This is a genomic window from Paucisalibacillus globulus (assembly GCF_900184735.1).
Taxonomy (GTDB): Bacteria; Bacillota; Bacilli; order Bacillales; family Amphibacillaceae; genus Ornithinibacillus; species Ornithinibacillus globulus_B.
Genome location: NZ_LT855388.1, coordinates 115,344 through 173,014, shown reverse-complemented (window position 1 = coordinate 173,014; position 57,671 = coordinate 115,344). Strand labels below are relative to the sequence as shown.

Sequence of the window (57,671 nt, the reverse complement as noted above, 5' to 3'; positions counted from 1 at the left end):
TTGCTTATTTTTTTACTCACTCAATACTAGCGTAGGAAATACACGGAGACTCCTGCGGGAGGATAGGCATCGGTGAGACCCCACAGTGCGATAGCACGAGGAGGCTCACCAGCCGCCCGCGGAAAGCGGAGTGTATTTCCGTAGCGGGTATGTTGCTCCCAACTAAAAGTCATACCGTACAGTTTCTGTAAATAGCAACAAAGCATACTGTACGAAATCCACCTTTATAATGCTGCCTATTTCACCGGTTATTAACAGTGGAAACTGGTTAGGTTGTGTCTTTCTCCACCCATAAAGCTGCTTTACGTCCTTGAATCAAATAAATCATCAATATTCCCACCTTTCCAATTTATTAAGAACCACAAAATCTTATAGACTTGTAAAATAAGCAACTTTTCTCTTGTTTTCTTCATAGATTCTTTGAACGTGTTCATTATGAAGTGCTTCCTCCATAGTAGTCTCACGTTTTCTAATTGTTATCGTGAAAAATAAAATGTTTAACGTCATTCCAATCACCTCCTTTAATACCACATAACATAAAAAAACCGCAGAGAGATTCCCCTGCGGTAAAAAAGGCACAAAAATACCGCAGGGACACCATTCTCCCTACGGTATAGGTATGCTTAATTTTAATTGAAAAACTGGTACTCGCTTGTTTAGCGAAAGGGTTAGTTTTTCTTAAACTTCAGGAAAGTGTTTATACTTCCCCGTAGTGATTAAAAAATCTTAAGCGATCCATATCAGTATGGTCGAATGTGTGATTATTCATTTTTAAAGTTGTTAGTGTTAAACCATTAATAATAAAGTTCATTTCATTCGACCTCCTTAAGAATTTTTTAACTAACATGGTAATTATATCCACAATTTGATTGTTTGTAAACATCTTTTGTGAAATTTTCTAAACTTTTTCTACCATGCAAAAATTAAAACTTGTATTTTGTGACATATGTCTGTTCTTGCTTTGATATAATGTTATTCCCAAACTGTACTTTTTAATTTCGCATCATTTTCATGTCTTTCAATTGCTAAGTCAATTAGACGACTAATTAATTCTGAATAAGGAATCCCGCTAATTTCCCATAGCTTTGGATACATACTTATTTTTGTGAATCCTGGTAGTGTATTGACTTCATTTATATATAACTCATTATTCTCTGTTAAGAAAAAGTCAACTCGAGCTAGACCTTCACATTCCAATGTTTTAAACGCTTCAATAGCAGCCTCTTGAACCTTCTTTACTTGTTCTTCTGTAAGGTCTGCTGGAATAGCTAGGTCCGCACCCTTTTCATCGATATATTTTGACTCATACGAATAGAAATCAGTGTTAGGCAGAATCTCACCAGGGATTGATGCTATCGGCTTATCATTCCCTAGCACTGCACACTCTACTTCACGACCAACAATATTTTCTTCAATGACTACTTTGTGATCATATTGGAATGCCGACTCTATTGCAGCCTTGAATTCTTCTTCATTTTTGACTTTACTTACCCCTACTGAAGACCCTTGGTTCGCTGGTTTAATGAACATTGGTGTTCCGAGCATTCCACTTACTTCTTCAAAGTTTAGGTTATCTTTGTTCGGTCGTTTAACCGTAATTCCTTTTGCAACTCGAATTCCCGCTGCACTTAATAATCTTTTCGCTATATCTTTATCCATACATACGGATGAACCTAATACACTAGGGCCTACGAACGGTAAGTTTGCCATCCTTAACATTCCTTGCAAACTTCCATCTTCACCAAGTGTTCCATGCACAATTGGAAACACTACATCAAGCTGTTCAAGGCTTACTGCATCTTCAGCATGAATTAGTTGATTCTCAGAAGTCCCGGGTACAATAGCCACATTATCATTCGATTTATTCAAAGCTATCAATTTAGGATTATTTGCATCTAATAAGTATGAGGATTGGTCATTTAAGTGCCATTTTCCCTCTTTATCAATCCCGATTAAGACAACGTCATATTTTTCTTTATTAATTGCATCTACAATGTTCTTAGCAGATTGCAGTGAAACCTCATGTTCTGCAGATTTCCCACCAAATATTATTCCTACTTTTGTCTTTTTCACGTTAGACGTCCTTTCCATCACAATCTTAGAAAACTTACCGTTCAACAAACTCTTTTTGGCAATTGCATAAGTTATGGAATAAATATTCCATAAAACTAAAATAGCATAGTTTGGCTTGTTTTTAATAGTACCAACACAAAAAATAATGAAAATAAAAAAATACCACCATAGGGTATATCATATTTGACATGGTTCATTAATACAATAACAATGGACAACTAATCGAAGAAGGAGAGCCCTATATGTCACCCATTTTATTTCTACTTCTTACTATATGTATGATACAAGTTATTAGTGTAATTCTCGTCAGTATAATATATCGAAAGCATGTACAATCCATGCATGGCATGATCTTATCCATGACTTTAGGTATGATGACTGGACTCCTATTCGGTACGCTACTAGGATTACATTTAAACGGTGATTTATTTACATCCACCGTTATTTCTATGCTAATCGGCTTCTCAATAGGTTTTTTAGCTGGCCTGCCATTTAGTCTCTTCACTGTCATTGAAGGAAGTGTTTCTGGAATCATGGGAGGGATGATGGGAGCTATGCTTGGAGAAATGATTCCTATGTCCAATCCAGATGCGATGATTAAATTAATGTTCTTCTTCACCTTCATGATTCTGTTACTTGTATCTTACTTAATCGAGACTTCCATCATATCCAAAAAGTTAAATTTACCGATCTTGGTTAGTAATCATCCCTACTTATATATCATAGTCATTACCGTAATATTTTTCCTAATAAAAGATATTTCAATCATTGGGATAGAGAACGAACATAATCATAACAGTTTTTGAGATTTCCAGTTATGAAACATAACCCAAAATAGAATTAATACCGTTATCATAATCAGAATATCATGATGTTTAATGGGGATAGTATTCAAACTACCCGATACTCTTTCCACATGCCTTGGCGGTATAACATCCACTTTTGCTTTTAACTTTACTGTCTTTTTCTTTTGAATTTCCAATCCATTTGCACTTACTAGTTTTCTATTGTTTACTTCTAGACCACTAGCAAATACTTGTTGCCCTTTTCGTACAAAGTTTTCGAAACCATAATCTAATAATGCTTTAGTATCTTGGTATGATCCCATCTGCTGATCTGCGTTTAATGTTATGACAACCAACTCCAGATTTTCACGCTTTGCAGTCGTCGCTAGAGTATATCCTGCTTCTTCAATATATCCAGTTTTTCCACCAGTAACACCAGGATACGGCATCTCTCTAAGTAGTTTATGATGTGTATAAAGGGTTGTATCCCACTTAAGACCGTCCCACTCTTTCTCCATCATCCCAAATATTTCACGGAACTCCTTATTCTTCATGGAGTATTGGACTATTTTGGCTAAGTCTTCCGCCGTCGTGTAATGATTGGGGTCATATAACCCATGCGGATTCTCAAAGTGAGTGTTTTTCACACCTATATACTTTTCTAAGTAATTATTGATATCCTCTGTATATTGTTCCAGACTACCGCTTAAGTGCTCTGCAATCGCTATTCCAGCATCGTTTCCTGAATTTATTAATAAACCTTCTAACAACTGTTGTAGAGAGATTTCTTCTCCCGCTTCCAAATATACAGAAGATCCTAATGTTCGATAAGCATTTTCACTAACTGTAACCACATCATTTAGCTCACCATTCTCTAATGCATATATTGCAGTTGCAATTTTAGTTAAGCTTGCTGGGTAGCTTTTTATTGTTGCATTTTTCTCGTAAAGTACAGTACCAGTCTTCGGTTCTATTAGAATAGCTGCATCACTCTCTACTTGCGGAGATTCCAAAACTTCTGCATGTATAGGTGTTGCAATAGATATGTATATTAGTAGTATTATCCCCGCCATAATCCATTCTCGATGTCTCATTATTTCCCTCCATTACAGCAAACTCACATAGTATATTCTAGTAGAAATAAATTACAGGAATGTTAAATTAAAGAACATGTAACGGATATTTAAAATTGTTATGATACCGTAATATATAAATTTAGTCTTGGTGGTCTTTAGAATCAACAGGGATATTAAACTTGTTTTTAGAGTCTACCAAATCGCTATTATGGAGGGGGTTAGGACAAATACTTATTAGTTATGTCCTAACCCCTTAGATTCATAGGCAGGGCTAAATTCTATTAGCTAGCCATGAGTAGAGTACTATATTACTATTCCATTTTTCCTTAACAGTGTTGGCAGTTACCTTGGTGAAACCATACATATTCTCCTTATTTAAGGGTTATTTACTCAATTTTACTAGAAATAGACTAGTAGCCACCCAACCTTTTACCGGAGGACTATAGAATTGCATACATCATTTCCAATCGGATATAGTAACGGTAGGAGGCAGATTATGAGACAATTTACCAATTTAGAATCCATAGAAGAAATAGACGAATTCATTCAATCGAATACATTAGCTTTTATATATATTTCCCGACCAGACTGTAGTGTCTGCCATGGTCTTATGCCACAGGTTCAGGAAACAATGGTTCCATTTACTGAAATTAAAATGGCACATATTAGTGCAGCTGAAGTGGAGGAAATTGCAGGACACTTCTCTATTTTCACTGTTCCTGTATTACTTTTATTTGTTAATGGAAAAGAATATTTAAGAGAAGCTCGTATTGTACATATGGATCTATTCGAGGATAAAATTAGGAAAATCTATAAAAATGTGGTTGGATAATGACTATCCAACCACATGATTTTATATTTCTCTACGCATTGCTTTTAGTACATCAATCTGTGTCGCTCGTTTTGCTGGGCGCATTCCTGATAGTATTGTAACAATCAAACAAATGGCAACAGCAATTAATACAAGACTTAACGGAATACTTGAAAATTGTAATCCTTCTGGCATTTCTTCTTCAAAAGCTATTTCCAATATCATCGGTAATCCAATATTTACAACAACACTAGTAGCATACGCAACAATGGTTCCTATTATTGCACCGATAATACCGATATAAGTACTTTCTAGTAGAAAGATTTGCTTAATCGTTTTCGGATTCGCACCAATCGCTTTCATAATACCAATATCTGGTGCTCTTTCCGTTACTGCCATAGTCATCGTATTATAAATTCCAATCGACGCGATGATTAAAGCGATAGTACCAACTAATATTAATCCAGCCTTCGCAATGGTAAATAGTGTATTAATTTGTTTCATTTCACTAACTACAGAATACGTTGCATATTTTTCTTCATTTAAAGTATCCACAATACCTTGAACTTCTTCAAGATTATCTGCATAAACATTTACTTGATCAAATACCTGGAGATGACCTGTTTCTATTTCCTCAGAATCATAAACAATCCCTCCACCAGCTGTACCAGTAAATGTTTCTATTTGTTTAAACACTTCTTGTGATATATAGACATCTCGGTCTTGCATCCATTCCCTACCAGGCTTTTCAATAATACCAACAACCGTTAGCGGAATCTCCTCTGTGACGTTACCCTCTTCATCTTGTTTTACTGTCATTAGAATAGTTTGGCCGATTAATTCCCCTTTATAGCGAAACTCTTCCTCCGGGTAACCAGTCTCTTCATCGTAGACAACATCTTCTGAATCTATTACTAACGTATCAGAGAAATGATATCCTACAACCACTTCATTTGCTTTCTCTGGTAATCTACCATCCGAAAGTTCTAAACCTGATGCGATTTCAGACGGATAATGAGCAGAAACTGCCATTGCCTCCGACTTATACTCATCAAGAGTATAGATTGGCATTTGTCTTAATTGGGTTCTCCTAGTAACAGCTTTTACATGGTCTAACTTCTCTAGCTTATCTATATCAGCTACTGTTATAGAATCATAGCCTTCCGCGGATTCCTTTCCATAGACTTGGACCTCTGTTACAACTTGGTCTTCAAGTGTCTCTTTTACCACGCTTTGTTGTAAGCCATACCCAACTGATGCAAGGACGATTAAGAATGCACATCCCATAGCTGTTGCCAATATGGTCATAAAAGTTCTAGCTCTATTCTTCTTGATATTTTGCCTTATAAATCGATATCTGTCCTTCAATCTCATACTGCATTAGCTCCTTCCATGATGCGGCCATCTCTGATAGAAATGGTACGATCGCCAATTTGGGCAACTTCTTCATCGTGAGTGATGATTAGGAAGGTGATGCCAAGCTCTTGATTAAGCTTCTGTATAATCTCTAAAATCTCTGACTCTGTTTCACTATCTAAACTACCAGTCGGTTCATCTGCTAAGATTAAGGTCGGCTCTAGCACTAGAGCTCTTGCAATACTAACACGTTGTTGTTGGCCACCAGATAGTTCACTTGGGTAATGATCTTGAAAATCTCGAAGCCCAACATTCTCCATCATTCTAACAACTATCTCTTTTCGCTTTTTCTCCTCTTCACCCTTTAGGATTAAAGGTAGTTCAATATTTTGATAGGCTGTCATACTGGGGATTAATTGAAAGCTTTGAAATATAAATCCAATATGCTTAAGACGAAAATCCGCAAACTTTGCTTCTGAAAGGTCAGAAACTATCTGGCCTTCCATCCATATTTCTCCTTCTGTTGGACGAATGAAGCCACTTATTAAATTTAATAATGTAGATTTACCAGAACCACTTTTTCCAACGACAGAGACTATTTCACCTCTTCTAACTTCCATGTTAATATCTTTTAGGACAGGTAAGATTGTCTTTCTACCTTTTTTTCCCAATTCAAAGTGATGACTCAAGTTTTTAATTTGTATCAATTTTCTTCCTCCCGTAATTAGTTCTTTTTAACAGAATAGAAATTTAGTGAATAGTCATTTCTGTCATCACTGTTCTGTTTTGATACAATCTCACCTTTGTATAATACTTCTCCTGTCGTTACATCTCCCACAAAGATTTTGGCAGTATTTTTCATGTCATTTTCTACTGCGTAAATTTTGTTGTCGATGATTTTAATATTGGAGTCTTCCATATCAAGCTCTTTTAGGCTGTATGTTTGCTGCGATTCCAACTTGTAATTTTCCAGACTGTAACTCAATACAACTAGGTTACCTTCGTCTACATAGGAAATATAAACATGTGTGTCAAATACAAAGCCACTCAAATTAAATTCATTTAATAGTAGTTTTTCATAATGTTCTTCTGGTATTTGAAGCTCTTGTAACTGATTTGTACTTATATTGTAGATATAGAATGCTCTTTCTAAGAGCTCAGATTTAATTTCATCTGTGAATCCATCAGTTTGATTAACTTCTAAATCTCGACCTATATCCTTTACTAACAACAAATTATCTCCAGATCCTATCTCACTGTGATGATTTAAAAATGATAAGTGTGACCATCTATCTTTATTGCTTTGTTCGCTTGGGTCAAATAAAGTTTGATCCCCTACAATTTGACCAGAGGAAATATCCATCGTATACACCTTTATTTCATCAACATATTGGTCAGCTAAAAGATAGTTTAATTTAACAATGACATATAGATTTTCTTTGACTACTTGAGCTTTTAATACATCTACATGATTTACTTCTTCTACACCGGGGAGATCGGTTTGAAATGAATGTGATTTATTTGTTTCTTTATTTAGCACATCTACTTCTAAATAATATTCTGGTAGATAGTTTGTACCCCAATCCGATATTTCTGCTCCTACATATGCTAGGTGTTCTTCATTATCAAAAAAAGAAGACGGATTATACATCTTACCTCTCATAAAGTTTCGATAGTTATCCTTAAGCTTTGTTGCTTCATTAGGTGGAAAGTATGGTTCCAGTTTTTCAAAATAGGATAATTCTTCGTAATAAGTAGAACCTTCAAGAGTTACTATTAAAGGACTAGAATTACCTTCCTCCTGATAATAGTCGCCAGTAATGGCAATATGTTCTAATACACTTTTATCACCACTAATTGTCTTAATCTCTAAGTCAGGAAATTGACTTGCGACAACTATTGCAGTATGAATAAAGTAAGTTACTAATATGGCTACAATCGTGATTGCCAAAGCTATTAGTTTCCAGAATCGCTTTAATACCATCTCATCACACCCTTATCTTCTTGTTCAGTAAGTAATGACTCATCCAAATCGAACCAGATATGACGACTAGACCCGTAATCGCCATTAGAATAAAAATCTCAATTGGATAAAAGAACTCGTTTAAGATTGTTACTTGTAATAAAATTGGGGATATAAAGATGAGTAGAGAAACCCCTGCAAACAATATGCCAAATAAAATTCCTTTTAGACGATAGCATCGCTCAAATAGAATCCCTGTAAATGTAACAAAAACAGCCATGAATCCAATTCCATAATTAATGAAAAACTGGATAATTGAGTTTGGGTAAAGAACACCCATATAATCGAAATTAAATATAATTTGTTTTAAGCTTTGGTCTTCTCTAAACGCATCTGAAACCAAGATTTTTAATAACTCATTCTCCAATAAGATAAATACTAATTGCAATGAGATCAAACCTAGTACCATTAAAAATATGGTGGAAGCTTTTGCAAAAAATAAATTGATTCTTGCAGTAGGTATCATCAATAGTCGATAAATAAATGTGTTTTTTCCAAACCAATCACGGTACCAGATGAAGAACACATAAATTAATAGAGTCACAATAGCGATTATTATTGGACCACCAAACCAAAAGGTCCTTGTTAAAGAACTAAAGGAGAAGGTTCCTAAATTAATTGTTATCCACTCCATTGAGTTTCCCATCGCCAGTTGCTCCTCAACATCACTCATATAACTACTGGATAGAAGAATCATTCCAATCGTTTGCATCACCAAAGTTAACCCAATTAAAGTAATGTATATCTTTGAAAAGCGATTTAGTTCAAAATTTGTTAGCTTTAAAAAGTTCTTCATGCTTGGTACACCTCTCTCATCACATCGATGATGGACTTGCCTTCATTTTCCCTTACATCTTCTGCATTAAATTCTCTTAATACCACGCCATCATTTAAGATGACAGCTTTATCAATTAAGTGTTCGATATCACTAATTTCATGTGTGGTAATGACAACACCACGATCTTCGACTAGATGACTAGTAAATACATCAGCTATTTGTTCTCTACTAAAAATATCAATTCCAGAGAATGGTTCATCCATTAGTAGATAGTCTACATCCAGTGCTAAACCTAGTAGCATGTTCACCTTTGCTGTGTTTCCTTTTGAAAGTGAAGAGATGCGGTCATTCGGATCTAATTTAAAGAACGACAGCAATTCATCAGCTCGAACTTGATTCCATGATTGGTAAAAGTCAGCCATAAACTGCATAGCATCGGCAATTCTCATTTGGGGCAACATGGTTATTGCATCCGGGATAAACGTAATTTTCTCATAGCTTTCTTTATGAATCTTTTCTCCATCAATTAAAACCTCTCCGCTATTAATAGGTGTCAGATTCATAATGGCATTTAAGATCGTTGTTTTCCCAACACCATTTATCCCAATCAGACAAGTAATCTCACCTTTATTTGCGGTAAACGAGACACCATTTAAAACCTTTTTTCTACCAAACTTCTTGGTAATGTCTTTCACTTCAATCATTGGTTACCCTCCTGTTCATTCGGGTTTTTATGATAATTCTTCTTGATCAATTCAACAGCTTCTTCGAGTGACACATTTATCGATTGGATAGAAGCAATAAATGTATTTACAGCTTCTAAAATTAATTCTTCACGAACATGTTTTATAATTACTTCGTCTTTCGTAATCCTACTTGGTAGATTCCCCTCTGTAAAAATCAAACCTTGTTCCTCCATTTCCTTGTATGCTCTCTGTGCAGTGTTCGGATTTATCTTTAATTTATTTGCTAGTTCACGCCGTGAGGCTATTTCTTGGCCAGGTTCTAAAATCCCTGTAGCAATTTGTTCTTTGAAGTACCGAATCACTTGAATATATACAGGATCCCGACTGTTTAATTTAATATTCATAGCTACAACTCCTAATTTTCTTGATGACACCCTTCTGTTCGTTCACTGTATTAACACCTTAATACATCATTTCCAAAAAAACATGTATTAAACCCTTAATACACTATCTGTTGTGTATTATATGCTTAATACACTTTAAATGTCAACAGGATTTATTAAAATTCTTTAAAGTCACCTCCAATGACCTATTCTTTCGTTGGTGTTATGATGAATATAGAAAATAACACAGTTGAAGATACTGATAAGTGAATAAAGAGGGGAAAATATGAAATTAGTATCATGGAATGTTAACGGACTACGAGCTTGCGTCCGAAAAGGTTTTTTAGATTATTTCAAAGAAGTTAATGCTGATATTTTTTGTGTCCAAGAGACAAAACTTCAAGAAGGACAAATAAATCTTGAACTAGATGGATATTATCAATATTGGAACTATGCCGAGAGAAAAGGCTATTCCGGTACCGCTGTTTTTACCAAACAACAGCCACTATCGGTTAAGTATGGGTTAGGTGACGAAGATTCCCAATCAGAAGGGCGCATTATCACTATGGAATTTGAAGAATTCTTTCTGATTAATGTCTATACCCCTAACTCACAGCGTGATTTAGCTAGACTCGACGTAAGGTTAGAATGGGAGGATGCTTTATTCGAACACGTTATAGCACATGACAGAATGAAGCCTGTTGTGTTATGTGGTGACTTGAATGTGGCCCATAATGAAATTGATATCCGTAATTATAAATCGAATTACGGAAACTCAGGATTCACTGACGAAGAACGTGGAAAAATGACTCGTTTTCTAGATGCAGGCTTTGTTGATACCCTGCGCTACTTCTATCCTGAAAAAGATGGAATCTATACGTGGTGGTCTTACATGAAAACTGTCAGAGAACGAAATATTGGATGGAGAATCGACTATTTCATTGTTTCAGAAAGATGGACAGAAAAACTAGTCGATTCTAATGCACATACAACTGTTCTAGGCAGTGATCACTGCCCTATAGCTTTAGAAATCGACATGTAATATTTTTTTCGACAATAACAGACAAAAAGCGGGGAGTGCCAGGCACCTCCCTCTTGAACAAGAAAGGTGCGATATGATGGAAAATGTGAAGCTTACTTCTTTATCTTCTAAAGGTGGTTGTGGTTGTAAGATTGGTCCGGCTGATTTAACACAGGTGTTACGGAATCTACCTACTCCTGTAGCAGATCCTAATCTTTTAGTTGGTCTAGATACGAGTGATGATGCTGGTGTCTATAAACTGACAGATGATATTGCTATTGTACAAACGTTGGACTTCTTTACCCCAATTGTGGATGACCCCTATGACTTTGGTCAAGTTGCTGCAGCAAATGCTATTAGTGACGTTTACGCAATGGGAGGTAGACCTCTAACAGCACTTAATATTGTGGCATTTCCAATATCTACATTAGACAAAAGCATCTTATCTGAAATCTTGCGTGGAGCTGGAGATAAACTGAAAGAGGCAAATATTACACTTGTTGGCGGACACTCTATTAATGATCAAGAACCTAAATTCGGATTAGCAGTAACAGGAGTTGTCCATCCTAATAAAGTAAGAACAAACACCGGGGCAAAGCCTGGTGACAAACTTATTCTAACTAAGCCTATTGGTGTTGGTATCTTAACAACATCCATTAAAAACAATTTATTAACCGATGAAGAAGTGAAACATGTCACATCCGTCATGACTACGTTAAATAAAACGGCTGCTGAAGTCATGGAAAACTATGATGTACATGCTTCCACTGATGTCACCGGTTTCGGGTTATTAGGACATGGTTCAGAAATGGCAATTGGAAGTAATGTAGGTATGACCATCTATTCTGATCAAGTTCCCGTCCTTCCCCGTGTCCGTGAATTAGCAGAATCAGGCTCCATGCCTGGTGGAACTAAGAACAACTACAAGCATGTAGAAGATGTTGTCATCTATCCAGAAGATATGGATTCTATTGATAGACATATCCTATGTGATGCCGTAACATCTGGAGGTTTATTAATATCTGTAGAGGGAACTAAAGCTGATTCTTTACTTGAAGATTTAATTGCTAAAGGCGTTGAGGCAAGCATCATTGGAGACATTACGGAAGAAAACAAAGGTAAAATTATAGTTCGTTAATAATTAAGAAGGTGTTAGAATGGTTCAGGATATTTCCTTACTTGAATTATTGGAAAAAAGAACAAAACAAAGCCACACATTAGTAGATGTTCGCTCACCAAAAGAATTTGAACAAGGCACAATACCTGGTAGTATCAACATTCCGATATTCACCGATATAGAGCGAGCGGAAGTTGGAACCATCTATAAAAAAGTCGGTCCGGCAGAAGCGAAAGAACGAGGTTTACAGATTTTCTCCCAAAAGCTTCCCGCCTATATTCAAGAATTTAGGAAGATAGATACCTCTATAACAGTCTTTTGCTGGCGTGGAGGAATGAGAAGTAAAACAGCAGCGACCGTCCTTGGATTAATGGACATCGAATCTACCCGTTTAGCTGGCGGGATCCGTTCATATCGCAACTTTGTTCTAGAATACTTAGAAAAAGAAACCTTCCAACCAGAGTTCATTGTCCTTAACGGCTTCACCGGTACTGGAAAAACCGCTATTTTGAAAAAGTTAGCGTGTAATGGATACCCTGTAATCGACTTAGAACAAATGGCTAATCATCGGGGGTCCATTTTTGGACATATTGGACTAAATCCAAGTAATCAGAAGCGATTTGATTCACTTTTAGTTGAAAAAATGATGGATTATGAAAGTACTCCATTTGTATTTGTCGAAGGGGAAAGTAAGCGTATTGGCAAAATACTTATACCTGATTTCCTTTACGAGAAGAAAGAAAAAGGATTACAACTCATTATTCAACTACCGATCGAAGAGAGAGTGCGGAATATTTTAGATGATTACCAACCTTGGGGATCCCCTGAACGGTTCCTTGAGGCATTCCATATCATCAAAAAACGAATCCATACACCAGTAGCAAAACAAATTGGAGAATTCCTCAACCAAGAAAACTACGTTGAAGCAACAAGCTTGTTGTTGGAGCATTATTATGACCCAAGATATGAACATTCTACAAAAGACTTTATAGGTGAGAAAATAATCATTCAAGCAGGTAATACAGAAGATGCTTATAACAAAATCCTAGAAGCTTTAGAAACAAGAGGTATCTTAGCTAGCAATCAGTTTATTAATTAAATTTAGTTGTTAGCTAAGGAGTTGTAGTTTTACGTATGTTGATTTAAAAGAAACTGTGTGGTAATTACCCTGTAAGATTGATAAGTATGGAGGAATAATACTATGTTTTTGAGATAAGTGGTGTTTAAATTATTCTTTCACTCTATACTAGCGAAGGAAATACACGGAGACTCCTGCGGGAGGATAGGCATCGGTGAGACCCCGCAGTGCGTAAGCACGAGGAGGCTCACCGGCCGCCCGCGGCAAGGTAGACACTGCGACGGTTCTTCCGAGCAGATGTCGCCCCTGTGCTGACAGTAAAAGCGGAGTGTATTTCCGTAGCGGGTATGGTGCTCCCCAAAAAGAATACTAGCAGCACAGTTTCTAATAAATTAACATCAACTATATTAAAGGGTAGCAATGAATGTGCTCACTGCTACCCTTAATCATTATTGCTTAAGCTTTTGAAAATAGTCAATTATTCCAAGTGCACTTATTTGCATATCTAAATTAATTAATATATAAACAGGATGATCATCAGGGACTTGCAGTTGTTTAAGGTGCTCTTTCACACGATTAAACATTCTCACAGCGAGAACATCATACCCTTTCCCCTCTGCTATAACCCGCTCTCCTTCATCTACAAAAATATCCAACCACTCTGATACTTGATGTAAGGCTTTTGTTGTTTTTAATGTTGAACCAAAATGCCCAAAGTAGATAAAATCTAAATTCATATCCAACATTCGATCGATAGATTCATGCATAGCTGTTGGGTCAAAATGGTTTGGTGAGGTCGAGGGTAAGAACAAATCAATTCCTAGCGGATCTAATTGGTCATAACGAACTCCTGCCGTATCTCCAGTAAACATTCCATTACTGACTGGATCATATATCCCAAGATGGTGCCGAGCATGACCAGGTGTATCCAAGAATTGCAATGTACACTCTGGCCCAATTTGGAGGGTATCCCCTTCATCTTTTACCATGATTTTATCCTCTGGAATTGGTTCCACAGGATCAAAGAACTCTGAAAAGCTTTCCCCATAGATTGCTCTTGCTCCACCAGTTAATTTCACAGGATCAATTAAATGTCTTTTTCCTCGTGGATGAACAATAACCTTTGCATGGGGACAAAGCTTAATAAGTACACCTGCTCCACCAGCATGATCTAAATGAATATGTGTAAGTATGATATATTTGACCTCATTTAATGTATGCCCTAAATCTTGAAGGCCTTTTCTTATATGTTTGATTGAGGGACTAGGTCCGGTTTCCACAATGGTAAGTTCTTCTTCATCAATAACATATGTACCAGTTCTTGAAGGAATCCCCATATCGAATCCATCAATTAAATGTATTCGGTCCGTAATTTGAATCGGTAATCTTCCTTGCATTCGCTTCCCCTCCCTATTTTCAATTTAATCGTAGCATTTATTAGGAAAAAATTCATTTACTATAATTCGGAACATACTTAAAAGCATGTTAATGTATCAGTTATTATTATCCTCCTTATATAACATCTCATTTATGCCAATCAAACACATCTTTCCTAATAAATGGCTAGGATATTTCAGTCAGTAATAGTCAAAAATATACTTGATTCTTCTTAAGGAGGTAATTTAACTTGGACATGAATAATCAACAGCAACAGAATTTAACAGGTACTTCTCAAATGCCAGCTAATATAAGTCATGGTGGTCACGAGTTATTTGATGCACATGAAGCAATTGGCGGTTTAGTTGGTGGAATGGAACAATATATGATTTATGAGCAATATGTTCAAGATCCACAATTAAAAACGATGATGAATCAACACAAGATATTTTTGACTCAACTGTATAACACCCTTGTTGAGACACTTAAAACAGGGAATGAGCCATCTGTTAAAACACAAACCTATAATATGGCGAGTGGAAATGATGTACTATATGGAATGACACCATCACAACCTAAAAAGCCCGCACAATCTGTGAATGAAATTAATGATCAATGTGTTACCGGCTTTATGATGGGATGCCTAAAATCTAGTGCATCAGCGTTTACAATGGCAGCATTGGAGTCAACTAACCCCGTCCTAAGAAGGGTATTTGCTGATAGTATCCCTAACATCATCGAAATGGCATATGAAGTATTCCTGTACCAAAACAAACATCAATATTACCAAGTACCTCAATTAAAACAAGAAGATATGCAAAACTACATCAATAGTTTTGCACCAGTTCAAGGAACACTACCTCATTAATCTAAATTGACTACCTTGGGTGCTCAGATCGAGCACCCTTTTTGTAATAAATATTTACTTATTGACTTAAAATGATGAATCTAAACATACCTATATTACGTATAATAGATACTTACATATTATGGGAGGGTAATGATGATGACTAATCATGAAATTGATTACAAGCTGTATGGTGATGATATGCAATTTGTAGAAGTGGAGTTAGATCCGCAAGAAACGGTTATAGCTGAGGCAGGTAGTTTAATGATGATGGATGACCAGGTACAGATGGAAACAATCTTCGGGGATGGTTCAAAGAGTAATCAGAGTGGACTTATGGGTAAATTACTTGGTGCAGGAAAGCGTGTGCTGACTGGTGAGAGTCTATTTATGACCACCTTTACTAACGTTGGGACCGGGAAAAAACATGTTTCTTTCGCTTCTCCATATCCTGGTAAAATAATACCAATGGACCTCAGTCAAATAAACGGAAAGCTGATTTGTCAGAAGGATGCTTTCCTTGCTGCTGCAAAAGGGGTCTCCGTGGGAATTGAATTTCAGCGAAAAATCGGTACTGGCTTCTTCGGCGGAGAAGGTTTTATTATGCAGAAGCTAGAAGGCGACGGAATGGCATTTGTTCATGCTGGTGGTACTATCCACAAAAGAGAACTACAAGCTGGAGAAACATTGCGTGTTGATACTGGATGCTTAGTTGCGATGACAGGTACTGTTGATTACAACATTGAGTTTGTCGGTGGTGTGAAGACTGCCCTTTTTGGTGGCGAGGGACTGTTCTTTGCAACACTAAGAGGACCGGGAACAGTATGGATCCAGTCACTTCCATTTTCAAGACTTGCTAGTAGAATATTCGCAGCTGCCCCACAGCGTGGTGGATCAAAAGGGGAAGGTAGCCTTGCAGGGGGACTATTTGATCTATTAAGTGGAGATAGGAAATAACAAAATAAAGGATATTTCAAAAGGAGTTTCTCCTAATGAAATATCCTTTATTAATAAATTTAAAGCTTCTGCCCATAATACTTATCCAACGTAAAGCCTCTTCCTAAAATTTCTGAGGCATTTAAGAAAATTACAAAAGACTCAGGTATTTCCTGTTGAAGCATTCCTTTTAATTTAACCGCTTCTTGTTGTTCTGCAACACAAAGAATTAATGTCTTGTCCTGATTGGAATATCCTCCTACTGATCTAATCTTTGTTAGACCGCGGTCAATTCCACTTCGAATTAGTTCTGTTACTTTCTGTTCATCTTCTGTAATAATAACGATAAGCTTTGAAGCTGAAGTACGTAACTGCACGAAGTCAATTGTCTTACTAGAAATGTAAATAGCCATCAGTGCAAATAGAGTTAATTCAAAACTAAATACGAAAATAGATGAAATAACTACTACACCATCCACTACTAGTTGGGTGTAGCCACTTGATTTTCCAGTAAACTTCTTTAGAATTTGTGCAATGGAGGCTGTTCCTCCCGTAGAACCTTTACCAATATATACAATACCAAGTCCTACTCCTAATACTATTCCGCCATAAAGCCCCCCTAAAAAAGGATTGGAAACCGTAATAGGTATATTAGCAGTTAGGCCAATCATCATCGGAACCCAAAATGTTCCGACTAACGTTTTTCCACCAAAATCTTTCCCTAATACTAACCAGCCGATAATAAATATAGGGATATTAATGACAAATTGCGTTGCGGCTGGACTAAAACCAAATAATTCATATAATACGGTACTTACACCTGAAATACCACCAGCTGCAAGTTTTGAAGGTAGTAAAAATACATTATAAGATAATGCTACTAGTGTTGCTCCAAAAATAACTAGTAAATATTCTTTCATGAGTATTCTTTGTTGTTGTTTCATAAATTTAGAATTCCTTTCTATCTAGGACAAGCAAGTAATATTCTATCATAGCTTACTAGTTAATTACATAGACATAGGAAATGTGTAAATTAGGTAATTTAAGCAATACGCCCAAACTTTCCCAATAGAAAAAAATGGTAATTAACTTGATTCATAGATTGTTTTGCGTTAAAATCATAACTTGACGACTTTCCTCTAGAAGGTTATCAATTGAAAGAGTAAAAAGATGGGGTGAATATGATGAAAAAAATCTTAACATCAAAAATGTCCTTCTTTTTTGTAGCTGTTATTTTACTCTGGTTAAAATCGTATTTAATTTACTCAACTGAATTTAATTTAGATATAAAAAATGGAACGCAGGAATTCTTACTTTTCTTTAATCCACTTAGCTCCGCATTGATATTCCTTGGCATTGCTTTATTTGCTAAAGGTAGACGAGTGGGATTATGGATTATAGTAATCGATGCTTTAATGAGTTTTCTACTATATGCTAATGTCGTGTTCTATCGATTTAACAATGACTATATTACGCTTCCTACATTATCCCAGACTGACAACTTCGGAAGTCTTGGAGGAAGTATAGCTAGTCTTATGAATTGGACAGACATTTTTTATGCGCTTGATGTTGTCATCCTTATTGCTTTATTTATATGGTTAAAAAAAGGTTGGTCAACTGAAAGAATTAGCCGTAAAAAGCCTATTTTAGTTCTCATTATCGGTCTAATTGCATTCTCATTTAACTTAGGTCTAGCAGAAGCTGACCGACCAGAGCTACTAAAAAGGACATTTGATCGTAATTATATTGTGAAATATTTAGGAATTTATAACTTCACTATTTATGATGCAATACAAAATATTAAATCATCATCACAACGTGTTTTAGCGGATAGTGATGATATTACTGAAATTGAAAACTATACAAAAAATAAATATGCAGAACCAAATCCAGAACTGTTTGGAGTTGCAAAGGGTAAGAATATTATTAAAATACATTTGGAATCTTTCCAAACCTTCCTAATTAACTATGAATTACATGGAGAAGAAGTAACACCATTCATGAACTCATTAGTTAATGATCCTGAACAAAATTTCACGTATTTTGATAACTTCTTCCACCAAACGGAACAAGGTAAAACTGCGGATGCAGAATTAATTATGGATAATTCTATCTATGGTTTACCAACAGGATCTGCTTTTACAACTAGAGGTACCAATACGTACCAATCATTACCGGCTATTATGAATCAACAGCAAGGATATACTTCTGCTGTATTCCATGGTGATTATAAATCATTCTGGAACCGTGATGAAATTTACAAGCAATTTGGTATCGATACGTACTTTGATGCCAGCTATTATGATATGAGTGAAGATAATGTCATTAACTATGGACTTTTAGATAAACCGTTCTTCGAAGAATCCATACCAATGCTTGAATCTCTAGAAGAACCATTCTATGCTCATTTACAGACATTAACTCATCACCATCCATATGTTATTCCGGAAGAATTAGCAACTATTGCCCCAGCTGAAACTGGAGACAAATCGGTTGATACGTACTTCCAAACTGCACGTTATTTGGATGAAGCATTAGAACAATTCATTAATGATTTAAAAGAATCTGGTTTGTATGAGGATTCAGTAATTCTGTTATACGGTGACCACTATGGTATTTCAAACAACCATAATCGTGCAATGGGTGAATTAATTGGGGAAGAAATTACACCATTTATGAATGCTCAATTACAACGTGTACCATTATTAATAAAAATTCCTGGAGTAGAGGGCATGGGAACTGTTCACGAATATGCTGGACAGATGGATGTTATGCCAACATTGTTGCACTTACTTGGCATCGATGGACAAGATTACATTCAATTTGGAACTGATTTATTCTCTAAAGATCATAAAGAATTCGTTCCATTCCGCAGAGGCGACTATGTTACTCCTGAATACACGTTAGTTTCCGGTACTTTTTATGATAACGAGACTGGCGAAAAGATTAAACCAACTGAAGAAATGACAAAAATGAAAAATGAAGTTCTTCATGAGTTGGAATTATCTGATAAACTGCTAAATGGAGATTTATTAAGATTCTACACTCCAAATGAAGATTGGACACCAGTTGATCCGTCTAATTACCGTTACGGAAATGAATCTGGCGTTCCATTTAAGGCAAAAGAAGATCCTGAATTACCTTTAGATGATAAACAACCATATCCAATCAAATAAGAAGAAATAAGAATTAAACGAGTAATCTTAAGGAAGAATTTCCTTTTGATTACTCGTTTTTATTTTTAGCTTCTAGCTCATACTATAGATTGAATACTCCAGAAAGAGGTGAAAGTTATGGGACGTGGTGACCATAATAGAGCAACAGGGAAAAATTTTCTTGCTCAGACTCCTAAGAATCAACTCTCCGATGGAATTGATGTAGAGTATTCTAAAGAACTCGCAGACCATGATGATATTGTGGCTCAAGAAAGAGCTAAAGCTGCTGAGAGACGTGTTAGGAATCAATAATGTTTAGGTGGCCTAATGGCCACCTAAACTTATGGCAAAAAGTAATTGTGCAATAAAATAAGTACTCATCACTATATAATCTGCCAACTGAAACTTCTTTACGAATTTATTGAAAGCTAAAACAGCATCTGAGATGAAAAATAGTATGGAGGCCGTAATAAGTATTGAAACACCCGTCATGATAGAAAGACCTACCATTGTAGTGATAACAGTAATATAACCCGCTATCGCTAATAGTAGAACCCATCCACCATTCTTTCTTACATTTGGTTGAAGAATAAGAAAAAACAGTATCGCTATCATCATAAGTATGATCAGGAGAGAACTTGTGGTAAAAGTAAATCTTAGATCAAACGCAACAACAATTCCAATACTATAAAGAATATGCGCAATAAGGAAACTAGCTAAACCATGAACAAACCATTCTTCTCTCAATAAGAAAACATCCCCAAATAAGGAAAACAACAGAGCAAATAATACTAAATAGCTAAAAGCAGATGATAAACCTGATTCTGTTATTGCCAACAGAATAATTAACACCATCGTACCTGGTTTCCAAATATACTTATAAACTTTATAATTAAAGTGTATCGCAAAGATGAGATAACCAATCACGGATATAATGATTATCGTAAGTAATGTTCCATTCATACTCCCTCCACCTTTCTCATAAATACTTCTATAATAGTTTGATAAAATCCTTTTTTTGCATGGGAAAGCTTTTCTGCTATACAATAGAGATAATAAATGGATAAAGCGAGGTATCCAATCATGAGCAAGAAGAGTGTAGAAGATTATCTTACAGAAGGAATATATGGAACCCGATTACCGAAACAAAAGGAACGAGATTACTTTCTCGGAACACTTCGGGAACGTATTGTCATAGCCTTAACCATTGGCCAAGTTATGACAGATAAAGGCTTACAAGTTTTAGAAGAACATATGAAGCAAAATAAGGACGCGAAATTATTATTCAATGGAAATATAGCATCCAGATTTCTTACAGCAGAGAAGGATTTGGCGAACAAACATCATATTCCTTACACCGTAATTACTAATAAAGAAGTTGAAACGGACATCGGTGCTGTACTCACTTATGACCACGCAATCGATAAAGAAAATATATTTTATGAAGAAGAACCCAAACAGCAACAATCCAATAATGATGCTAAAAAAGATGGTCTCTTCAGTAAACTTAAGCGACTTTTTTAGCGTGGGATTCCTCCTAGTATAAAACCCTTCAATGGTTTCATACTAACATTGGAGGTGTGTAAGAATGGCACAAAAATATCGTTGCCCAAATTGCAAAACAAATCGTTCGCGTTTTAACATTATAGAGCAAGTAGCAAAACCGGTGAAATTAGATCCACAAACTGGCGATATCATGAATGAATATGAAAATAGTCAGGTAGAGCCATTTCATACCTTATATAATGGTCCTAAATATCGAATCCAATGCGGTTCTTGTGGACTTGTTGAGGATGAAAATACATTCATTAAATTTGGAGAACGTCCTATATAGGCCACAGAAAATCATCTGTGGTTTTTTATTTGACATCATCATGAACCTGTTCCCGAACTTTTTCTGGTACAATTATAGATGGAGGTGTTCATTATGCGTTTAAAAGATATGAAGATTATAGCTCTTGTAGAGCATGAATTTGAGGACCTAGAGCTTTGGTATCCGATCTTACGTTTACAAGAAGAAGGGGCGACTGTACACCTCGTAGGAAATGAAGCAAACAAAACTTATCATGGTAAATACGGTGTACCTGCAAAATCTGATTTTGCATTTTCCGAAATAAAAACTGATGAGTATGACGCTATTCTTGTTCCCGGTGGTTGGGCCCCTGATAAATTAAGACGTTATCCTGAAGTGCTACAAATGATAAAAGATATGGATGTGGCCAAGAAGCCAATTGGACAAATTTGTCATGCTGGTTGGGTACTTATTTCAGCGAATATTCTTAAGGATAAAAAGGTTACCAGCACACCTGGTATCAAAGATGACATGACGAATGCTGGTGCTTCATGGTATGATGAACCTGTTGTTGTTGACGGACATATTATTTCTAGCCGTCGACCACCTGATTTACCACCTTATGTCAAAGCTTTCGCCGATAAATTGGCGGAAAAGTAACATACAACTATGCCCATTATTAGTAGTAATGGGTTTTTCTTTGTTTCTTCATCCTTGTCCATTCTTTACACATAGAAACCGTTTTCATATAATACAATTAATGATGATGAACTTATGGGGAGGAGTTACATGAAACCAATCGAAGAAGGCACCCTACTTTGGAAGCCGAATCAAGACCGAATTAATCATTCAAATATCTTAACATACATGAACTGGCTTGAAGAGAAAAAGGGACTTTCCTTTAAAGACTATTCATCTTTATGGGAATGGTCCGTAAATGATATTGAACTATTTTGGGAAAGTATTTGGGAGTATTTTGATATTCAATCAGCTACCCCCTACCATAGTGTACTCTCATCCCATACAATACCTGGGGCTAAATGGTTTGATGGAGCAAAGATTAATTATATAGAGCATATTTTTCGCAACTTTAATAAGGACAAAACTGCTATTATTCATACATCAGAAATTAGAACGGAAACCGGGGAAGTAACATGGAAAAAACTTTATCAAGATACTGCAGCATTACAAAAAACTTTAAGAAGTCTAGGGGTTTCTAAAGGCGATCGTGTTGTTGCATACATCCCTAATATCTATGAATCCATTGTTGCATTGTTTGCAACAGCTAGCATAGGTGCTATTTGGTCTAGTGCATCCCCTGATTTTGGAAAGCAGAGTGTCATTGACCGGTTTAAACAGATTGAGCCAAAAGTGATGATTACCATTGATGGATATCGATATGGCGGCAAAGATTTCAATCGAACGGAAGTTATAAGGGAAATCCAGTCTGAGCTTACATCTTTAGAAGCTACTATAGCCATACCTTACTTAAATACGGAAGAACAATTTGATGGACTTAAATCAGTTCAACTGTGGAATGAGGCTATAACATACACGAGTGAGGAAATAACATTCGAACATGTTGAGTTTAGTGACCCATTATGGATTTTGTTCTCTTCTGGTACTACAGGTAAACCAAAGCCAATTGTTCATAGCCAAGGTGGTATGTTAGTTGAACATTTGAAAGCACTAACTTTTCATACAGACTTACATGAGGATGACCGTTTCTTCTGGTTCACTACAACAGGTTGGATGATGTGGAATTACTTAGTTGGTGGCTTACTCACAGGTAGCAGTATCATACTTTATGATGGCAACCCTGCATTCCCAGATAAAAGGATGCTTTGGAAATTTGCCCAAGATACCAACATGACCGTTTTCGGAACATCTGCAAGTTATATTACGGCATGTATGAAGGATGACTTTTCACCAGGGAAGGAATTCGACTTAAGCCATTTGCAAACTATTAGTTCAACAGGTTCACCACTCCCTCCGGAGGGCTTTAGATGGTGTTATGACCATGTAAAAGAGGATCTTTCTATAGCATCCATTAGTGGGGGAACTGATGTTTGTACAGCCTTTATCTTAGGTGTTCCAACCTTGCCTGTATATGCAGGAGAATTACAATGCCGTGGCCTAGGGGTCAAGATAGAGAGCTTTGATGAGGAAGGCCATGCCCATATTAATGAAGTGGGAGAACTGGTTATCACCAAGCCTTTTCCAGCTATGCCAATCTTTTTCTGGAATGATGAAGATGGTAGCAGAATGAGAGATAGTTACTTTGATATGTATCCTGGAATATGGCGGCATGGAGACTACATCAAAATCACAGACCGCGGAACTTGTGTAATCTATGGACGTTCAGATGCGACAATTAACCGTGGTGGGATTCGCATTGGTACGAGTGAAATCTATCGAGCGGTTGACCAAGTAAAAGAAATTGCTGATAGTTTAATAGTGGATATTCCACTTGAGAATGGTGATTCCTTTGTGCCACTTTTTGTAATGATAAAGGAAAATGAAGCATTAACAGATGACATTGTTTTAGCCATAAAACAACAAATTAGAACACAATGTTCACCAAGACATGTACCAACAGAAGTTATTCAAGTTCAAGATCTTCCAAAGACATTAAATGGGAAGAAGTTGGAGATTCCAGTTAAAAAGATACTAATGGGACAGCCATTAGAAAACGTAGCAAATAAAGGTTCATTGAGTAATCCGGAATCACTAGTTTATTTTGAGGAGTTTTATAAAGAGAAGCTTTGAAATTAGTTTTATTCTTGGGATGATGAGATAGCTTCTCATCCTGTTATTTTCAATAATTTATTTGGAGCACACGGTGATGGACTTTGTCATCGTGTTTTTTCTCGTTTTTCTTACATAAAACGTGATGAGGGCTCTTATCACCGTGTTTTTTCTCGCATTTCTTGCATAAAACGTGATGAGGGCTCCTATCATCGCCTTTTTTCTCGTTTTTCTTACATAAAACGTGATGAGGGCTCTCATCATCGTGTTTTTTCTCGTTTTTCTTACATAAAACGTGATGAGGGCTCTTATCACCGTGTTTTTTCTCGTTTCTCTTACATAAAACGTGATGAGGGCTCTTATCACCGTGTTTTTTCTCGCTTTTCTTCTATAATACGTCATGAGAACCCTGCCACTTGTTCTTACTTAATTACTTTTCCTACAACATGTTACACGCAAATAAAAACAGAAGAGAATTCCTCTATCCCCTTCTGTTTACAGAGCTAACTTATTATTTTAATACCTTTATTTAACAATGAGGATTTCGCTGTATACATAACGACTCTTCCTGATCCTGTTCGAAGACGGATTAAATGATCACCATTGCCAGCTTTTCCAATCACATGATGTTTTTTCCGTTCTTCCACACGCATTGGTAAATTGGTTATAATATCACCTGAACCTGTTTTAATATCAAAGAGGGTGTTTAATTCAAACTCATGAAACTCCACATGTATGTTTCCACTTCCTGTTTTCAAGTCTACCCCTGAATTATCAGAAACTGAAATATTAATACTACCTGAGTTTGCATTCCCTTTAATGGACCCGCGGAAATCTCTTATATTTATTTTTCCAGAGCCAACATTGGCAATGGTTGTTTCCGCCCAGAAATTCTCAGCATCAATTTTACCCGAATTTGCTTTCACAGTAGCATTTTTCATATATACTTCTTTTAATACCACTTTGCCTGACCCGGCCTTTACTTCTAATTCTTCCCCTTTAATTGCCGATAACAATACACTTCCAGAACCAACTTGACCTGTAATATCTGCATTGGCAGAATGAATATTAACAATTCCAGAATTGGCATAGAACTTTAATTTATCTGCCTTTAATTCTTTAAGTTGTATTTTTCCAGATGTAGTGGTTACATTAATTTTTTCAGCAGTTAATTTTGACATAGTAATCTTTCCGGAAGCCGCATTCATTCGAAAAGAAGCAGCAATTAGATTAGATGCATCAATTAAACCAGAAGTGGTTGTAATATCCCAAAAATTCGCTACATCATTAGGTACATAAATTTTCAGAGAGCATGTTGGTATATCCCCAAACATAAAAGTTGGACCTTTATGTTCCTTTTTAGAGATTATAGTTAAGGCATTATCTGTTTTAGTTATCTCTAATCCAGGACCACCTTCATACGATACAAATTTTATTTCTACTTTAGGAAGATCATGCACAATCACTTCTACATCAGCTGCATCAACCGATATGATCAAGTCATTCACTTTTTGTATATCAAAAGACTTTTCATGTTTTACTGGTTTTCTCGAGACTCCAAATAAGTTCTTCAGTAAACCCATCCATACCTCTCCCATCCACTTTCCTCTTTATTCCAGTGTATTAAGTTCTACCTCTTCTAACAACATACTCGTGTATGAGATGAACTCCGTCTAAAGTCTGAAATTAATCTAAAAATCTTTTGCGTTGCTCTGGGGAGGGAATCATACAAGCATCCCTTTTACCAAACCACTTGTACCGGTTGCGAGCTATAACTCCATACACAGCATCCCGTAGTGGTCGAGGTACGATAATAAAGATATATAAAAGCTTCCATAATCCTTTAAGGTTTCTACACACTTTTAGAGCTGCGGTTGATTTAAAGTATATCTTTTCATCCTCTATATAAATGAAACTATCTAACTCAACCGGTACTTCATGGTCCTTTAACAGCTTTTGCCCAACATCACTCTGAAGGGATGTAAACTGATATATACCTTGAGGATCTCTTTTAATAATGAATTGGACACTTGAGTTACAGAAATTACATACTCCGTCAAAAAGAATTACCCTAGTCATATTGATGTTCCTCCCCTTAACCTATCTATACACGAAAAGCGCCCATACATGAGCGCATTTCGTTAAAAATTCGGTTTTAATTCATTCGGTATTGTTTTTCTTGTCAATAGACTCACTAGGACATATGCAATAAATGAAGCAATAACAGGTACAACCACGGCATGCATACCAAATGGTTTAAAGAAACTATCCATTGCTGTAGAGTCAATCGATAATAGTTTCGGTAATAAGTCAGACAGTGTGTACAATCCAACCCCTACTATAATTGATGCAATGGCACCATATTTGTTCCCATTTCTCCAATATAGCCCAAGAATCACCGGCCAAATAAACGCAGCTTCCAATCCCCCAAAAGCAAACAAATTTAGCCAGATAATTAAGTCTGGAGGATCAAGTGCCATGATAAAGATAATAACACCTAAAATTCCTGTAACCCCAATACTCATCCTTTTTACAGTCGTATGAGATGCATCGGGTTTCATATAATTTATATAAACATCCTTAATAATTGTCGAACTCACTAAGATGAGTAATGAATCCACCGTAGACATAATGGCTGCCATAGGTGCTGCTAGTACAATACCAGCTAACCAAGCAGGCATTGTTTCTAGCGCAATTAATGGCATAACTTTATCACCAATTTCAATACCCGGTAAGATTGGTCTAGCAAACACGCCAATTAAGTGCATATTTAACATGATAAACCCAACTACAATAGTTCCTATGATTAATGCTCTGTGCATCGACTTGGCATTCTTATAGGACATGGCACGCACGGCAATTTGCGGTAAAGCAACAACACCCACTCCAACTAGTATCCAGAATGAGGAAACATAGGCAGGGGTCAGCGTACCCTCCGCCCCAAAGGGTGAGATAAGGTTAGGATTTTCTGCATGTAAATCGGCAATTATATTCGATATACCTCCACCAGCAATTATTGTAGCAATCAGTAATATTAGTGTTCCAATAAACATAATCGACCCTTGTATCGCATCGGTTAATGCAACCGCGCGGAACCCACCAATAGTTACATAGACCAATACCGATGCAGCAAAAATAAATAATGCAGTTGTATAGGACATCCCGGTTAGAGATTCAATAAGTCTTGCCCCACCAATCCACTGTGCTGCCATTGCGGAAAATAAAAACACGATTATACTTATTGCAGAAAGGATGACAACAACTGGCGATTTGTAACGTTCTTTTAAGAAATCCACCATTGTAATTGCTTTGTATCTTCGTGTAACAATAGCAAACTTCTTCCCTAACACCATTAGGACAAAATAACCAGTAGCAACCTGTGACATGGCAAGAAGTACCCACCCTAGTCCTTGTGTATATGCTGTTCCTGGCCCACCAATAAAACTACTTGCACTTCCATATGTAGCAGTCATTGTCATGGCTAGCACAAATCCACCTAGACTTCGATCACCTAGAAAATATTCATCCAAAAATGATTTAGAGGATTGCACAAATTTGCTAGCGTATAATCCAACTAAAAAGATTATAATTAAGAAAATAAATAGCGGAATAATTGCTGCCCAATTCATCTTTCAGCCTCCCCTTCTTCATCTTCATAATCGAAGGGAATTTCAACAAAGAATGCTTTAACCACAATAATGACTAAAACCACCATGACAATAAAGCCTACAACACAACTATAAAAGAACCAGTCAGGCAACCCAAATATTATTCGATATTCGTCTGGGTCTTTACTACCTAGTCCATAGGCAAAACCATACCACCATATGAAATTAAAAATGACTAGCCCTACACCAATTAAGGCTTCACGGTTAGCTATTTTATTTAAATTATGTTTCTTATTTTGCAAGGAAGATCCCCCCTTGTTCTTATGTACAAGTTCTCTTTCTACTATATAGTATTGATTTGTAAATTGAAATAGCGTAGACCTTTCTAGACCGCACAGTACCATTTTAAAATAATAAAACTAACCTTAACAACGCCTAATTTTAAAATATCTGAATAAAATGCAATTTATTTACAAAATCTTCGTCTAATTTAATGAAAACCAGGAGGTGAGTATTGTGTCGCATAATGAAATTATAGCAGATTGGTTCGACCTGTATGGTAATGATGTTTATCACTTTTTGATATATAGAGTTGGTCCTGCCGAAGCCGAAGACTTACTGCAGGAAGTCTTCATTAAAGCATTAAAAGGTTTTAACGGTTTTAAAGAAAATTCAACACCAAAAACTTGGCTATTTAGTATTGCGCGCAACTTAGCCATTGATGAATCTAGAAAGAAGAAAACAAAGAAATGGGCAGATACTGTTCCATTAGACACAACAAATGAGCCTAAGACGGATACATCCCCTGAAACGATCCTGGACCTAAATGAAAGTACTAATTCTATCTATCAATGTATTCAACTACTCAAACCAAATTATCAAGATGTCATCATACTGAGGGGAATAAAGGAGCTTTCTGTTCAAGAAACGGCAAGTATTCTGAAATGGAGTGAAAGTAAAGTTAAGTCGACACATCATCGTGCAAAAATAGCTTTACATGAAGAATTAAGGAGGTGTTTCTCTCATGAAGAGACAAAGTCACCTAGAGCAATTAGATGATTCACTACGCATGATGCCAAAGCCTAATATAAATAAAAATAAAGAATTACAGATTAAACGAACCATTATGAATACGAGAACTAATAGAACCACACCAAAGAAGAAGCGAAGTATGAAAGGCATCGCTACTACGTTTGCCGCCTTAGCTGCTGCATTCTTATTTGCCATACTGATATATGGAAATCTTGGAAATAACCCACAATCAACCAGTATTTCCTTTACCGATATTGTAAAGGGTGATATTGCAAAGATTAATGGAGTATCAGGTGATCTACGTTCCTTTACTTCCGAAGATCAAGAAGTCATCGATTTATTTAACGAAACTGTCGGTAAAGTAGAGTTAACTGAATCGGAAAAGAGTAGCTCCTATCGAGATAAAATTGAGCTATATAATGAAGATGGTGAGCTCATTGAAGTACTGGAGTTTGCAAAGACTGATCTAATTCTTATCAATGAACAGTGGTATGAATTTGATTCCTCTAAATGGCATGAATTTCGATCAACCTTCTTTAAAGATAAGTATTTAGTTGTAGAAGAAGAGGATGAAGAGAAACCAGAAGAACAGGAAGAAACGGAAAATGTTCAAGATCTAATGAATAGTGAATTGGCTAAAGCTCCAAGCGAACGTGACTGGGAAAATATATATGCTTATATTCGTGATGGTGCAAACCCAGATAGAGCCCTACTTCTAGCAGCGAAAGAAAACAGAGAAAAGATAGTTGCGGAATTACTAGAACTTGGGGCAAATCCTAATGTAATGGATGAGTATAACGATACCCCACTAACACTTACGACAAGTACTGAAGTTGCTGGGGTATTATTAGAAAATGGAGCAGAGATAGAGCACCGTAACAACCGCGATTATAATGCTTTGGTTAAAGCTGTTTATGGTCATCAAACCGAAATGGTAAAGCTTTTACTAGAATCTGGAGCGAATCCAAATACAACCGTAACCTCCTCTAGTGACATCACAGTTCTATGGATGGCCGGAAAATATAATTTCATGCCAATTGACGATTTACTCATTCAACATGGTGCGACATTAGTAGAGGGGTATGATTTAGAGTCTTGGATGGCATCTGAGGTGCCATATTTAGAGGATATGCTTGATGAGAACTTCTTATCATATGTTGCAATTGGAAGACTACCAAATATACTAACTGTACAATTACCAGCTGATCCATCCGTATTTGAAAATAAGTATGGAGAACGATTTGAGTCATTTGAAGTAGACGGTGGTACTGCTGATGTATATGGCGATCATATTTTTATCAAACCTGATGATTCAGATATGTATATGTCTTATCGTTATGAACTAAATCCAGGTGACAACGTTACGCTGTCCGATATTGAAACTATATTGGGTGGTCCAAAGTCAACTTACATGAATGATAATAATGATAAAGTCATCATGTCCTATATGTTAGAGCATTATGATTTACGAGTGATTTATGATGGTACAGTTAACTATCCAAAAGATGAGACTAATATACTAGCCATTGAACTTCACTATAAATACCCAGGTGTTTTAGGACCTGCAAATGAAGTACTGGATACATTGGCAGATAGAGATTTGGATGAACTAGCCAAACATGTTCACCCTGAAAAAGGGGTCTTATTTGCACCATTCTTACAGTTAACCTCTACACCGATGTATGAACAGCATGATCCTATAATATTTGGTGAAAATGAAATACCAACATTACTACAAGACCAAACCGTTTATCGTTGGGGTGATCATGCAGCAAGTGGATTACCAATTGAGATGACCACAGCTGAATACTTCGACAGCTATGTTTACGCCAACAAAAATCCAGATGCCATCTATGTAAATCAACAAGATTTAATGGGACCAGAATTCTTTACAGAAAATGTTAGGGGCAAATTTCCAGATGCTCATATGGTACAATACTCCTACTATGAAACAGTTGAAGGTGAAGAGTTAAGTTGGATGCAGTTAACACTTATTTTTGAAGAATATGATGGGGATTGGAAGCTTGTTGGTATCCTGCATAATGCATGGACCCCATAATGCATGAGTAAGGAAAGCTGTGATGGCTTTCCTTTCTTATTTTTAAGAATCTTACCTCGCCAAAAGATATATCCTTAGAATATAGAAAACTATGCGATTGATTGTTGTAATGGAAGTAAATATCACGAATGCCTGATGCAATATTAAAAGGAGTATCCCCACTAAAAGGAGATACTCCACTATCCTAATCCACTAAACTAACTTGTAAAATTCTATCTCTCACTTCAACCATAACAAATGTTTTAGATGTTGTTCCGTTCGTTACCTTTAGTGTTACATTTTTTTCTTTCAATATTTCAACTTGTTTTTTATTTAATAATAGTTTTCTAGGTTTACTTCTATTGTAAATGTTGATGATGACATGGGCACCCTGTTCAAGTGCTTCCAGATCTTTTGTATGAACTGTAGCTGTTCCGTTATTCTTCTTAACTGGAACCTCTACATACTCTGGCTCCTCTGGTTCTTCTCCTGGAACTTCATCTGTTGTTGCAATTCTTCCTTCTGGTCCATATACAATTGGGTTATCCTCGGAGCTATTTAGGCTCTTAACGAATTCCACCATTGCATCCACATCCACAGGACCCATTACAGGATTTTTTCCTAGGTCTTTAATTGGACCATCAGAAGTACCCATGTAGTTGTTCACCGTAAGAGTATAAACAGCATCCATATCAATTGGTGATCCATCTGGAAGTGTAATATCTACAACCTGTTGTAGTTCTGGATTGAATGTATAATGGAATCCAGCAATACTATAATCTCCACCGTAGCCAGATAGCTGCTCATTTAAAATTGGGTAAAGATCTGCTCCAGTAATTTCAACCTTCATCAATGTATTCCCAAATGGTAGGATATTGTATAGTTCGCCCCAAGTAATTGGGCCAGCAAGCAACACATCGCGAATTCCCCCGCCATTTTGCATTGCAAAATCACTATCCATATTCCATTTCATACCATCTGCAATTAGGTTTCCAAGACCATGGTCACTTTCATTTGCATAGCTGCCAGTTAAGTCTTGAGCGTTATAACCAACTTCTTCATTAATGATAGGTGCAATGGCTTCAGCATAAAATGCTAATGTTTCCGCTACTACTGGATCTGGAGTATAGTCGCTTTGTTTTACAAATACAACTTCCGCTTCTTTCGTTATAATGTCACCAGTAGTGCGATCGATTTGTACATCTACATCTGCAAATGCTTTTCCATATTCATTTGCTTGAACAATTAACTTATTATCTACTACCGCATTATTCACAACATGATTATGTGCTGCAAAAATAATATCAACTTCATCATCAATCGCATTAGCTAGGTCAGCAGCAGCACCTGTTGCACTTTCGCCAGATTGGTATGCTGGCATATGTGCTAGCACAACAATTGATTTAACGCCTTGTGCTTTTAATTCAGCAACCGCATCATTCACTGCTTCTGCTTCATCTGTAAATGCTACTCCTTCTAAAGAGGCAGGCATGACCATATTCACCGTTTCTACCGTGTTTACTCCCACAAAACCAATCTCAACACCATCAACTTCTGTGATGTAGTATGGATCTAAGAATGTTTCCCCAGTATCTTCATGAACACAGTTCGCACAAAGTACAGGGAAGTTCATACCATCATAACCTTCTGTTCCCTTACCTTCTGGATGATCTCCACCGTTTACCATACGAAGTAATTCATCCAGTCCTTCATCAAATTCATGGTTTCCAACTGTACCAACATCAAATCCTATTTCTTCCATAATTTCAACTGTTGGCTCATCTTGTAGAAGTCCGGAAACCGGAGAACTTCCACCAATCATATCACCAGCGTGTACGATTAATGTATTTGGATTTTCTGCTTCCCTTTCTTTAATCGCTGTAGCAGTATAATCCATACGACCATACATGTCACTAGTTCCATCACCATCAGGATCAATCATGTATTCTTGGTCAATTTTTCCGTGTAAATCGTTCATGCTTAAGAATTGTACTTCTAAGATATTTGGATCTTCGCTTCCGAATGGTACGAATCCATACGATTCTGCTTCTTCAGGACTAGTAAAGAATATACGTTTATCAACTGGAACTGTCTCCCAATCCTCTGGTACTACATATTCCATTGTGTCGGAATTACCAACGTAACGTAATAAACCTTTTTTATCATCAAACGCTCGGAATACAAATGGTAGCTCAAGTAAAGGATTTTCAGGATTCCAGATTCCCAAACCTGCATCTTTTGCTTCTCTTACCGCATCTTGATACTGTGGATATGCCTCTTCATCAATTGGTGCAAGGAAGTAAGTAGATGCATAACCTTGTGCAACCATTTCTAGATTGATATTTAAGTTATCTTCTTTACGAATAACTTCAGCTAGAATACGGCCATAATCATCAGTTGGTTCTTCACCAATTTTCAAGTAAATTTCGTCACCAGGCTGAATTAATTCATTGATATAAGATTTTGCTAGTTCACCATAATATTTTTGATTCTGATTAATTTCCGCACGGGCTGGGTCATTGTTATGTGCATTATATGTCTCCGCAGTATCCATATTTAAGAAACGTACTCTTACTTCACCAAATACTGGTGTCTCAATACGAATTGTATCCCCATCTGTAATACTAGCAACCGTCGTTTCATAGAGTCCCTCTGCAGACGGAGGATCTGGTTGTTCTGCAGCAAGTTGGATATCCGCTTGCTCAGTAGGGATTAATTGATAGTCATTATACTGACTAACAATCGCTGTAATGTCATACCATTTATCCGATTCTACTTGTGAAATATCTAATGCATTCTCCATCACACGTAAAATCGTTCCATTAAAGTCAGCATCTACTAGTGAAACATTGTATCCTCCACCAGCAGGACTTCCAGGAATATTATTAATAAACGCATTGACTTGGACCAATTGTCCTTCAAGAGTTTCTGCTATAGCAGGATTATTTAAATCTTCTAAAGTAATAGTTTGTGCTTCTGGTAAAGGTTGATCTTGTGCCAATACTTCAATAGAGGTAGGGACAATTTCCTTTAATCCATTATAGGAATCTAGTTCACCAATTACTTGAACCTTATCCCCTTTAGATAAGCTTGGATGTTCGCCTTTCTGATAAGCAAATAAATTAATACCCGCTGACTCGTCTTGAATATAAGTAGTTAGCTGCCCTGCATTACTTATTGCATCACTATCAGCAGTTACGATACCCTCAATTGTTACTCTAGTACCATCAGGTAGATTACGAACATCACTAATTGCGGACACTTCACCCGGTTCTCCTGGTTCGCCAGGATCTCCTGGATCACCTGGTTCTCCTGGATTAACCCCGTCCATCTCGTGATATCCTAAATATGTAAAATTATCTTTTCCTTGATTACTCCAATCTGTTTCAACAAAAACATCGCTTGGAGATGTTACAGATGAGTTTCTTACTAGTGTTTTATCTGTACCAAAATTAGTTCTATCTCCAATTGTTCCAATAACGTCTAGTAAACTACCATTACTCTTTAATGCTAAAGCATCATCGCCGTTAAAATTTATTACAGCACTATTTGTTACATCGGCTACATTTAAAATCGCCTCACTAGCGCTAGCATGTGCCAATACCAATACATCACCATGATCTAACACGCCTGATAATGTTAAGGATTGACTTGGGGAGGAAGCACCATTGCTATACAATTCCAGTGTATAGTTTGCTAGATTAACCGCTTCTCCAGTACCGTTATAGATCTCAATTGCCTTGTTAAATGAGCTACCCTCTACGTATTCAGAGATAAATAGATTGTCGGCAAGTGTTTCTTCACTACTAGTTGCAGTTCCCGCGAATACATACGGTGTATTCGAGAATACTAGTGCAAAAATAAGAACTAGATTAAACAACTTTCTAATCGATGCTTTTTTCATTTTAACCCTCCACTTTTTTATAGAATCGTAGACCAAAATTGCATCTTACATATCATTAATAGCACAGTAAACTGTCATATTCTATAAAGTTTTTGTAAAGTTGGAAGTATTCGTTACTATACTCCTATGAATTTTCAAAAAACAGGAGTTATTACCTAATAGCCCCAAAAGCCCATATTTGGACTTTAGACTTAAATAAAAACTAAATTATAAAAATTTAATATTTTTACTTTAAATAAAAAAACAGGACTGTTCAAGGTGAACAGTCCTATTGAAATAGACCTTTTATTTCATTGTTAATTTGTTGAATATCATAATAGTCTACTGGTTTGTCATTAACACCGTACTTTTCCTTTAATTCAACGATTCTCTCGACACTTTTATTAATCCGCGCTTCACTTATTTCACCTTGTTGAACTGCTGCCTTTATTGCTTCAAATGATTGAATAATATCCTCATAATGCTCACTAATTAAGATGATGTCACTCCCTGCCTTCACAGATTGGACAGCCGCTTCCCCAATCTCATAATGACTCTCAATTGCATCCATCATCATGTCATCTGTTATAATAACTCCTTCAAAGCCCAACTCATCTCTAAGCAAATCTGTAATAATGGGTTTGGACATGGACGATGGATACTGATCATCTAATTGTTGGAATAGGATATGCGCCACCATCACAACATCTGCCCCTTCTCGAATGGCATCAATGAACGGAATTAATTCCATATCATACAACTCAGCTAGGCTTTTATCAATACGTGGTAACTCCAAATGAGAATCAACTGATGTATCCCCGTGTCCAGGGAAATGTTTGATGACGGGTATAATATTTTCATCCTCCATACCTTTCATCGTCTGAGTTCCTAGCCTGCTTACTAATTCTGTTTTATTCCCAAAAGCCCTATCACCAATAACAGGATTCTTCGGATTACTATTCACATCCATGACTGGTGAATAATTCATATTCATACCGAAAGCTTGTAGTTCTTTTGCTAAAATAGTACCAACTTGGTAGGACAGCTCTGGATTATCTAGTAATCCAATTTCCTTGTTCGTAGGGAGTTCTTCAAGCCCTGGTAATCTCCGAACACGTCCTCCCTCTTGATCCACCGATAAAAATAACGGAATTTTATTCCCCTTATTCATTTGCTTCATTCCATTAATAAAATCTAAGGATTGGCTATAACTTGTTAAATTATCACGGAAGAAAATAAACCCACCGATCTTATATTCCTCAATTAAATCAATAGCTTCTGGAGTCGGTGTTGTTCCTTCTATCCCAGCCATAATCATTTGGCCTATTTTTTCATCTAGGGTCAAGGATTCTACTAGACTCAGTTCCTCTTCATTTGGAAATCCAGGGTCGGTATATACCGAAATATGATGCACCACTGGATTGGGATCACTATCCGAAGGTCTAGGCAATATCCATTTCAGCTGGTAGACTTCATTTACATGGTATACCAATATAATTTGGTCTACTTGATTATCTTTGTAATACCTTTGTTCATCAGCTTCTCCAGCAGCCTGAATGATATCCTCATAGCGTATGCTTTTTACTTCTTCCCGATAGGAGCGAACATCAAAGATAGTGTCATCACTATAGCCAAAACTAACGGTACCACCTTGATAATCGATATATATCCCGTCACCTGCTGTAATGGAACTTTCAGGTTCTCCAAAGGTAGACTTCACTTCACTAACTAGAGAGTTCCCAGCAATAAATGGAATATCAGGAGCCTTACCTTCCTTTGCATGCTGGATAACTTTTTTCACATAAAGAATGGACGGATCCGGTTTTACCATACCAATTTTATCAATCGGAAATCGCTCCAATTGCTGCGCATCTTTTGCAAAAAAAGTGCTTTGAGTAGCTAGGAAATCCTTTCCAAACCAAATTGCAACTATTGTGATGAGAAGGATAATAAATAGACTGATAAACTTAACATACTTTTTCATGTAATCGTCCCTTCTCCTATTCAAAATAAATTATGGTAGATTAACTTGATTCTGTTTCATGAATTGATTTAGCTTCTCGAGAACATAATTCTCTCGCAGTAGAAAGCTGTTTTGGTTTAGCTCATCGATCTTTATTTGGTTTTGTCTAACTGCTTTCTCTGGTTCCATCCAAACAGGTGTAAATTGCTCTTCATGCTCATAATCATCTAATTCCTGATTAACTTTATACTCATCTATCAATTCACAAAGATAGTAATGGGAAGTCATTTGAAACAAGGCATTACTATCGTATTCATCTATCCTTCTCTCGATAACGGTCCCCATCTTTAGTTTCACCTGGCCGTTAACATAACCGGTTTCTTCTCTTATCTCTCTGATCAGTGCTGCTTCATGGCTTTCCTTTAGTTCAACACCGCCACCCGGAAACTTATAATAACCCTTACTTGAGTGAACTAACAAAACCCTGTCTTCTTTATAAATAACACTTCGTACAGCAACTCTCTCATTTAGATAAGTGTAATTACTACTATTCTGCTCTTCTATTACTTTATGAAAATCCATGTTAGCACCTCATCATGACTATATTTATGCCCTTACTAAAATCTTATACTTGTCCACATAGAAATAGACGTATTGTTTTTCCATTGTGTTTCATCTTCTATCTTACTAATAGTCTTATAGGATTGAAAAGTTCTCTCAAAGAGATTATAATTATGTTATTCATACGGGGCATTAGCTCAGCTGGGAGAGCGCTACACTGGCAGTGTAGAGGTCAGCGGTTCGAGCCCGCTATGCTCCATTGATACAGATAGGACTCAAACCCTTATTATCGGGACTTGAGTCCTATTTATTTTTATAAAAGTTTTATTCACTTTTTAGTAATACAGACTTTTTGGGGCGAAACCTTTGTCTCTTCAATTAACTTGGACAAACTTAAACGTCATAGGAATAGACAGAGCTAAATAATGCCTTTATAAAATAAACTGCTCACTTTATATCAAATAACCGTATTGGAATATTAGTTTTTTTCACTCCATTAGAAAATTATTTATCAATTCCAAACGATCCTTCATTGTCATTTCCTATTTTTCCGAAATCTTTAGCTGGGAGCTTGCCCAAACGTTTATGTGCTTTATTAATTTGAATCAATTTTCTAGTACAAGCCCACTCGTCATCTTCTTCAAAAGTTTGGTCTCCTTTAACTTTTATATATTGTTGGATTCGTATTTTATCGAAAAAACGAGATTACCTATCTTTTCTTTCTTTCGACTTACTTTTAATATATTCATTGATTAATTCATCTAGTAACTGGCTGTTTAGAACCGTTTCTTGGTGCGTTAGTCCCAATTCTTTTCCAAGTAAAATGAGACGTTTCCTTTTATCTTCTATTTCAGAATGAAGGATAGTATTTTGTTGAAATATTTCTCCATTTCCCATAACAGTAGTCTCCCCCTTTCAAAATAGTGATCCAAATGCTATGTTTTCCTCGATGAAAATATATGGCTGCTTTAGGCTTAATTTCCTGTTAATTCATCTCGCAACTTTCGAACTTAGTTAATAAGAATCAGAATAATACCCATGATTGTTATTCAATCTATATAATAGGTCCTATAATAAAGGTAATTTATTTTGTTGTCTAATTCACTTCAAACAATATCTAACATATTTCGAACAATATAATAACTGTTTTAGACATTAATTTTTTAATTAGAAACAAAAATTATATAATTTTATAAAAATTAAAAAACCCAGCAAAATAATTGCCGAGTTAGTTCGATTTATACATTTTTAATAACTTAACCAAGTTGATTGAAATTCTAGCTTCCATATCGTAGTCCCTAAAATGGGCAAAATATTTTTGGCCTCTTTGTTCAATAATCTCTAAATAATCTGTATTTAATATATAGGACTTATGACACCTTATAAAATTTTCGTTTAGTTGTTGATGCAAACAAGTTAATGCTTCATAAGTTTCAAATCGTTTGTTATTTGTATGAATAAGTGATTTTCTATCCACTCTCTCAATAAATATAATCTCCGTAACTGGGATAAAGATGATATTATTATTCTCTTTAATCGTCAGGTTCCTTCTCTCAGCATTATTCGCTTGTTTCGAAGTATGATTGATTAGGTCAGCAGCGGTTTGTAGAGCTTTATATAATTTTTCTTCCGTTAAACTTGTTAAAAAAATGGGTTTTGAGTTGTTCTTTATAGACATAGATTTTTGTAATTCTGTTTGCTCTGTTACATTAATACACGATCCTATCACCTCAACTACTTTACCACCCTCTATGATCGGCCTCAAATAGGCAATATATTGAATCCCATTTATACTACTTTCATAGTGGATAATGTTCCCTGCCCAAGCATCTGAGTAATAGTTATATTTCATCTTGGCATATTCCCCAGGAAAGAGTTCAGTTAAAGTTTTACCTATAATATCACTTGGTGTATATCCTAGGTTATAAACTAACTGTCCTTCAATGTTGGTATGAACAAATTCATTACCTTTTTTTACAAACGTAAAAACCATTCCGGTATCATGTATATCTAATTGTTTTATATATCTAGAATCGCTCATTTTATTTTCCCCATTACATTTAATTTACCTTATTTTCTTCTCAATTTTCAGAATACTACATTATGTAAAAATGGACAAGAACTAGTACTAGGAAGTCAGTTACCGAATTGTATTTATTGGCTACTAGGCTTTATAGTTTTCGTTGCTAAAGAGTTTTCAATAAGTTCAATGTCAGGCCTTAAACTTTTCTTATTTACAATGGGAATTAATTACCAAAAAACGGTAATACTAAAAAGGTGGCTCAAAGGGGCTAAGATCAAAAGTATCTGAACATAAGGGATGATAACAATAGATAATATATTTGAAAATCTTAAGGAAATACGTTTATTAGAAGATAAGCTCTATCATTTAGAATTAAATGGTTGGCTAAAAAATGAGTTTTTAACTTGGGAATGGTGGATTCTAGTAGTTTTTTTATTGTGCCTTGGGTTATATGGGCTAAACTTGTTAAACGAGACATTATTTTAGAAATTTTGTTATTTGGTACCATAATTATCTTGACAACAACCTTATTAGATGTAGTTGGTGCACAATATAGTTTTTGGGATTATCCAATTGCATTCCTACCTATTATTCCTCGGGCCTTTCCTTTTGATTTTTCAATGGTACCTGTAGCATACATGTTGTTATATCAACATTTTAGAACATGGAAATCTTTTATTTTAGCCCAGATCGTTATGGCACTAACATATGCCTTTATAGGTGAACCCTTTTGCGAGTGGATCAAACTTGTTAATTATTTAGAGTGGGGATACAGATATTCATTCATATATTACATCATTGTTGGAATTGGAACTCGAGCTTTAATACTAAAACTAGCTTCTTTATCTAAAACCTCAAGATCTTACACCTAAGTAAAATTTAAAATTGGAGGAAAAAACTTTGGAAGAAGTTAATATTGGTTTACTGACGATCAAAGTCATCGTTGGTTTTGCCACTTTATTTTTTATAATTATCATAACAGGCAGAACATCCATCTATCAGTTAACCCCGTTTCACTTAGTTTTTGTGTTAGTACTTGGAGATTTGTTAGGAAATACCATTTATGAAGATAAGGTAGGGATTTTACATTTTTTATATGCCGTCGGATTGTGGACGTTTCTTATGTTGGGAATAGAGTTTATGACTTTAAAAAATAAATCGACACGTTCTCTCCTATTAGGCAATCCTAACATAATCATTCGAGATGGTGTTATGGACAGAAAGTTACTTGCAAAGAACAAATTGGATGTAAATCAAGTATTGAGTATACTCCGACTAAATAATGTCTTTTCAGTTCGCGAAGTCAAATACGGTATTTTGGAAGCTAATGGGCAATTAAGTTTATTATTAAAATCCAAGTATCAAAAACCAGACAAGCAAGATCTCAATCTTCCAGAAAGTTCAGTAGAACTCCCAACATCGTTAATTATAGATGGGGAAATTTTATGGGGTAATTTACATGAACTCGGATTTGATCAACAGTGGTTAGATAACCAATTAACTACCAATGGATATGATAATGTAAAGCGTATACTCTACGCAGATTGGCGAAAGAGTGAAGGCATACATATAAGCCCTAAATAAAATTTGTTAGGATAAGAGCATATCAATTTTCTTGGTGAATATTATGTTGATTTAAAAATAAAATTTACCGTTTATTAATTAAGATGAACTAGAGAATCCGTTTTAAGAATTTATCCGAAAAGGTGTCTGTTACTCTTTAGTCTTCCTCAATCGGGGAGCTAAACAAGGTGCTCCAAGCGACATCGCCTTATTCTTATGAATAAGATTCGATTTCTACGGGATAGAAGTGAATCCAGATATTGCAGGTGCTAAACTCGGAAAGGAATTATCTAGTATCAATCTGTTCTACGTATATAAGACAGTGAATGTTGTACAGGAAAAAGAGTTGTTTAGCATACAAGAAAGTACACATCCTGATTTTCCTTTAGGAAGGAACATCCAAATTACGATTGAACCATTGGTCCGATATTCAATGTCTTCTCTTCAAGAATAAAAACGATTTTTCTTAAGATGGATGTTCTTAATCAAAAAAAATAGTAAAAAGGATAAGACATTTCTTCTTCCTTTCGTATAATATGTTCAACTAGATATTTCTCAAGATATCCACTAACATCTTGTACAAATCATATCTTTGATGGAATGGAAACAATTCAACCAGCCTATCATTTGGGAGACTACCCCAATCACAAAATGATTCCACTACTTCTAACATTGACCTTTACCTCTGGATTAATAAGGATATGCTCATAATAATTTACTCCCATTATTTCTTTCCATATAGATGGATGAAAGGCAATGAGCTCTCTGCCTAATCCAAGTACGTCACTTTGATTCGCTGCAAGTTTTTTGAACAGACCATCCGCTTTTTCAGTGAGAATCTTTGATAATCTATTTTCCAAAAAAATAATCGTTTCCTGCTTATCTAAATGGTCTGGAGGATAATCAACAATCTCTACGTCCAATTGCAGCATAATATTAGCATGTACCTTTTCTTCTTTTTCCAGCTTAAGTTTTCTTGATACGCTTTTTACATTATAGCTTACGGATCCGCCAGCTTTTTCATCTAACTGTTCTGTTAAAAGCGCCTTTGGGGATTGTGTTTCCATAAATAATAATAGCAAAGTACTTTCATCAGGGGAAAGAAACTGTCCGGTAAAGCTATTGTCATTAAAAAGAGCAGTCCCTTTTATTTTAACTTCATTATCTTCCTCGTCCTTGCTCAGATAAGGGAGCATGAAATCTTTTCCTTCATCAAACAAATAGGTGCGAATCGATTTTAGTGTAATATCCTGGATCTCCGAATGTGTTTCACTGCTGTGAATCAATTCGTACAGATATTCCCCTTTTTCAACTTCATTTTCGGATAAATGGGTAATTAGCTCATTTGCACTGTTATCTGTCATAGCAATTTTGGCGTTTAAATCCACCCTTGGATCCCGGTAAAGAGAATCCAGCACATTGTAGATATCGCCTTTGGCGACGTCGATTCCTAAGATTAAAGTTCTTCCTTTTGCTGGATCGTAATTACCAGGTACGCTTTGATCAATTGTCATGCTTGCCTCTTTTATCGAACCTCCTTTTCCAGTTACCAGTTGATTCGATATGGATATTTCCCCCCTGCTTGACTCACTAATATTCATATCTCTAATAATTGAAGTTGTTTGATAATCCCCATTCTCAACCAAGTCAAAACCTGATAAATACACAGTACGGGAATTCTTTAGAAGTCTTTCATCCCAGCACCCAGCTAGTAATGGAAGAATAAAGAAGATTAAAAAGAGCTCAATTTTTCTCATAGGTCGATGCCGCCCCTCTTTTAAAAATAATTGTTATTAAAAGCAGTAGGATAGGGATAATAATGCCGAAAATTAAACTTAAATGCTTTAGCCATTTTTCAAGTAAGGTAATCTCCATATAATAAAATATTATCGAAACGATAAGGACGAATGTTCCAGATAGTATCACAGCAAATTTATGTTTGATATGGATTAATTTACTTATTCCCATACTTGCTGAAAAGGAGTAGCTGATAATAGTAGTAAATATTATCAGACCCCAGAAAGAAAGAAATATTAAATCTAATCGGCTTAAAATTCTTATTTCCATTGCACTTAGTATATATAGAACCGGTTCCGGCGTAATTTTTATTTCTTCAGGACTAAGCATTACGGTACTTAGAATCACAATATACGTTAAAAAAATGGTTACAAATAATACTGCTAAAAAAACTCCTTTGAGTGCTGAAATAGTTTTAGACTGCTTTATAAAAGCAAAATAAATAAGTAATGTTTCAAACCCTATGAAGGATATCATTGAATCATTTGTACCTTTAAGAATATTCCATCCACCACTGGAACCAATAGGGAAGAGATAGCGAATATCTATGTATGGATCACCATAAACCAAAAACGTAATGAAGAATAGAAACAGGATGAATATGAATAGTAAAGAAAATAAAGATACCAAATTTTTTACATTACAAATACTTCCATAAATAAGTAGTATGAATTCTATCAAAAATAATATCCATACTGGAGTTTCAGGGAGTATCCATCGTTTCAAGGTATCCGCATATATAACGAAGATATAACTAATCATTGTGAGCAGGTAAATAATATATAAAAAATTTAATACAGTTCCAGAAGTTTCTCCCAAAATTACTTTAGAAAAATCAAATAAGGTAAGATTGGGGAAATTCCTGCAAAGTAACCAAATAAGCAGTACAATTAGTTGAATAAAAAATCCAGAAATTAAAATGGAAATCCATCCGTCACTGCCTGCTGATTCATGTGTTTGATGAGGTAATGATAACAAGCCTACACCAATCATCGTTTGCACCAGCAGAAAAAATAAATTTACAGAACTAATACGGCTCTTCACTCTCATCTAGTTTCCACTTCCTTGATCGTTTTTCTTGCTTATAATGAGGAGAATTTTCGGAATTTTTATACATCATCCAAGAAGGAACACGAATGATAGTATCTTTAAACTCCTCCATGTTTAATGGAACAAAAGGTGAAAAATATGGAAGACCGAATGAAGTAAGGCGTGACAAGTGAATGAACACAAATAACACTCCAATGACAATTCCTAAAAAGCCAAATATAGCTGCCAATAGCATTAAAGGAAATCCTATTATACGAATCGAGCTGCTCATTTCTAGATTTGGCTGAACAAATGATGAGACTGATGTTAATGCAACAACTATAAGACCACCATAGGAGACAATTCCTGCCTCAACCATTGCTGTTCCTACAACTAGCCCTCCGACGATCCCAAAAGTCTGGGCGACGGAAGGTGGCAGTCGAATGGACGCTTCTCTAAGCAACTCTAAGGAAAACTGCATAATCATTAACTCCATAAATGGCCGAAATGGTACGTAGCTCAACGAAGACTGCAGCGAATAAACAAGCTCCAAAGGAATTGCTTCATAATGGAATGAAACGAAAGCAATATATAATGCCGGTAGAATAAGTGCAATGATATAGCTGATTAGACGTATAAATCTAAAAAATGAACCTAACCACCAACGGGTAATATAGTCATCTGGTGTTTGAAAGAAAGTCATAAATGTTGCTGGCAATATAATTACAGTAGGACTTCCATCTATAATTAAAGCAACCCTTCCGTCCTTTAAATTTGCTGAAGCTCGATCTGGCCGTTCTGTAAGTAAAAGCTGGGGAAATGGAGTAACTGTATGATCTTCTATACAATCCTGAATATTTCCTTCTGATCGGATGGAATCAAGCGTAATACTTTTTATACGTTGTTCAACCTTTTTGATGATTTCCGGATCTGTCACATGATCCAAATAGACTAGTGATACATTCGTTGTTGTTGAGGAACCCAATGTATATTTTTTAACCGTGAAATCGGGTGATTTTGTTAGAGTACGGAGTAAAAAAATGTTTTTGTCTAAACTTTCAACAAAACCTACTTTTGCCCCAAGAATTGTTTTTTCTACGATAGGCTCTGAAACATCTCTATCGGTTGATGCGTTCGTTTTCAACAGGAATCCTTCATTATTCCTGCCTTTTTTTATTAACAAACAATAACCGTCTAATAATCCGCTGATGGCTTTTTTATCACTTTTGGCAGTGCTGATTTCCTGGCTATATAGTTCATTTAAAATATTGTTGTTTTCCATTTTTATAAGCGGTTTAATTATTTTTGATTCAAGCTTTTCCTGATCAACTAATGAATTGATGTAAAGGATAATATAGATTTGATTATTGCTATGTATTTCACGGTCTTTTAAATCGCTGGTATGATTTAATTGACTTTTGATATTCTCTATGGAGAGATTTGCCTGATTTATCAAAGACTTTTTGGATTTATTTCTTTTAAATCTCATCCCTGCACACCCTTTTTACCGCCACTTCTTATTAGTAGTATGTGGAATTTGAATACAATTATGCAATTAGAAGATGGAAGTTTTCAAAGAGAATGCAAGGACATCAGTGGGACAAAATACTTGAACATCAACGCCTCCAAACCTGTTTTTAGGTGGGGATTAAATAAGAAGGGGATCGGTTGAATCAGTTCCTTTACCTCCATTATTTTATAATCCCTTTTGTGTCTGTTCTGTCTTTCCTTTATGTTTATTTTTATTCCAGATAATCTGTATGAGAAGCTTTCTCTTTCTTCGGTTTGCACAGAAATCCATTGGTCGGTAGTAAACACTTCAAGTGACCATTTTCCTACGAATCAGCCTTATCCAGATGCTTTCTCACCTCCGAACGCAATCAATGGCTCATCGTTAACGCTTTGGTCATTCACATGATCCATACCGGAAGTTATCTGTTTGGCCACTTCAACACCTCTTTCTCGGGAACCTGCGTGAACCGCCACACTTAGGCCAAATGGGGTATCATTTAATACGAATTGCTTCTTCCTCACTCTCAGCAGAAATGATGGTTGCAACCGGGCCAAACATTTCGCTTTGAGCAGTCACCACAATATTCGAACCAATTAGGATATAAGGATGCATGACGTTCCCTTCAACTTTTCCTTCCAGCACAACTTCTGCCCCTTGCTTTTTAGCTGATTCAATTTGTTCAATTATCCGATCAATTGCCTTCCGATTTATCAAAGGACCGATTATCCTTTCCATATTGTTATATTATATTTTTTTCCAGTCCTTCTAGACATCACCAATGGTGATTTTAAAGATAGTAATTCCTTTTTGGGTGAGAATATAGTTTGGTGTACATATCTATATATTGGGGATGATTGGGGCGAATTTTGGGGATAAATTCAAACAATAATTATTAATATATATACAATAAAACATAAACAATATAAACATGATGTAAATAAAACTTATTTAATCAACTTCTTCAGGAAAATATTCTGTTCCTATAATTATGTATCCCTGGCAGTGTAGAGGTCAGCGGTTCGAGCCCGCTATGCTCCATTTATTTAAAAAAAGACTCGACTCCTTATTTTTATTGGGGTGAGTCCTTTTTATTTTTTAACAATATTATTCATCCTTAAGTAATACATTCCTTTCGGGGCGACAATGGGGCGAAATATAATATTATAAAATCATTTTTTCATTTAGCTTTAGATTGCACCAAGTACTAATATTAAAATCCATGGGCGAGTATTATAAAGGATATTTCTTTTATTTGTCGAATACTATTTAATACACTTATTTTAATTGGTTGTCTAAAATGATAGATTTAAAAATCCGTATATTATAAAAGGGTTACATTAACAGAAATAGCACAAAAGGAAATTACCAATATTGCAATATCTTGGATAAGAAAAATCCCTCTATATGTTGAAGATTGGAATGCAAATTCATTCCACAATCTTTGAAAGGGTTAGGTATGTCTAATAATATTGACCGAAATTCTTTAGGAAAAATGATATTCCCAAAGAAGTTCAGGGGAATTATTTATCAATGTGAGTTACTGAGTATATTCTTATAATGAATTAATATATAAAGGGCCAGAAGAAATTTTCAAAAAAGTATAAACCAAGAGAAAAATTTTTATTAAAATTGACTAGAGGAAGAAGTGGAATAGGATGAAAAAATATACTTTAATAATTTGCAGTTTCCTGTTACTATTTGGATGCTCAGGAAAAACAGAAAATACTACTGAATATAAGGGGGAACATGGTACATACGAAATACTAGATACTTACCTAACAGAGAATCCAGGCTTAAGAGAGGAATTTGCTCAGCTACGATTAAAAATAAAATATACCAATACAACTAGCGAACCAAGAAAACCAAATGATTCAATTAAATTAGATACAATTATTGAACATGAAACTGATGTAGAGTTAAATGAAATTGAATTTTATTTAACAAACTATATTGGAGGAGAACTGACTGAAGAACAAGAGCTAATTAAGAATGGATCGTTAAATGTAAAACCAGATGCAACACTAGAAGTAATAATAGAAAGTGTCTTAGAAAATGAAAAATTAGATTCCATATTTCTTCGTAATAAAAATGCTCAAGGGCAGAATGGAGATAAGTTTGAAAAACAAATAAAAGTAAAGTAACAGGTTGATATTGAAAGCTAACCTAGTTAACTGGTTAACCCTTGATATATGGGCACTTGTTAGTTTTATAGAACTGGATAGTAGGCTTCCTCTTTTATATAAGTTTTTAGAAGAGATATTTTGCAGTCTCTGTCTTACCGGTTCCAGGGTAAATGGATCATAGTAGCTAATTGCTGCAAGTTCTTCTAAATAAGTCAAGTCATAGAAGGGCCTCCCTTCAACACATCTGAATAAATTGTATATTCACATTAATATAGTTTGAATATAATGTTAAGGAATAATTTAATAGATAGTAAGGAAACGAAAACCCCCGAATTATCAAGTAGTAATTCGGGGGTTTTCGTTTAGTTGTAATTGAGTTCCAGCCTTAAGAGATACTGGAATCCTTCAGAAAGTTTATCAAAATTTGACAGGTGAAAATTAAGCATATATAGATGGAAAGATTATGGGCAATACAATAAAATAAAATAGAATATATACAATATATAAATATGCTATTTTAATTTTTAATCGTTCACATATATTACGAAGACGAATGGAAAGTTTCGATTTTGTAAATAATATTTGTATTAATGATATAATAATTAAACTAATAATCACCTGTAGTAAAAAGTTATCTGTAAAACCCTCAAATATAGGAACAAGTCTAAAAATAAGCGTAAATGCTATAAATATAGTAAACTCCTCGAATCGTTTATTAGACCATTCCATTGTCTGATTTCTTACGGAAGGCATATTTGGAATTACCCCTTTATCTTATTCCCACCAATGGGTAGCTTCCCAATATTGAATGGATTTAGGAGTTGTATAATTACTATTTTTATAATGTACTAAAGTATTATGATATACACGTTTTTGTTCATAAGAACTATAAGAACTTGTTGTCCACATCCCTACGTAAGTAGTTTCAACCTTAGCCCATCCTGTTAATTTATTAAGAACCCATGCACCAAATGTAGACTTTTTTGCTTTTTCAGGTGCTTTTTTAATGATATAAGCAGAAAGTAGTTCAGCTGCCGCTTTTGCCCCAGTATTTTTATAAGTTTTATACATTGGTGGTATTACTATAACTTGTGTATTACCTGGATCCACTCCCATAATACCTACTTTTTCATTCATTGCTGCATTATACATATTTATAATTTGTTCCTCAGACAACTTCGTATCTCCACTAATTTCAATTCCATTATATTCATAAATAAATGTAGAAAAGCCTTCTTCGATAACCTTAATATTACTATTACTAAATCCCTCTTTAGTATTTGCAGAAACTGTAGTTCCGAGACTTAAACATAACATTATTATAATTACTGTAATGAATAACTTTTTCATAAATAAATCCCCCTAATTTTAATAATTAATTTTGGTATGAATCATACAAAATGTTTAAATAATAGTATTGTCTAGATGGATAAATAGATTTTTATTTAATATAGTGCTTCATGGATATTCACTATTACATTCTATCTCCCCCCATAAAAGTAGACTTGGTTAATTTATACCCACCTCAGCTAAAAAAAGGTTAAAAATTCGCCAAATTTACTATTTTCTATCTACTTATCTTACACTTTTTATCTTAACATAAATTAAATTGTAAAAACTTGGGAAAGTAGAGAGTAAAAAGTACCAGTGAAAGGGGGCTAAACTTTCCTACTTTCCTACGATTAGGAGGTAATTTGTCGGAATGTATATTTTTTATCATTTGGTATTACTTAGAGGAAATCTTTTATACAAGATTACTAAGTCACTTAGAAAATGAATTGAAAATTCCGGTAGACTATTGGAATGTTGTGCAATAAAATCTAAAAATATCTTATAAGCAAAAGAACAGACTCTCTTAAAGAGATAATTATTTTTTTGTTTGAACAAGAAAAGTGACACGAACAATTTAATAGAGAAATGAAGATTATGCAATTGTTAAAGAAAACCACTTATAATAAGGCTAAAGAAGTTGCTAGGAGAGTTTTTTAATAAATTCTCTTCGATAAGTTAAAATAAAATATCCTACTCCTGAATTTGGGTAGGATTAACTTCCTTCACTAGTTCTAAATTTTTAGTCAACACTGTTCATTCTAATCTGATTACCAGTAACCGCACTTAAAGAAAATTAGATATATTCTTTGTTACTATAAGTTCAAAAATGTCCACCGCATTAAATAGATTAGTTTACGACATGATTATTTGAAACTTATAGTATTTTTTTACGTACATTAGCTCTATTCCCCCAGTGAAGGAATATCTCCTAAAGTTGTAATAGTCTTAAATGTAACATTCCCCCATTACTTTTTTACTTGTTAGCCATAGAAAAAGGCGATCACTATTGATCACCTTCTTTAACTCATGCAACTTTTAAATTAAGAACATAAATGCTGAAAAATATAAAACAATATATATAATATACAGGTATACTAGCCTTAAATTAAAACGTAAACAGAAGTCCATAAATGCCTTGGATATCTTTTGGATAACTAAAGACACAACATAAACTATTAATAACGTAAATACAATTTGTAAATATAAATTAGTGAGCAAGTTGCTAAATGTAGGGACTAATCCAAGTATGAGTGCACATATAGCAAAGTATAAATAATTTTGATATGGTTTTACATCAATTGTCTTACTCAATAGTATTCCCCCTATAGAATCAAAATAATTTCTCTTTTTCGACTAAATCACCCTTACTTTAAGTGCGATTACTCACAAACTCCACATATAATGCTCTTTCCCAGCAATCTTACCAGTTAAGAACTAACAAACCAAAAATCAAAATATTATAGATAACGTCTTTAAGCAAATATTTGGCGTACTACTTTTATATTTATAAATTAATTATTCTATATTAATCCTTAAAATCCTGCTATTAATGAAATACTTCTTTGAAAATAAATAAAACCTATTATATCAACTTCTTCAGAAAATATCTTGTTACAATTGCATCGTTATATAACCCTGGCAGTGTAGAGGTCAGCGGTTCGATCCCGCTATGCTCCATTATAACCAAAAGGTGATAGACCCTTTGCTGAAGCAATCTGTCACCATTTTCATATTCACTTCATTATTATTAAAGAACGTTCAAGTCGAATAAAAACTACTTGAACGTTCCCAAGTCCCATTATTGCTTGATAAATCGAATAACCAATGGGATTCTAAATCTCTCACCCTGATATGCCTTCACTGCAGCAATAATAGTTAGTACCAATGCCGCAACCCCAACCACAAAGATCAGTAAGAATCCAATTAAGACAATCATTAAAATACTACTTACAATACCATAGATTGTGAATGAAATGATAAAATTAAAATACTCTTTCCCATGAAAATCCACAAAATCAGAGTTATCTCTCTTTAACAACCATATTAATAGTGGACCTAGAACAGGAAATGGAAAACTCAATACATATATAAGCATTGAAAACAAACGATCATCTTCCGTTGTTGCCATTTAATCCCCTCCCCGAATACTCTTTTCATTTATTGTATCTTTATTCTCTTATTACGTCTATATACCATTATAAGTTCCAATTATTTTCTAATGGCCAAATATTTTCACTTTAATAAAAGGATATAAGAAGTATTTCTCGAATACTATATATATGACATTTTCATGGGGGGATTCACAATTGATTACCGTAAAAAAAGATAACATCGTAGAAGATTATCATGGAACAAAAGTAAGTGACCCATATCGTTGGCTAGAAGATCCAACTTCTAGTGATTCAATAGAATGGAGCAACTGGATGGGAGAAAAATGCCATACATATTTCTCGGGGTTAGAAACAAAAGAGGCTGACCGAAAGAGGTTAGAGGAGCTTTGGAACTTTCCAAAGTATTTTGTACCGAAGAAAGTTAAAGGCAAGCTTTACTATCAAAAGAATGACGGTTTGCAAAATCAAGCAGTACTTTTCCGAAATGAAGGGGATAAAGATGTTGTTGTACTAGACCCTAATACTTTCAGTGAAGACGGAACAGTTGCCATGACGAACTATTCCTTTAGTAAGGATGGAAGATTCCTAGCCTATGCTACTTCAACGCATGGAAGTGATTGGCAAGAAATACAAGTTCACGACCTTTCAACTGGGGAGAACTTAAAAGATCATATTCAGCATGTTAAATTTACTAGCATCACCTGGGCACCAGATAGTACTGGCTTTTTCTATAGCAGATTCCCAGAACCGGGTAGTGTAGCTCCAGAGGATGAGAGTAACTACCACAAAGTATTCTTCCATAAACTAGGCAATCCACAAGAAGCTGATGAACTAATACATGAGCAACCTGAAGATAAAGAACTAATGTTTTCATCCTTTATCAGTGATGATGAAAAGTATATTTGTTTATATGTGTATTTAGGAACAGCTACTGAAAATCGTTTTTATTATCGACCAATTGACTCCAGCGAGAAGTTCACACGTCTATTGGATAAAGCAGATGCCGAATACTTATATGTAACAAATCAAGACAATCTGTTCTATTTCAAAACGGACTTACATACTCCAAATGGGAAAATAATTGCAGTTGATATAAGTAACCCTGAGCCAACTAACTGGAAAGAAGTTATCCCAGAACAAGAGGATGTGATGGACTTTGTCATCGCAATACATGATAAGTTAGTTATCGGGTTGTTGCATCATGCTCATCATCAACTAAAAATCTATAGGTTAGATGGCACTTACTCTCATGATATCGAGCTGCCGATCCTCGGCTCCTTAACCGATATTACTAAGAGTAAAGATGATAACGAAATTTATTTCGGTGTTACTTCTTTCTTAAGTCCAACGGTTATTTATAACTATAATTTGGACGTGGAGAAGTTAAGGGTAGTTGCTGAATCAGAGATACCTTTTAATACATCAGATTATGAAACCAATCAAATTTTTTATACGTCAAAGGATGGTACTAAAGTTCCCATGTTCCTAACCCACCGAAAAGGGATGGAATTAGATAGAGAAAACCCTGTAATTTTATATGGGTATGGTGGATTTAATATTAACATGACACCAGCCTTTAGCCCTGCACTTCTTCGTTGGCTTGAAAAAGGTGGTATCTATGCCGTGGCAAATCTTCGTGGCGGTACTGAATACGGGGAAGAATGGCACCGCGCTGGAATGTTAGAAAATAAGCAAAATGTGTTTGATGATTTTATTTCTGCAGGGGAATGGTTAATAGAAAATAACTACACACGTAAAGAAAAATTATCCATAATGGGCGGTTCTAATGGTGGGTTATTAGTTGCTGCTTGTATGGTGCAGCGACCAGATTTATTTGGTGCTGTCTTATGTCGTGTTCCGGTTATTGACATGCTTCGTTATCATAAGTTCACGATTGGCCGTTACTGGATTCCAGAATACGGTAGTGCTGATAATCCTGATCAATTCCCTTATCTCTATGCTTACTCACCACTGCATAATATTCAGGATGGGGTAAAATATCCTCCTGTGCTAATAGCTACAGCGGAAAGTGATGATCGAGTAGTCCCTGCACATGCGAAGAAGTTTGCTGCAACCCTTATGGAAAAAGCGGATCCAAATTCAACGATTGTTCTAAGACTTGAAGCAAAGGCAGGTCATGGTTTGGGTAAACCAACCTCGAAGTTGATTGATGAGTGGGTAGACTTTTATGCATTCTTGGATAATGAACTAGGTAAATAACAAATAAGAGTGTCCTTTATTGGGACACTCTTGTTATTATGATTCTAATCATCCAACTGACGCTTCTTATAAACGATACCAGATAAAATAATCCCAACTACAGCCCAAGCTGTGATAACTGCTAGATAGCTCCATAGATCACCGAATCCGGCTCCAGCCTCTACCTTATATGCAAACTCGATCAGTTGAATGTTTGGTAGATACTCCACGAAAGAAAGTGAAGGGTATTTTTCAACTAATCCCATTAGCACAGAACCAAAACCAAATAAAAAGATAACAGGCATAATAATAAAGGATGCTTCTATTATTGTTCGAGATATTAGTCCTAAAATAGTACCTATCCCTAGATAGAACACCATAGAAATAATTAAGGCAATTACTACCATGATAATATTGGTAGGATTATACCCTGTTAGATAAGCACAAACTATGATAGTGATAACAGATAGAATGATAGTAACTAAACTCTTTCCTATGAGAATCTCAAAGACCGATGCTGGTGAAAGCATTAATCCTCTAAGTGTATGCTTCTCCTTTTCTTCTGCAATGACTGCACATTGAATAAATGCTGTAACAGATGCTAAAGCAAGGTTGATAATCATATAATGTAAATCAATTGTTGGATCCATTATTCTTCCATAGAATACCGCCATCACAATTGGTAAAAGTATGATAGAGCTTACAAAGTAATTTTTCCATAAATCCTTCCAGTCTTTTTGTAAAATAGCATTAATTCGCTTCCATGATAATGTCATACTAATAACTCCTTCCCAGTCACCTGCACAAAAATATCTCCTAATGTTGGTTCATTTGAATGAATTGAAACCACTTCATTCTTTGACATATACTGATAAAGCTCATCTGCACCTTCTGTACCGGCAGGAAGACTAACCACTTTACCATTCTTCAATTCTACGTTTACTGTACCATCTGCAAATTGTCTGCGTAATGCTTTTGGTTCATCTAACAATTGAATCTTTCCTTTATGAAGGAATGCAACTCGATTACAAAGTGCCTCTGCTTCACTCATATCATGAGTCGTCAAGAAAATAGTTGTTCCTTTCTCATTTAACCGACGAAGTCCTTCATGGATTTGTTGAGAGTTAGCAGGATCTAGAGCCGAAGTTGGCTCATCTAGGAACAATAAATCCGGCTCATGTAGTAACGTCCTGGCCAGCAGTACACGCTGTGTCATCCCTTTTGAAAGTTTCGAAACAATTTTCTTCTTTTCATTTCCTAGGTTCACTAAATCCAACACCTCATCCATTCTTTTACGAGGTACATGATATAGATCACAATATAATTTCAAATTATCTTCAATAGAAAGACGTTGGTATAAACCGCTATTATCTGAAAGTACTCCAATTCTTTGGCGATAAGATCCTTTATTTAAAGCAGAACTTTTCACACCAAATACGGATGCATCTCCAGAGGTCTGTAATAATTGACCCGTTAATATTTTAATAGTCGTTGTTTTTCCAGAACCACTTGGTCCTAGAAATCCAATTATTTCTCCTTTTTTTACATTGAAATTGACATCTTCCAATGCCGCTTGGTTACCAAAAACCTTCGCTAAACTTTTTACTTCGATAATATTTTCCATTTTACTCCTCCGTGGTGATTATTTTTTCTTTGTACCCTTAGATTAGGATAAATTAAGGGTTTTGACAGCAAATTTCCGGTGAAAAGAGTAAATTTCGGGGTGAATGGAGCTTATTTTAGGCCCAACATTTCCTTTAATTGTGTCATTTTTGTCTTGGACAATGGAATAGTCGATTTCGGTTTGTCATCTAAAACTAAACTATAACTATTTCTCGTCCATGTAATGACTTCACGAACTTTTTGGAGATTAACGATATAGGAACGATGGCACCTAAAAAATCCAAATGGCATTAATCGTTCTTCTAGTTCATTCATCGTAAATGTACTTGGAAAAGCTTCACCTTTTATGAAAACATTAGACTGTCCATCATTACTTTCAATATAATCTATCTCTGGTGGATCAAATAAAACAATTTTTTCATTTACTTTGGTAGGAATTTTATTAAAATTAACTGTAATTAATGTGCCTTCATCTTGTTTTTCAGAAACATCTTCTACTTCTTCAACTGATAGGGGCACTTCATCTTGCATTTCAACCTTATGTAACCCTGTGTCATTAAGGCGATAAACGTTATCTGTCATAGTAATCGCATTTTCCATATTACCAGTAAAAATTAAAGCAGATTCTTCTTTTTCTTTAATATAATCTAGAACATTTAGAAAAACCCGCTTCGTCTCCAAATCTACATTCAACTCTGGCTCTTCAAAGATATAAAGAGTAGGATCTTCTAGTAGTATTTTTGCGAAATGCACTCTTCTTTTTTCAGAAAAAGTTAGTTTATGAACTGCTTTATTCATTAACGTACTTAGCTGTGTTAGCATCAACACATCCTCGATTGATTGTGATGAGCTATAAAGTTGGCTATAAAATTTAAGGTTATCCAATACAGATAATCTCTGGTAAATTTCCTGCTCAAAAAAACAAATCCCCACAGGATAATGGCTTATCTTTTGGCTTTTTTCTAGTTTCTTGCCACCAATTGTTATCTCACCTTTTCCAATTGGCACTTTACCTAATAACATCCTAAGTAAACAAACACGAATATTAAGATTAGAATGGATAGCAACTACTTCCCCTGTATGTACAGATAAATTAAAAGCAGGAAATAATAGCACATCTTTTTCTTGTCTTTCTAAATTATGTATAGTTAAAACTTCCATCTGAATCACATTCCCCTATAGAATCTTGTTGTCTAGCAAGCTATTTATGTTTTTTATCTTATCTAATATTTCTATTATTTACTAGTATTCATTTGTAAATTTGTATTTTACATAAAAAAAGGCAGGGAAATCCCCTACCTTATCTTTTCGCTATTCCATTTGTTAGTACTTGAATTATCCTCTCAATCTCTACTTCCTCATCCCAATCAACTTCAGGTAAAATCACATAGCTAGTAATGATATAAGAAAATATAGATGAAGCCACCACACGAATAATGGTATCTGGATGCATGTCAATAATTTGTCCTTTTGCTTGAAAATGCCGTACAATTTCTCTCAACCTTTCAAAGACATCATTACCAATATGCTCAATAGCTTGTTTCTTTAATTCTTCATGGAACGGCAATTCCTGAATAACAACCCGAAGCATTGGAATATTGTTCTTCACAAACTCAATCCGATTAGAAACCATCGCTCGAATAAAGTCTTCAAACGTAGTAAACTCCTTATTCAGTACCTTATTTATATCCTTCTTCACAACTGGACCAATTACTCTCATCATCGTCGGTGAAACAATGGTTAATAACAAATCCTTTTTCGATTTATAATGACGGAATATAGTTCCCTCTGCTACACCTGCCTTCTTTGCTATCTCACTGGTAGATGTTGCAGCAAACCCTTTTTCAGCAAATAACTCCGTTGCAGCAGCTAATATTCCCTTTTGTTTTTCGGTTAAGTTTTGATCGTCAGTAAACAATGGCTATCTCCTCTTATCTCCATAAGCTATATCGTTATCATACGGTAAGTCTAAACATAGATGCAATTGGAAGGAACATTATATTTTCCGATATTTCCTTAATGCAAGGATATTTAGAATCATAAATAAAGCGGAGAAACCAAGCAACACGCATATTTCCATATATATTTCATTCCATCCAAATCCTCTAACCATCACATCTCGTAATGCTTCCGCTGCATAATAAAGTGGCGTAATAGGTCCAATCCAACTTAGCCAATTCGAGATGGTTTCTAAGTTAAATAATCCGGAAAAGAATACTTGTGGTACGACGATAACCGGGATAAATTGAATCATTTGTAATTCGTTATTGGCAAATGATGAAATTAATATACCTAATGTCAATGCAGTAAATGATAGGGATAGGATAATCAACAATAAATAGAAAAATGAGCCTTCCATCATCATATCAAGAACATAAATCGTATACGCAGCAATAATGGTGGATTGGATCATAGTGACAATACCAAACCCAATTACATATCCAGAAACTATTTCCCATTTTCGCAGTGGTGTGGATAGTAAACGCTCTAACGTTCCCGTGGTTCGTTCTCGGATAAACGAAACACCAGCAATAATAAAAACAAAGAAGAATACAAAGAACCCTAATAAGACTGGTCCAAAATAATCAAATTGTCCCATCTCACTTGAACCATGCAAATAACTTACCTCTAAATCTTCAGTTAAAGATTCTTGTAGACTTGCAAAAGTAGATTGGATCCATCTTAATGTTTCCCCATTTACAGTAGGGTCACTACCTTCCAAATAGATGGAGGGTACTCCGCTCGTAAGCGTAATATATCCATCAATTTCTTGTGAAAGTAAATCAACCTGTGCATCATGAGTATTGTCATAGTGCGTAATTTCTGCGTCACCAAGATCCATGTTTTCCTCGATAGCATCAGGAACTTCAACAAATCCTATCTTCGGAATATAACTGTCCCCATTAAAGACCAGATGTAACATCGTCAAAACTAATATAGGAGCAACTATTAACATCCCTAGTGACCGCTTATCACGAATAATTTGACGTAATATACGAATCGTTAATGCTTTAATTCTCATCTACATCACCCCCGTATACTAAAAAGGCCTCTTCGATGGTAGCTGAATTGGTATGTTGTTTCAATTCACTAGGTGTACCTACTGCAATTAGCGAACCATCACGCATCAGGCCAAGGCGATCACATTTTTCTGCTTCATCCATAACGTGTGTTGTTACAATAATCGTTGTACCTTGTTCGTTTAATTGATAAAATGCATCCCAAATCTTT

General features: G+C 35.4%; 55 protein-coding genes, 1 tRNA gene and 1 pseudogene (1 of these 57 only partly in view). 21 read left to right on the top strand and 36 right to left on the bottom strand.

All coding sequences use genetic code 11. The features are described from left to right. Positions 1-369 precede the first annotated feature (369 nt). Together BN999_RS08020 and ddlA are read right to left on the bottom strand one after the other, a co-directional pair. A complete protein-coding gene (locus tag BN999_RS08020) occupies positions 370-507 on the bottom strand; it encodes a YrzI family small protein (RefSeq protein ID WP_096270869.1) in 138 nt (45 codons plus the stop codon). A 465-nt stretch (positions 508-972) separates the two neighbouring features. Beyond that, on the bottom strand, positions 973-2,073 hold the full coding sequence (gene ddlA, locus BN999_RS08015; protein WP_096270868.1) for a D-alanine--D-alanine ligase: 1,101 nt from the start codon (positions 2,071-2,073) through the stop codon (positions 973-975). Between the two features lie 242 nt (positions 2,074-2,315). Here ddlA and BN999_RS08010 point away from each other — a divergent pair, with 242 nt between their 5' ends. Beyond that, a complete protein-coding gene (locus tag BN999_RS08010) occupies positions 2,316-2,879 on the top strand; it encodes a hypothetical protein (RefSeq protein ID WP_096270867.1) in 564 nt (187 codons plus the stop codon). Here BN999_RS08010 and BN999_RS08005 read toward each other — a convergent pair. Beyond that, positions 2,864-3,952, bottom strand: a complete 1,089-nt coding sequence (locus BN999_RS08005; protein ID WP_096270866.1) for a D-alanyl-D-alanine carboxypeptidase family protein — start codon at positions 3,950-3,952, stop codon at positions 2,864-2,866. The two genes, BN999_RS08010 and BN999_RS08005, sit on opposite strands and share 16 nt — an antisense overlap. Positions 3,953-4,430: 478 nt before the next feature. Here BN999_RS08005 and BN999_RS08000 point away from each other — a divergent pair, with 478 nt between their 5' ends. After that, positions 4,431-4,766 carry a thioredoxin family protein gene (locus BN999_RS08000; protein WP_096270865.1) on the top strand — a complete coding sequence of 112 codons (336 nt, stop codon included), beginning with the start codon at positions 4,431-4,433 and terminating at the stop codon, positions 4,764-4,766. A gap of 21 nt (positions 4,767-4,787) precedes the next feature. Here the strand turns inward: BN999_RS08000 and BN999_RS07995 are convergent, their stop codons facing one another. The 6 genes from BN999_RS07995 to BN999_RS07970 are packed head-to-tail and all read right to left on the bottom strand — an operon-like array spanning position 4,788 to position 9,992. Further along, entirely contained in the window at positions 4,788-6,119 is a 1,332-nt protein-coding gene (locus tag BN999_RS07995; protein ID WP_096270864.1) for an ABC transporter permease, read from the bottom strand. Further along, a complete protein-coding gene (locus tag BN999_RS07990) occupies positions 6,116-6,808 on the bottom strand; it encodes an ABC transporter ATP-binding protein (protein WP_096270863.1) in 693 nt (230 codons plus the stop codon). The genes BN999_RS07995 and BN999_RS07990 overlap by 4 nt, the downstream gene beginning before the upstream one ends. 17 nt (positions 6,809-6,825) lie before the next feature. After that, the gene (locus BN999_RS07985; RefSeq protein ID WP_096270862.1) at positions 6,826-8,085 is read right to left on the bottom strand and encodes a hypothetical protein; all 1,260 of its coding nucleotides are present in this window, start codon (positions 8,083-8,085) and stop codon (positions 6,826-6,828) included. A gap of 4 nt (positions 8,086-8,089) precedes the next feature. Next, positions 8,090-8,920, bottom strand: coding sequence for a hypothetical protein (locus tag BN999_RS07980; protein WP_096270861.1), 831 nt, complete (start codon positions 8,918-8,920; stop codon positions 8,090-8,092). Beyond that, positions 8,917-9,606 carry an ABC transporter ATP-binding protein gene (locus tag BN999_RS07975; RefSeq protein WP_096270860.1) on the bottom strand — a complete coding sequence of 230 codons (690 nt, stop codon included), beginning with the start codon at positions 9,604-9,606 and terminating at the stop codon, positions 8,917-8,919. The genes BN999_RS07980 and BN999_RS07975 overlap by 4 nt, the downstream gene beginning before the upstream one ends. After that, the gene (locus tag BN999_RS07970; protein ID WP_096270859.1) at positions 9,603-9,992 is read right to left on the bottom strand and encodes a GntR family transcriptional regulator; all 390 of its coding nucleotides are present in this window, start codon (positions 9,990-9,992) and stop codon (positions 9,603-9,605) included. The genes BN999_RS07975 and BN999_RS07970 overlap by 4 nt, the downstream gene beginning before the upstream one ends. 265 nt (positions 9,993-10,257) lie before the next feature. Between BN999_RS07970 and BN999_RS07965 the strand changes: the two genes are divergently transcribed. From BN999_RS07965 to mnmH, 3 genes are all read left to right on the top strand, one after another. Beyond that, the gene (locus BN999_RS07965) at positions 10,258-11,013 is read left to right on the top strand and encodes an exodeoxyribonuclease III (RefSeq protein ID WP_096270858.1); all 756 of its coding nucleotides are present in this window, start codon (positions 10,258-10,260) and stop codon (positions 11,011-11,013) included. Positions 11,014-11,089: 76 nt separating this feature from the next. Further along, positions 11,090-12,130: a selenide, water dikinase SelD gene (gene selD / locus BN999_RS07960; RefSeq protein WP_373453626.1), complete on the top strand. Its 1,041-nt coding sequence runs from the start codon at positions 11,090-11,092 to the stop codon at positions 12,128-12,130. A gap of 19 nt (positions 12,131-12,149) precedes the next feature. Then, positions 12,150-13,208, top strand: a complete 1,059-nt coding sequence (mnmH, locus tag BN999_RS07955) for a tRNA 2-selenouridine(34) synthase MnmH (protein ID WP_096270856.1) — start codon at positions 12,150-12,152, stop codon at positions 13,206-13,208. Positions 13,209-13,636: 428 nt separating this feature from the next. Here the strand turns inward: mnmH and BN999_RS07950 are convergent, their stop codons facing one another. Beyond that, positions 13,637-14,584 (bottom strand): MBL fold metallo-hydrolase, encoded by a 948-nt coding sequence (locus tag BN999_RS07950; protein ID WP_096270855.1) that lies wholly within the window; start codon positions 14,582-14,584, stop codon positions 13,637-13,639. 236 nt (positions 14,585-14,820) lie between these two features. Between BN999_RS07950 and BN999_RS07945 the strand changes: the two genes are divergently transcribed. Together BN999_RS07945 and BN999_RS07940 are read left to right on the top strand one after the other, a co-directional pair. Continuing rightward, the gene (locus tag BN999_RS07945) at positions 14,821-15,432 is read left to right on the top strand and encodes a spore coat protein (protein ID WP_096270972.1); all 612 of its coding nucleotides are present in this window, start codon (positions 14,821-14,823) and stop codon (positions 15,430-15,432) included. 138 nt (positions 15,433-15,570) lie between these two features. Next, positions 15,571-16,368, top strand: coding sequence for a TIGR00266 family protein (locus BN999_RS07940; protein ID WP_096270971.1), 798 nt, complete (start codon positions 15,571-15,573; stop codon positions 16,366-16,368). A 59-nt stretch (positions 16,369-16,427) separates the two neighbouring features. Here the strand turns inward: BN999_RS07940 and BN999_RS07935 are convergent, their stop codons facing one another. Further along, positions 16,428-17,291: a YitT family protein gene (locus BN999_RS07935; RefSeq protein ID WP_096270854.1), complete on the bottom strand. Its 864-nt coding sequence runs from the start codon at positions 17,289-17,291 to the stop codon at positions 16,428-16,430. Between the two features lie 240 nt (positions 17,292-17,531). Here BN999_RS07935 and BN999_RS07930 point away from each other — a divergent pair, with 240 nt between their 5' ends. Together BN999_RS07930 and BN999_RS07925 are read left to right on the top strand one after the other, a co-directional pair. Beyond that, complete coding sequence (locus BN999_RS07930; RefSeq protein ID WP_096270853.1) at positions 17,532-19,523, top strand: LTA synthase family protein; 1,992 nt, start codon at positions 17,532-17,534, stop codon at positions 19,521-19,523. Positions 19,524-19,640: 117 nt separating this feature from the next. Beyond that, on the top strand, positions 19,641-19,814 hold the full coding sequence (locus BN999_RS07925; RefSeq protein WP_096270852.1) for a YfhD family protein: 174 nt from the start codon (positions 19,641-19,643) through the stop codon (positions 19,812-19,814). 12 nt (positions 19,815-19,826) lie between these two features. Here BN999_RS07925 and BN999_RS07920 read toward each other — a convergent pair whose 3' ends face one another. Then, positions 19,827-20,465 (bottom strand): lysoplasmalogenase, encoded by a 639-nt coding sequence (locus tag BN999_RS07920; RefSeq protein WP_096270851.1) that lies wholly within the window; start codon positions 20,463-20,465, stop codon positions 19,827-19,829. A 120-nt stretch (positions 20,466-20,585) separates the two neighbouring features. Here BN999_RS07920 and BN999_RS07915 point away from each other — a divergent pair, with 120 nt between their 5' ends. The 4 genes from BN999_RS07915 to BN999_RS07900 all read left to right on the top strand — a co-directional run bounded on the left by BN999_RS07915 (position 20,586) and on the right by BN999_RS07900 (position 24,063). Further along, positions 20,586-21,026 (top strand): YueI family protein, encoded by a 441-nt coding sequence (locus BN999_RS07915; protein ID WP_096270970.1) that lies wholly within the window; start codon positions 20,586-20,588, stop codon positions 21,024-21,026. Positions 21,027-21,090: 64 nt separating this feature from the next. Beyond that, on the top strand, positions 21,091-21,336 hold the full coding sequence (locus tag BN999_RS07910) for a hypothetical protein (protein ID WP_042142252.1): 246 nt from the start codon (positions 21,091-21,093) through the stop codon (positions 21,334-21,336). A 93-nt stretch (positions 21,337-21,429) separates the two neighbouring features. After that, entirely contained in the window at positions 21,430-21,954 is a 525-nt protein-coding gene (locus BN999_RS07905; protein ID WP_096270850.1) for a type 1 glutamine amidotransferase domain-containing protein, read from the top strand. A 129-nt stretch (positions 21,955-22,083) separates the two neighbouring features. Then, positions 22,084-24,063 carry an acetoacetate--CoA ligase gene (locus BN999_RS07900; RefSeq protein WP_096270849.1) on the top strand — a complete coding sequence of 660 codons (1,980 nt, stop codon included), beginning with the start codon at positions 22,084-22,086 and terminating at the stop codon, positions 24,061-24,063. A 57-nt stretch (positions 24,064-24,120) separates the two neighbouring features. Here the strand turns inward: BN999_RS07900 and BN999_RS20290 are convergent, their stop codons facing one another. The 5 genes from BN999_RS20290 to BN999_RS07880 form a co-directional block, all read right to left on the bottom strand. Continuing rightward, on the bottom strand, positions 24,121-24,444 hold the full coding sequence (locus BN999_RS20290) for a hypothetical protein (RefSeq protein ID WP_141249046.1): 324 nt from the start codon (positions 24,442-24,444) through the stop codon (positions 24,121-24,123). Positions 24,445-24,545: 101 nt separating this feature from the next. Next, positions 24,546-25,640, bottom strand: coding sequence for a DUF4097 family beta strand repeat-containing protein (locus tag BN999_RS07895; protein WP_096270848.1), 1,095 nt, complete (start codon positions 25,638-25,640; stop codon positions 24,546-24,548). Between the two features lie 88 nt (positions 25,641-25,728). Next, on the bottom strand, positions 25,729-26,121 hold the full coding sequence (locus BN999_RS07890) for a thiol-disulfide oxidoreductase DCC family protein (protein WP_096270847.1): 393 nt from the start codon (positions 26,119-26,121) through the stop codon (positions 25,729-25,731). Between the two features lie 62 nt (positions 26,122-26,183). Next, positions 26,184-27,671 (bottom strand): sodium/pantothenate symporter, encoded by a 1,488-nt coding sequence (gene panF, locus BN999_RS07885; RefSeq protein ID WP_096270846.1) that lies wholly within the window; start codon positions 27,669-27,671, stop codon positions 26,184-26,186. Beyond that, positions 27,668-27,952, bottom strand: coding sequence for a YhdT family protein (locus tag BN999_RS07880; RefSeq protein ID WP_255247420.1), 285 nt, complete (start codon positions 27,950-27,952; stop codon positions 27,668-27,670). Before BN999_RS07880 ends, panF begins: the two co-directional genes overlap by 4 nt. Before the next feature lie 214 nt (positions 27,953-28,166). On the opposite strand from BN999_RS07880, the gene BN999_RS07875 reads away from it, so the two are divergent. Continuing rightward, entirely contained in the window at positions 28,167-28,709 is a 543-nt protein-coding gene (locus tag BN999_RS07875) for an RNA polymerase sigma factor (protein ID WP_096270844.1), read from the top strand. After that, positions 28,675-30,741 (top strand): ankyrin repeat domain-containing protein, encoded by a 2,067-nt coding sequence (locus tag BN999_RS07870; protein WP_096270843.1) that lies wholly within the window; start codon positions 28,675-28,677, stop codon positions 30,739-30,741. Before BN999_RS07875 ends, BN999_RS07870 begins: the two co-directional genes overlap by 35 nt. Before the next feature lie 184 nt (positions 30,742-30,925). Here the strand turns inward: BN999_RS07870 and BN999_RS07865 are convergent, their stop codons facing one another. The 3 genes from BN999_RS07865 to BN999_RS07855 all read right to left on the bottom strand — a co-directional run bounded on the left by BN999_RS07865 (position 30,926) and on the right by BN999_RS07855 (position 37,148). Beyond that, the gene (locus tag BN999_RS07865) at positions 30,926-34,624 is read right to left on the bottom strand and encodes a 5'-nucleotidase C-terminal domain-containing protein (RefSeq protein ID WP_096270842.1); all 3,699 of its coding nucleotides are present in this window, start codon (positions 34,622-34,624) and stop codon (positions 30,926-30,928) included. A gap of 268 nt (positions 34,625-34,892) precedes the next feature. Then, a complete protein-coding gene (gene nagZ / locus BN999_RS07860) occupies positions 34,893-36,587 on the bottom strand; it encodes a beta-N-acetylhexosaminidase (protein WP_096270841.1) in 1,695 nt (564 codons plus the stop codon). A gap of 30 nt (positions 36,588-36,617) precedes the next feature. Next, positions 36,618-37,148 carry an NUDIX hydrolase gene (locus BN999_RS07855; protein WP_096270840.1) on the bottom strand — a complete coding sequence of 177 codons (531 nt, stop codon included), beginning with the start codon at positions 37,146-37,148 and terminating at the stop codon, positions 36,618-36,620. Positions 37,149-37,313: 165 nt separating this feature from the next. Between BN999_RS07855 and BN999_RS07850 the strand changes: the two genes are divergently transcribed. After that, a tRNA-Ala gene (locus BN999_RS07850) sits at positions 37,314-37,386 on the top strand. A 446-nt stretch (positions 37,387-37,832) separates the two neighbouring features. On the opposite strand, the gene BN999_RS07845 is transcribed toward BN999_RS07850, so the two are convergent. Together BN999_RS07845 and BN999_RS07840 are read right to left on the bottom strand one after the other, a co-directional pair. Continuing rightward, positions 37,833-38,024, bottom strand: coding sequence for an aspartyl-phosphate phosphatase Spo0E family protein (locus BN999_RS07845; protein ID WP_096270839.1), 192 nt, complete (start codon positions 38,022-38,024; stop codon positions 37,833-37,835). A 331-nt stretch (positions 38,025-38,355) separates the two neighbouring features. Continuing rightward, the gene (locus BN999_RS07840) at positions 38,356-39,168 is read right to left on the bottom strand and encodes a LytTR family transcriptional regulator DNA-binding domain-containing protein (protein ID WP_096270838.1); all 813 of its coding nucleotides are present in this window, start codon (positions 39,166-39,168) and stop codon (positions 38,356-38,358) included. Positions 39,169-39,587: 419 nt separating this feature from the next. Between BN999_RS07840 and BN999_RS07835 the strand changes: the two genes are divergently transcribed. From BN999_RS07835 to BN999_RS07825, 3 genes are all read left to right on the top strand, one after another. Continuing rightward, entirely contained in the window at positions 39,588-40,022 is a 435-nt protein-coding gene (locus tag BN999_RS07835) for a CBO0543 family protein (protein WP_255247419.1), read from the top strand. 28 nt (positions 40,023-40,050) lie between these two features. Next, positions 40,051-40,734 (top strand): DUF421 domain-containing protein, encoded by a 684-nt coding sequence (locus tag BN999_RS07830; protein WP_096270837.1) that lies wholly within the window; start codon positions 40,051-40,053, stop codon positions 40,732-40,734. 226 nt (positions 40,735-40,960) lie between these two features. Beyond that, positions 40,961-41,167, top strand: coding sequence for a hypothetical protein (locus BN999_RS07825; protein ID WP_176481914.1), 207 nt, complete (start codon positions 40,961-40,963; stop codon positions 41,165-41,167). 190 nt (positions 41,168-41,357) lie between these two features. Here the strand turns inward: BN999_RS07825 and BN999_RS07820 are convergent, their stop codons facing one another. The 4 genes and pseudogenes from BN999_RS07820 to BN999_RS07805 all read right to left on the bottom strand — a co-directional run bounded on the left by BN999_RS07820 (position 41,358) and on the right by BN999_RS07805 (position 45,787). Continuing rightward, complete coding sequence (locus BN999_RS07820) at positions 41,358-42,470, bottom strand: Ger(x)C family spore germination protein (protein WP_096270836.1); 1,113 nt, start codon at positions 42,468-42,470, stop codon at positions 41,358-41,360. Further along, the gene (locus BN999_RS07815) at positions 42,457-43,560 is read right to left on the bottom strand and encodes a GerAB/ArcD/ProY family transporter (RefSeq protein WP_096270835.1); all 1,104 of its coding nucleotides are present in this window, start codon (positions 43,558-43,560) and stop codon (positions 42,457-42,459) included. The genes BN999_RS07820 and BN999_RS07815 overlap by 14 nt, the downstream gene beginning before the upstream one ends. Then, on the bottom strand, positions 43,538-45,028 hold the full coding sequence (locus tag BN999_RS07810; RefSeq protein ID WP_096270834.1) for a spore germination protein: 1,491 nt from the start codon (positions 45,026-45,028) through the stop codon (positions 43,538-43,540). The genes BN999_RS07815 and BN999_RS07810 overlap by 23 nt, the downstream gene beginning before the upstream one ends. 359 nt (positions 45,029-45,387) lie before the next feature. Continuing rightward, positions 45,388-45,787: pseudogene (locus BN999_RS07805) on the bottom strand (aldehyde dehydrogenase family protein). 920 nt (positions 45,788-46,707) lie between these two features. On the opposite strand from BN999_RS07805, the gene BN999_RS07800 reads away from it, so the two are divergent. Beyond that, on the top strand, positions 46,708-47,193 hold the full coding sequence (locus BN999_RS07800) for a hypothetical protein (RefSeq protein ID WP_096270833.1): 486 nt from the start codon (positions 46,708-46,710) through the stop codon (positions 47,191-47,193). Between the two features lie 420 nt (positions 47,194-47,613). Here the strand turns inward: BN999_RS07800 and BN999_RS07795 are convergent, their stop codons facing one another. The 4 genes from BN999_RS07795 to BN999_RS07780 form a co-directional block, all read right to left on the bottom strand. Beyond that, the gene (locus BN999_RS07795; RefSeq protein ID WP_096270832.1) at positions 47,614-47,928 is read right to left on the bottom strand and encodes a hypothetical protein; all 315 of its coding nucleotides are present in this window, start codon (positions 47,926-47,928) and stop codon (positions 47,614-47,616) included. Between the two features lie 21 nt (positions 47,929-47,949). Further along, a complete protein-coding gene (locus BN999_RS07790; protein WP_096270831.1) occupies positions 47,950-48,525 on the bottom strand; it encodes a hypothetical protein in 576 nt (191 codons plus the stop codon). A 1,017-nt stretch (positions 48,526-49,542) separates the two neighbouring features. Continuing rightward, positions 49,543-49,818 (bottom strand): hypothetical protein, encoded by a 276-nt coding sequence (locus BN999_RS07785; protein ID WP_096270830.1) that lies wholly within the window; start codon positions 49,816-49,818, stop codon positions 49,543-49,545. Positions 49,819-50,305: 487 nt separating this feature from the next. After that, positions 50,306-50,635: a DUF4870 domain-containing protein gene (locus BN999_RS07780; protein WP_096270829.1), complete on the bottom strand. Its 330-nt coding sequence runs from the start codon at positions 50,633-50,635 to the stop codon at positions 50,306-50,308. A gap of 178 nt (positions 50,636-50,813) precedes the next feature. Here BN999_RS07780 and BN999_RS07775 point away from each other — a divergent pair, with 178 nt between their 5' ends. After that, a complete protein-coding gene (locus tag BN999_RS07775) occupies positions 50,814-52,838 on the top strand; it encodes a prolyl oligopeptidase family serine peptidase (RefSeq protein WP_096270828.1) in 2,025 nt (674 codons plus the stop codon). Between the two features lie 44 nt (positions 52,839-52,882). On the opposite strand, the gene BN999_RS07770 is transcribed toward BN999_RS07775, so the two are convergent. The 6 genes from BN999_RS07770 to BN999_RS07745 all read right to left on the bottom strand — a co-directional run. Further along, the gene (locus BN999_RS07770) at positions 52,883-53,593 is read right to left on the bottom strand and encodes an ABC transporter permease (RefSeq protein WP_096270827.1); all 711 of its coding nucleotides are present in this window, start codon (positions 53,591-53,593) and stop codon (positions 52,883-52,885) included. Continuing rightward, a complete protein-coding gene (locus BN999_RS07765; protein WP_096270826.1) occupies positions 53,590-54,441 on the bottom strand; it encodes an ABC transporter ATP-binding protein in 852 nt (283 codons plus the stop codon). Before BN999_RS07765 ends, BN999_RS07770 begins: the two co-directional genes overlap by 4 nt. 110 nt (positions 54,442-54,551) lie before the next feature. Continuing rightward, positions 54,552-55,601 (bottom strand): LytTR family transcriptional regulator DNA-binding domain-containing protein, encoded by a 1,050-nt coding sequence (locus BN999_RS07760; protein WP_096270825.1) that lies wholly within the window; start codon positions 55,599-55,601, stop codon positions 54,552-54,554. Positions 55,602-55,740: 139 nt separating this feature from the next. Next, positions 55,741-56,358, bottom strand: a complete 618-nt coding sequence (locus BN999_RS07755) for a TetR/AcrR family transcriptional regulator (RefSeq protein WP_096270824.1) — start codon at positions 56,356-56,358, stop codon at positions 55,741-55,743. A 78-nt stretch (positions 56,359-56,436) separates the two neighbouring features. Further along, a complete protein-coding gene (locus tag BN999_RS07750; protein ID WP_096270823.1) occupies positions 56,437-57,462 on the bottom strand; it encodes an ABC transporter permease in 1,026 nt (341 codons plus the stop codon). Further along, positions 57,452-57,671: the end of an ABC transporter ATP-binding protein gene (locus BN999_RS07745; protein WP_096270822.1), read on the bottom strand. 512 nt of this gene lie beyond the right edge of the window; only the last 220 of its 732 coding nucleotides appear in the window; the start codon falls outside the window, past its right edge — the gene reads right to left on this strand; its stop codon occupies positions 57,452-57,454. The genes BN999_RS07750 and BN999_RS07745 overlap by 11 nt, the downstream gene beginning before the upstream one ends.

Bases quoted from the DNA above. Each gene is read 5' to 3' on its own strand.
- BN999_RS07765 (WP_096270826.1), bottom strand. From the start codon at position 54,441: ATGGAAAATATTATCGAAGTAAAAAGTTTAGCGAAGGTTTTTGGTAAC.
- BN999_RS07895 (WP_096270848.1), bottom strand. From the start codon at position 25,640: ATGGGAGAGGTATGGATGGGTTTACTGAAGAACTTATTTGGAGTCTCG.
- BN999_RS07920 (WP_096270851.1), bottom strand. From the start codon at position 20,465: ATGAATGGAACATTACTTACGATAATCATTATATCCGTGATTGGTTAT.
- BN999_RS07890 (WP_096270847.1), bottom strand. From the start codon at position 26,121: ATGACTAGGGTAATTCTTTTTGACGGAGTATGTAATTTCTGTAACTCA.
- BN999_RS07950 (WP_096270855.1), bottom strand. From the start codon at position 14,584: ATGCAAGGAAGATTACCGATTCAAATTACGGACCGAATACATTTAATT.
- BN999_RS07975 (WP_096270860.1), bottom strand. From the start codon at position 9,606: ATGATTGAAGTGAAAGACATTACCAAGAAGTTTGGTAGAAAAAAGGTT.
- BN999_RS07790 (WP_096270831.1), bottom strand. From the start codon at position 48,525: ATGAAAAAGTTATTCATTACAGTAATTATAATAATGTTATGTTTAAGT.
- BN999_RS20290 (WP_141249046.1), bottom strand. From the start codon at position 24,444: ATGACGTATTATAGAAGAAAAGCGAGAAAAAACACGGTGATAAGAGCC.
- BN999_RS07840 (WP_096270838.1), bottom strand. From the start codon at position 39,168: ATGAGCGATTCTAGATATATAAAACAATTAGATATACATGATACCGGA.
- BN999_RS07760 (WP_096270825.1), bottom strand. From the start codon at position 55,601: ATGGAAGTTTTAACTATACATAATTTAGAAAGACAAGAAAAAGATGTG.
- BN999_RS07945 (WP_096270972.1), top strand. From the start codon at position 14,821: ATGAATAATCAACAGCAACAGAATTTAACAGGTACTTCTCAAATGCCA.
- panF (WP_096270846.1), bottom strand. From the start codon at position 27,671: ATGAATTGGGCAGCAATTATTCCGCTATTTATTTTCTTAATTATAATC.
- BN999_RS07870 (WP_096270843.1), top strand. From the start codon at position 28,675: ATGAAGAGACAAAGTCACCTAGAGCAATTAGATGATTCACTACGCATG.
- BN999_RS07925 (WP_096270852.1), top strand. From the start codon at position 19,641: ATGGGACGTGGTGACCATAATAGAGCAACAGGGAAAAATTTTCTTGCT.
- BN999_RS07930 (WP_096270853.1), top strand. From the start codon at position 17,532: ATGAAAAAAATCTTAACATCAAAAATGTCCTTCTTTTTTGTAGCTGTT.
- BN999_RS07980 (WP_096270861.1), bottom strand. From the start codon at position 8,920: ATGAAGAACTTTTTAAAGCTAACAAATTTTGAACTAAATCGCTTTTCA.
- BN999_RS07915 (WP_096270970.1), top strand. From the start codon at position 20,586: ATGAGCAAGAAGAGTGTAGAAGATTATCTTACAGAAGGAATATATGGA.
- BN999_RS07780 (WP_096270829.1), bottom strand. From the start codon at position 50,635: ATGGCAACAACGGAAGATGATCGTTTGTTTTCAATGCTTATATATGTA.
- BN999_RS07800 (WP_096270833.1), top strand. From the start codon at position 46,708: ATGAAAAAATATACTTTAATAATTTGCAGTTTCCTGTTACTATTTGGA.
- BN999_RS07935 (WP_096270854.1), bottom strand. From the start codon at position 17,291: ATGAAACAACAACAAAGAATACTCATGAAAGAATATTTACTAGTTATT.
- BN999_RS07900 (WP_096270849.1), top strand. From the start codon at position 22,084: ATGAAACCAATCGAAGAAGGCACCCTACTTTGGAAGCCGAATCAAGAC.
- mnmH (WP_096270856.1), top strand. From the start codon at position 12,150: ATGGTTCAGGATATTTCCTTACTTGAATTATTGGAAAAAAGAACAAAA.
- BN999_RS07965 (WP_096270858.1), top strand. From the start codon at position 10,258: ATGAAATTAGTATCATGGAATGTTAACGGACTACGAGCTTGCGTCCGA.
- BN999_RS07815 (WP_096270835.1), bottom strand. From the start codon at position 43,560: ATGAGAGTGAAGAGCCGTATTAGTTCTGTAAATTTATTTTTTCTGCTG.
- nagZ (WP_096270841.1), bottom strand. From the start codon at position 36,587: ATGAAAAAGTATGTTAAGTTTATCAGTCTATTTATTATCCTTCTCATC.
- BN999_RS08000 (WP_096270865.1), top strand. From the start codon at position 4,431: ATGAGACAATTTACCAATTTAGAATCCATAGAAGAAATAGACGAATTC.
- BN999_RS07940 (WP_096270971.1), top strand. From the start codon at position 15,571: ATGACTAATCATGAAATTGATTACAAGCTGTATGGTGATGATATGCAA.
- BN999_RS07865 (WP_096270842.1), bottom strand. From the start codon at position 34,624: ATGAAAAAAGCATCGATTAGAAAGTTGTTTAATCTAGTTCTTATTTTT.
- selD (WP_373453626.1), top strand. From the start codon at position 11,090: ATGGAAAATGTGAAGCTTACTTCTTTATCTTCTAAAGGTGGTTGTGGT.
- BN999_RS07910 (WP_042142252.1), top strand. From the start codon at position 21,091: ATGGCACAAAAATATCGTTGCCCAAATTGCAAAACAAATCGTTCGCGT.
- BN999_RS07795 (WP_096270832.1), bottom strand. From the start codon at position 47,928: ATGCCTTCCGTAAGAAATCAGACAATGGAATGGTCTAATAAACGATTC.
- BN999_RS07750 (WP_096270823.1), bottom strand. From the start codon at position 57,462: ATGAGAATTAAAGCATTAACGATTCGTATATTACGTCAAATTATTCGT.
- BN999_RS08020 (WP_096270869.1), bottom strand. From the start codon at position 507: ATGACGTTAAACATTTTATTTTTCACGATAACAATTAGAAAACGTGAG.
- BN999_RS07995 (WP_096270864.1), bottom strand. From the start codon at position 6,119: ATGAGATTGAAGGACAGATATCGATTTATAAGGCAAAATATCAAGAAG.
- BN999_RS07820 (WP_096270836.1), bottom strand. From the start codon at position 42,470: ATGAGAAAAATTGAGCTCTTTTTAATCTTCTTTATTCTTCCATTACTA.
- BN999_RS07810 (WP_096270834.1), bottom strand. From the start codon at position 45,028: ATGAGATTTAAAAGAAATAAATCCAAAAAGTCTTTGATAAATCAGGCA.
- BN999_RS07970 (WP_096270859.1), bottom strand. From the start codon at position 9,992: ATGAATATTAAATTAAACAGTCGGGATCCTGTATATATTCAAGTGATT.
- BN999_RS08005 (WP_096270866.1), bottom strand. From the start codon at position 3,952: ATGAGACATCGAGAATGGATTATGGCGGGGATAATACTACTAATATAC.
- BN999_RS07770 (WP_096270827.1), bottom strand. From the start codon at position 53,593: ATGACATTATCATGGAAGCGAATTAATGCTATTTTACAAAAAGACTGG.
- BN999_RS07845 (WP_096270839.1), bottom strand. From the start codon at position 38,024: ATGGGAAATGGAGAAATATTTCAACAAAATACTATCCTTCATTCTGAA.
- BN999_RS08010 (WP_096270867.1), top strand. From the start codon at position 2,316: ATGTCACCCATTTTATTTCTACTTCTTACTATATGTATGATACAAGTT.
- BN999_RS07905 (WP_096270850.1), top strand. From the start codon at position 21,430: ATGCGTTTAAAAGATATGAAGATTATAGCTCTTGTAGAGCATGAATTT.
- BN999_RS07985 (WP_096270862.1), bottom strand. From the start codon at position 8,085: ATGGTATTAAAGCGATTCTGGAAACTAATAGCTTTGGCAATCACGATT.
- BN999_RS07855 (WP_096270840.1), bottom strand. From the start codon at position 37,148: ATGGATTTTCATAAAGTAATAGAAGAGCAGAATAGTAGTAATTACACT.